This window comes from Elioraea sp. (assembly GCF_051860475.1).
Taxonomy (GTDB): Bacteria; Pseudomonadota; Alphaproteobacteria; order Acetobacterales; family Acetobacteraceae; genus Elioraea.
In genome coordinates, this window is sequence record NZ_JBHYDW010000012.1 from 1 (window position 1) to 55,873 (window position 55,873).

General features: G+C 70.2%; 57 protein-coding genes and 2 tRNA genes (1 of these 59 cut by a window edge). 37 read left to right on the top strand and 22 right to left on the bottom strand.

The genetic code is table 11. From position 1 onward, the window contains the following. From ACTIFU_RS03940 to ACTIFU_RS03960, 5 genes are all read right to left on the bottom strand, one after another. The coding region (locus ACTIFU_RS03940; protein ID WP_439577045.1) for a class I tRNA ligase family protein at positions 1-909 on the bottom strand (909 nt) is incomplete at its 3' end. Between the two features lie 109 nt (positions 910-1,018). Beyond that, on the bottom strand, positions 1,019-1,555 hold the full coding sequence (locus ACTIFU_RS03945) for a DUF2497 domain-containing protein (RefSeq protein ID WP_439576989.1): 537 nt from the start codon (positions 1,553-1,555) through the stop codon (positions 1,019-1,021). Between the two features lie 15 nt (positions 1,556-1,570). After that, positions 1,571-2,977, bottom strand: a complete 1,407-nt coding sequence (locus tag ACTIFU_RS03950; protein ID WP_439576990.1) for a TolC family outer membrane protein — start codon at positions 2,975-2,977, stop codon at positions 1,571-1,573. 96 nt (positions 2,978-3,073) lie between these two features. Beyond that, a complete protein-coding gene (locus tag ACTIFU_RS03955; protein ID WP_439576991.1) occupies positions 3,074-3,403 on the bottom strand; it encodes a rhodanese-like domain-containing protein in 330 nt (109 codons plus the stop codon). A 3-nt stretch (positions 3,404-3,406) separates the two neighbouring features. Further along, complete coding sequence (locus tag ACTIFU_RS03960; protein ID WP_439576992.1) at positions 3,407-4,066, bottom strand: protein-L-isoaspartate O-methyltransferase family protein; 660 nt, start codon at positions 4,064-4,066, stop codon at positions 3,407-3,409. Between the two features lie 139 nt (positions 4,067-4,205). Here ACTIFU_RS03960 and ACTIFU_RS03965 point away from each other — a divergent pair, with 139 nt between their 5' ends. The 3 genes from ACTIFU_RS03965 (at position 4,206) to ACTIFU_RS03975 (ending at position 4,923) form a co-directional block, all read left to right on the top strand. After that, positions 4,206-4,613: a GFA family protein gene (locus ACTIFU_RS03965; protein ID WP_439576993.1), complete on the top strand. Its 408-nt coding sequence runs from the start codon at positions 4,206-4,208 to the stop codon at positions 4,611-4,613. A 109-nt stretch (positions 4,614-4,722) separates the two neighbouring features. Then, positions 4,723-4,796: transfer RNA gene (locus tag ACTIFU_RS03970), tRNA-Cys, on the top strand. Positions 4,797-4,847: 51 nt separating this feature from the next. Next, a tRNA-Asn gene (locus ACTIFU_RS03975) sits at positions 4,848-4,923 on the top strand. A gap of 142 nt (positions 4,924-5,065) precedes the next feature. Here the strand turns inward: ACTIFU_RS03975 and ACTIFU_RS03980 are convergent. Beyond that, positions 5,066-5,542: a MarR family winged helix-turn-helix transcriptional regulator gene (locus ACTIFU_RS03980; protein ID WP_439576994.1), complete on the bottom strand. Its 477-nt coding sequence runs from the start codon at positions 5,540-5,542 to the stop codon at positions 5,066-5,068. Positions 5,543-5,639: 97 nt separating this feature from the next. On the opposite strand from ACTIFU_RS03980, the gene ACTIFU_RS03985 reads away from it, so the two are divergent. Continuing rightward, entirely contained in the window at positions 5,640-6,008 is a 369-nt protein-coding gene (locus ACTIFU_RS03985) for an antibiotic biosynthesis monooxygenase family protein (RefSeq protein ID WP_439576995.1), read from the top strand. A 32-nt stretch (positions 6,009-6,040) separates the two neighbouring features. After that, positions 6,041-6,487 (top strand): hypothetical protein, encoded by a 447-nt coding sequence (locus ACTIFU_RS03990; protein WP_439576996.1) that lies wholly within the window; start codon positions 6,041-6,043, stop codon positions 6,485-6,487. 32 nt (positions 6,488-6,519) lie between these two features. On the opposite strand, the gene ACTIFU_RS03995 is transcribed toward ACTIFU_RS03990, so the two are convergent. From ACTIFU_RS03995 to ACTIFU_RS04030, 8 genes are all read right to left on the bottom strand, one after another. Beyond that, on the bottom strand, positions 6,520-7,242 hold the full coding sequence (locus tag ACTIFU_RS03995; RefSeq protein ID WP_439576997.1) for an RES family NAD+ phosphorylase: 723 nt from the start codon (positions 7,240-7,242) through the stop codon (positions 6,520-6,522). Further along, positions 7,239-7,664, bottom strand: coding sequence for an MbcA/ParS/Xre antitoxin family protein (locus ACTIFU_RS04000; protein ID WP_439576998.1), 426 nt, complete (start codon positions 7,662-7,664; stop codon positions 7,239-7,241). The genes ACTIFU_RS03995 and ACTIFU_RS04000 overlap by 4 nt, the downstream gene beginning before the upstream one ends. A gap of 581 nt (positions 7,665-8,245) precedes the next feature. Further along, a complete protein-coding gene (locus ACTIFU_RS04005) occupies positions 8,246-9,043 on the bottom strand; it encodes an ABC transporter ATP-binding protein (protein ID WP_439576999.1) in 798 nt (265 codons plus the stop codon). Next, the gene (locus tag ACTIFU_RS04010; RefSeq protein WP_439577000.1) at positions 9,040-9,879 is read right to left on the bottom strand and encodes an ABC transporter ATP-binding protein; all 840 of its coding nucleotides are present in this window, start codon (positions 9,877-9,879) and stop codon (positions 9,040-9,042) included. Before ACTIFU_RS04010 ends, ACTIFU_RS04005 begins: the two co-directional genes overlap by 4 nt. After that, on the bottom strand, positions 9,879-10,805 hold the full coding sequence (locus ACTIFU_RS04015; RefSeq protein ID WP_439577001.1) for an ABC transporter permease: 927 nt from the start codon (positions 10,803-10,805) through the stop codon (positions 9,879-9,881). Before ACTIFU_RS04015 ends, ACTIFU_RS04010 begins: the two co-directional genes overlap by 1 nt. Further along, a complete protein-coding gene (locus ACTIFU_RS04020) occupies positions 10,802-11,884 on the bottom strand; it encodes an ABC transporter permease (protein ID WP_439577002.1) in 1,083 nt (360 codons plus the stop codon). The genes ACTIFU_RS04015 and ACTIFU_RS04020 overlap by 4 nt, the downstream gene beginning before the upstream one ends. An 18-nt stretch (positions 11,885-11,902) precedes the next feature. Continuing rightward, positions 11,903-13,519, bottom strand: a complete 1,617-nt coding sequence (locus ACTIFU_RS04025; RefSeq protein WP_439577003.1) for an ABC transporter substrate-binding protein — start codon at positions 13,517-13,519, stop codon at positions 11,903-11,905. 123 nt (positions 13,520-13,642) lie between these two features. Further along, positions 13,643-15,259, bottom strand: coding sequence for an ABC transporter substrate-binding protein (locus ACTIFU_RS04030; RefSeq protein ID WP_439577004.1), 1,617 nt, complete (start codon positions 15,257-15,259; stop codon positions 13,643-13,645). 117 nt (positions 15,260-15,376) lie between these two features. Here ACTIFU_RS04030 and ACTIFU_RS04035 point away from each other — a divergent pair, with 117 nt between their 5' ends. The 5 genes from ACTIFU_RS04035 (at position 15,377) to ACTIFU_RS04055 (ending at position 21,075) form a co-directional block, all read left to right on the top strand. Beyond that, entirely contained in the window at positions 15,377-16,381 is a 1,005-nt protein-coding gene (locus ACTIFU_RS04035) for a serine hydrolase domain-containing protein (RefSeq protein WP_439577005.1), read from the top strand. Positions 16,382-16,461: 80 nt separating this feature from the next. After that, a complete protein-coding gene (locus ACTIFU_RS04040; protein ID WP_439577006.1) occupies positions 16,462-17,724 on the top strand; it encodes an ABC transporter substrate-binding protein in 1,263 nt (420 codons plus the stop codon). Further along, positions 17,721-18,611, top strand: a complete 891-nt coding sequence (locus ACTIFU_RS04045; protein ID WP_439577007.1) for a carbohydrate ABC transporter permease — start codon at positions 17,721-17,723, stop codon at positions 18,609-18,611. The genes ACTIFU_RS04040 and ACTIFU_RS04045 overlap by 4 nt, the downstream gene beginning before the upstream one ends. Further along, positions 18,608-19,447, top strand: a complete 840-nt coding sequence (locus tag ACTIFU_RS04050; RefSeq protein WP_439577008.1) for a carbohydrate ABC transporter permease — start codon at positions 18,608-18,610, stop codon at positions 19,445-19,447. The genes ACTIFU_RS04045 and ACTIFU_RS04050 overlap by 4 nt, the downstream gene beginning before the upstream one ends. Before the next feature lie 32 nt (positions 19,448-19,479). After that, on the top strand, positions 19,480-21,075 hold the full coding sequence (locus tag ACTIFU_RS04055) for a serine hydrolase domain-containing protein (RefSeq protein WP_439577009.1): 1,596 nt from the start codon (positions 19,480-19,482) through the stop codon (positions 21,073-21,075). Between the two features lie 7 nt (positions 21,076-21,082). Here the strand turns inward: ACTIFU_RS04055 and ACTIFU_RS04060 are convergent, their stop codons facing one another. Continuing rightward, entirely contained in the window at positions 21,083-22,882 is a 1,800-nt protein-coding gene (locus tag ACTIFU_RS04060) for an LpqB family beta-propeller domain-containing protein (RefSeq protein ID WP_439577010.1), read from the bottom strand. Between the two features lie 211 nt (positions 22,883-23,093). Here ACTIFU_RS04060 and ACTIFU_RS04065 point away from each other — a divergent pair, with 211 nt between their 5' ends. From ACTIFU_RS04065 to ACTIFU_RS04145, 17 genes are all read left to right on the top strand, one after another. Then, entirely contained in the window at positions 23,094-23,906 is an 813-nt protein-coding gene (locus ACTIFU_RS04065) for an urease accessory protein UreD (RefSeq protein WP_439577011.1), read from the top strand. Between the two features lie 6 nt (positions 23,907-23,912). Beyond that, positions 23,913-24,215, top strand: coding sequence for an urease subunit gamma (locus tag ACTIFU_RS04070; RefSeq protein WP_439577012.1), 303 nt, complete (start codon positions 23,913-23,915; stop codon positions 24,213-24,215). Continuing rightward, positions 24,212-24,517, top strand: a complete 306-nt coding sequence (locus ACTIFU_RS04075) for an urease subunit beta (protein ID WP_439577013.1) — start codon at positions 24,212-24,214, stop codon at positions 24,515-24,517. The genes ACTIFU_RS04070 and ACTIFU_RS04075 overlap by 4 nt, the downstream gene beginning before the upstream one ends. A 2-nt stretch (positions 24,518-24,519) precedes the next feature. Beyond that, on the top strand, positions 24,520-26,232 hold the full coding sequence (ureC, locus tag ACTIFU_RS04080) for an urease subunit alpha (protein WP_439577014.1): 1,713 nt from the start codon (positions 24,520-24,522) through the stop codon (positions 26,230-26,232). Between the two features lie 8 nt (positions 26,233-26,240). Continuing rightward, positions 26,241-26,753 (top strand): urease accessory protein UreE, encoded by a 513-nt coding sequence (ureE, locus tag ACTIFU_RS04085; protein WP_439577015.1) that lies wholly within the window; start codon positions 26,241-26,243, stop codon positions 26,751-26,753. Continuing rightward, positions 26,677-27,426: an urease accessory protein UreF gene (locus ACTIFU_RS04090; RefSeq protein ID WP_439577016.1), complete on the top strand. Its 750-nt coding sequence runs from the start codon at positions 26,677-26,679 to the stop codon at positions 27,424-27,426. The genes ureE and ACTIFU_RS04090 overlap by 77 nt, the downstream gene beginning before the upstream one ends. Beyond that, complete coding sequence (gene ureG, locus ACTIFU_RS04095; RefSeq protein WP_439577017.1) at positions 27,423-28,064, top strand: urease accessory protein UreG; 642 nt, start codon at positions 27,423-27,425, stop codon at positions 28,062-28,064. Before ACTIFU_RS04090 ends, ureG begins: the two co-directional genes overlap by 4 nt. Continuing rightward, entirely contained in the window at positions 28,064-28,630 is a 567-nt protein-coding gene (locus tag ACTIFU_RS04100; RefSeq protein WP_439577018.1) for a HupE/UreJ family protein, read from the top strand. The genes ureG and ACTIFU_RS04100 overlap by 1 nt, the downstream gene beginning before the upstream one ends. Before the next feature lie 148 nt (positions 28,631-28,778). Then, positions 28,779-30,554 (top strand): M28 family peptidase, encoded by a 1,776-nt coding sequence (locus tag ACTIFU_RS04105; RefSeq protein ID WP_439577019.1) that lies wholly within the window; start codon positions 28,779-28,781, stop codon positions 30,552-30,554. A 34-nt stretch (positions 30,555-30,588) separates the two neighbouring features. After that, positions 30,589-31,341 carry an aspartate/glutamate racemase family protein gene (locus ACTIFU_RS04110; protein ID WP_439577020.1) on the top strand — a complete coding sequence of 251 codons (753 nt, stop codon included), beginning with the start codon at positions 30,589-30,591 and terminating at the stop codon, positions 31,339-31,341. Positions 31,342-31,419: 78 nt separating this feature from the next. Next, a complete protein-coding gene (locus tag ACTIFU_RS04115; protein WP_439577021.1) occupies positions 31,420-33,009 on the top strand; it encodes an ABC transporter substrate-binding protein in 1,590 nt (529 codons plus the stop codon). 76 nt (positions 33,010-33,085) lie between these two features. Further along, a complete protein-coding gene (locus tag ACTIFU_RS04120; protein WP_439577022.1) occupies positions 33,086-34,096 on the top strand; it encodes an ABC transporter permease in 1,011 nt (336 codons plus the stop codon). A 12-nt stretch (positions 34,097-34,108) separates the two neighbouring features. Next, complete coding sequence (locus ACTIFU_RS04125; RefSeq protein ID WP_439577023.1) at positions 34,109-34,948, top strand: ABC transporter permease; 840 nt, start codon at positions 34,109-34,111, stop codon at positions 34,946-34,948. Continuing rightward, a complete protein-coding gene (locus ACTIFU_RS04130) occupies positions 34,945-35,970 on the top strand; it encodes an ABC transporter ATP-binding protein (RefSeq protein ID WP_439577024.1) in 1,026 nt (341 codons plus the stop codon). The genes ACTIFU_RS04125 and ACTIFU_RS04130 overlap by 4 nt, the downstream gene beginning before the upstream one ends. Further along, positions 35,967-36,974, top strand: coding sequence for an ABC transporter ATP-binding protein (locus ACTIFU_RS04135; protein ID WP_439577025.1), 1,008 nt, complete (start codon positions 35,967-35,969; stop codon positions 36,972-36,974). The genes ACTIFU_RS04130 and ACTIFU_RS04135 overlap by 4 nt, the downstream gene beginning before the upstream one ends. Next, complete coding sequence (locus ACTIFU_RS04140; protein ID WP_439577026.1) at positions 36,971-37,984, top strand: NADPH:quinone reductase; 1,014 nt, start codon at positions 36,971-36,973, stop codon at positions 37,982-37,984. Before ACTIFU_RS04135 ends, ACTIFU_RS04140 begins: the two co-directional genes overlap by 4 nt. 16 nt (positions 37,985-38,000) lie before the next feature. After that, complete coding sequence (locus ACTIFU_RS04145) at positions 38,001-39,560, top strand: M81 family metallopeptidase (protein ID WP_439577027.1); 1,560 nt, start codon at positions 38,001-38,003, stop codon at positions 39,558-39,560. On the opposite strand, the gene galE is transcribed toward ACTIFU_RS04145, so the two are convergent. Next, a complete protein-coding gene (gene galE, locus ACTIFU_RS04150) occupies positions 39,508-40,494 on the bottom strand; it encodes a UDP-glucose 4-epimerase GalE (RefSeq protein WP_439577028.1) in 987 nt (328 codons plus the stop codon). The two genes, ACTIFU_RS04145 and galE, sit on opposite strands and share 53 nt — an antisense overlap. 57 nt (positions 40,495-40,551) lie before the next feature. Continuing rightward, positions 40,552-41,103: a DUF882 domain-containing protein gene (locus ACTIFU_RS04155; RefSeq protein ID WP_439577029.1), complete on the bottom strand. Its 552-nt coding sequence runs from the start codon at positions 41,101-41,103 to the stop codon at positions 40,552-40,554. 214 nt (positions 41,104-41,317) lie between these two features. Between ACTIFU_RS04155 and ACTIFU_RS04160 the strand changes: the two genes are divergently transcribed. The 4 genes from ACTIFU_RS04160 to ACTIFU_RS04175 all read left to right on the top strand — a co-directional run bounded on the left by ACTIFU_RS04160 (position 41,318) and on the right by ACTIFU_RS04175 (position 45,289). Further along, positions 41,318-42,331 carry an ABC transporter substrate-binding protein gene (locus ACTIFU_RS04160; protein WP_439577030.1) on the top strand — a complete coding sequence of 338 codons (1,014 nt, stop codon included), beginning with the start codon at positions 41,318-41,320 and terminating at the stop codon, positions 42,329-42,331. A gap of 53 nt (positions 42,332-42,384) precedes the next feature. Beyond that, positions 42,385-43,143 carry an ABC transporter ATP-binding protein gene (locus ACTIFU_RS04165; protein WP_439577046.1) on the top strand — a complete coding sequence of 253 codons (759 nt, stop codon included), beginning with the start codon at positions 42,385-42,387 and terminating at the stop codon, positions 43,141-43,143. An 86-nt stretch (positions 43,144-43,229) separates the two neighbouring features. Further along, positions 43,230-43,988, top strand: a complete 759-nt coding sequence (locus ACTIFU_RS04170) for an ABC transporter permease (protein ID WP_439577047.1) — start codon at positions 43,230-43,232, stop codon at positions 43,986-43,988. Continuing rightward, complete coding sequence (locus tag ACTIFU_RS04175) at positions 43,985-45,289, top strand: cytosine deaminase (protein ID WP_439577031.1); 1,305 nt, start codon at positions 43,985-43,987, stop codon at positions 45,287-45,289. Before ACTIFU_RS04170 ends, ACTIFU_RS04175 begins: the two co-directional genes overlap by 4 nt. A 649-nt stretch (positions 45,290-45,938) precedes the next feature. Here the strand turns inward: ACTIFU_RS04175 and ACTIFU_RS04180 are convergent. The 5 genes from ACTIFU_RS04180 to ACTIFU_RS04200 form a co-directional block, all read right to left on the bottom strand. Beyond that, entirely contained in the window at positions 45,939-46,520 is a 582-nt protein-coding gene (locus ACTIFU_RS04180) for an NAD(P)H-dependent oxidoreductase (protein ID WP_439577032.1), read from the bottom strand. Between the two features lie 184 nt (positions 46,521-46,704). After that, positions 46,705-47,493 (bottom strand): N-acyl homoserine lactonase family protein, encoded by a 789-nt coding sequence (locus ACTIFU_RS04185; protein WP_439577033.1) that lies wholly within the window; start codon positions 47,491-47,493, stop codon positions 46,705-46,707. A 14-nt stretch (positions 47,494-47,507) separates the two neighbouring features. Continuing rightward, positions 47,508-48,791 (bottom strand): TRAP transporter large permease, encoded by a 1,284-nt coding sequence (locus tag ACTIFU_RS04190; RefSeq protein ID WP_439577034.1) that lies wholly within the window; start codon positions 48,789-48,791, stop codon positions 47,508-47,510. 1 nt (position 48,792) lies between these two features. Further along, positions 48,793-49,230, bottom strand: a complete 438-nt coding sequence (locus ACTIFU_RS04195) for a TRAP transporter small permease (protein WP_439577035.1) — start codon at positions 49,228-49,230, stop codon at positions 48,793-48,795. A 56-nt stretch (positions 49,231-49,286) separates the two neighbouring features. Continuing rightward, positions 49,287-50,297, bottom strand: a complete 1,011-nt coding sequence (locus ACTIFU_RS04200) for a TRAP transporter substrate-binding protein (protein WP_439577036.1) — start codon at positions 50,295-50,297, stop codon at positions 49,287-49,289. 90 nt (positions 50,298-50,387) lie between these two features. Between ACTIFU_RS04200 and ACTIFU_RS04205 the strand changes: the two genes are divergently transcribed. From ACTIFU_RS04205 to murA, 6 genes are all read left to right on the top strand, one after another. Next, the gene (locus tag ACTIFU_RS04205; RefSeq protein ID WP_439577037.1) at positions 50,388-51,404 is read left to right on the top strand and encodes an SMP-30/gluconolactonase/LRE family protein; all 1,017 of its coding nucleotides are present in this window, start codon (positions 50,388-50,390) and stop codon (positions 51,402-51,404) included. Beyond that, a complete protein-coding gene (locus ACTIFU_RS04210) occupies positions 51,401-52,507 on the top strand; it encodes an isocitrate/isopropylmalate dehydrogenase family protein (RefSeq protein ID WP_439577038.1) in 1,107 nt (368 codons plus the stop codon). The genes ACTIFU_RS04205 and ACTIFU_RS04210 overlap by 4 nt, the downstream gene beginning before the upstream one ends. Next, a complete protein-coding gene (locus tag ACTIFU_RS04215) occupies positions 52,504-53,526 on the top strand; it encodes a Gfo/Idh/MocA family protein (protein WP_439577039.1) in 1,023 nt (340 codons plus the stop codon). The genes ACTIFU_RS04210 and ACTIFU_RS04215 overlap by 4 nt, the downstream gene beginning before the upstream one ends. Next, the gene (locus ACTIFU_RS04220; protein ID WP_439577040.1) at positions 53,511-54,197 is read left to right on the top strand and encodes a GntR family transcriptional regulator; all 687 of its coding nucleotides are present in this window, start codon (positions 53,511-53,513) and stop codon (positions 54,195-54,197) included. Before ACTIFU_RS04215 ends, ACTIFU_RS04220 begins: the two co-directional genes overlap by 16 nt. Positions 54,198-54,266: 69 nt before the next feature. Further along, on the top strand, positions 54,267-54,821 hold the full coding sequence (gene dcd / locus ACTIFU_RS04225; RefSeq protein WP_439577041.1) for a dCTP deaminase: 555 nt from the start codon (positions 54,267-54,269) through the stop codon (positions 54,819-54,821). A gap of 17 nt (positions 54,822-54,838) precedes the next feature. Beyond that, positions 54,839-55,873: the 5' portion of a UDP-N-acetylglucosamine 1-carboxyvinyltransferase gene (murA, locus tag ACTIFU_RS04230; protein WP_439577042.1), read on the top strand. 228 nt of this gene lie beyond the right edge of the window; only the first 1,035 of its 1,263 coding nucleotides appear in the window; the start codon lies at positions 54,839-54,841; its stop codon lies off the right edge, out of view.

Consider the following 55,873-nt stretch of genomic DNA (forward strand, 5'->3'; position numbering starts at 1 on the left):
GAGCAGCTTCGCGTCGCGGTCGAAGATGTTGACCACCGCGAGGTCGTGCCGCCGTCCCACCTCGAAATCGTTGAAGTCGTGCGCCGGTGTGATCTTCACCGCCCCCGAGCCCTTGGCCGGGTCGGAGTACTCGTCGGCGACGATCGGCAGGCGCCGCCCGACCAGCGGCAGGATCGCGTGCTTCCCCACGAGGTCGCGGAAGCGCGCGTCCTCGGGATGCACGGCGACGCCGGTGTCGCCCAGCATGGTCTCGGGCCGCGTGGTGGCGACAACAATGAAGCGGTCCGGCTCGCCCTCGATCGGATAGCGGATGTGCCAGAGATGCCCCTTCACCTCGCGGTTCTCGACCTCGAGGTCGGAGATCGCCGAGTGGAACTTCGGGTCCCAGTTCACCAACCGCTTGGCGCGGTAGATCAGCCCCTGGCGGTAGAGGCTGACGAACACCTCCGTGACCGCGCGGGAAAGCCCCTCGTCCATGGTGAAGCGCTCGCGCGGCCAGTCGAGCGAGGCGCCGAGGCGGCGGAGCTGCGCCGTGATCGTCCTGCCCGACTGCTCCTTCCAGTCCCAGACGCGGCGGATGAACGCGTCGCGGCCGAGGTCCTGGCGCTTGATGCCCTGCTCGGCGAGCATCCGCTCGACCACCATCTGGGTGGCGATGCCGGCATGGTCGGTGCCGGGCATCCACAGCGCATCGTCGCCCGACATCCGCCGCCAGCGGATCAGCACGTCCTGCAGCGTGTTGTTGAGCGCATGGCCCATGTGCAGCGAGCCGGTGACGTTCGGCGGCGGGATGACGATGCAGTAGGGCCGCGCGTTGCTCTCCGGCCGGGCCGAGAACAGACCCGAGCGTTCCCAGCGCGCATAGTGACGCGCCTCGATCTCGGTGTGGGGCAGCGTCTTGTCGAGCATGGCGGGCGGTGCGGCGGTGTCCACGGCGTCTCCTGCGAGGGGCCGGGATTGGGCCGCGCGGCGCGCCTGCGCGTCAAGCCGGCATGGCGAAACCCTGCCCCGCGCCGATCTACCCGCGCGCGATGCGGTCGAGCTCCGCCTTCACCAGCCGCTCGACCAGCGGCGGCAGGTTCTCGTCCAGCCACGACCGGAGCAGCGGGCGGATCTCCTCGCGCACCATCTGCTCGAGCGTGAGGTTGGCATAGCCGACCAGCGTCTCGGGCCGCGGCGGGACAGCGGCGGCAGCGCCCGTGGCGGCGCGCAGCGCGGCCAGCGAAGCGCCGGCGGCACCGGCAGCGGCTGCGCCGATCAGCGCGGAGTCAGTGCCCGGTGCGGCGGGGACCGGTGCGGCCGGCGACGCCTCGAAGGCCGGCGGCGCAGGCGGCGGGGCCGCGGCGGGCGCTGGCGCGGACTCGGGTGGCGCTACCGGCCTGGGCGGCTGGTCGTCTGCCGCAAGCATCGTCTCGGTCAGGTCCATCACGTCATCGCCGCCCGCCTCCGCGGCGGCAGCTGGCGCCTCGTCGTCGAGAATGCGCCGGATCGAGGCGAGGATGTCCTCCATCGATGGGTCAGGGGCACCCGGCGGGGTCTTGGGGGGCTCGGCCATAGGGTCCTCCTCGGCTCAGCGGGGCGCCGGGATCCCGGTCCCGAACAGGCGGTTCCGCACCGAGCCGTAGTGGTCCAGCGGGTCGTAGATCGGCACCGGCAGGTTGAGGTCGCGCGCGGTGAGCCGCCCTGCAGTCGAGGCGAGCGCATAGGACGCGATCACCAGGTCGCGAGTCGCGCGCACCAGCGCCACGCGCGCATCGAGCAGCTCCTGCTCTGCGTTCAGCACGTCGAGCGTGGTGCGGCTGCCGACCAGCGCCTCGCGCTGCACGCCGTCGAGCGCGATCTCGTTGGCGCGCACCTGTGCCTGGAGCGCGCCGATCTGGGCACGGCTCGCGGTCAGGGTCTCCCAGGCGCGGCGCGCATTCTCGATGGCGGCGCGCTGCGCCTCGGCCAGCACCTCGCGCGCGCGCTGCGCCTCCTGCTTGGCCTGGCGCACCCGCGCATGCTCCTGACCGCCCTGGTACAGCGGCACCGAGAGTGCTGCGACGATCTGGCTGCCGGTCGCACGCGTGCCGGGCTGCGAGGTGTTGTCGTTGCGGAACGTGCTCGCCTCGAGGTTCAGGCTCGGCAGCAGCTCTCCGAATACGACATCCACGTTCGAGAGCGCGGCCTGCTCGTCGAAGACTGCGCGCAGCACGTTCGGGCTGTTCGCCTCGGCGAGCCGCGCCGCCTCGTCGGCGGAGGCGGCAACGGGGCGGATCGGCGGCGGCGGCACGAGCGCACGCGGCGCCTCGCCTACGAGGCGCGCATACGCCGCGCGGCTGTTCTGCAACTGCCCTTCGGCATCCGCGCGGCCCGAGCGCGCCCGTTCGAGCCGCGCCTCGGCCTGGGCGACATCGGTACGGGTGATCTCGCCGACCCGGAACCGGTCGCGCGCGGCCTGGAGCTGGCGTTCGAGCACGCGGACGTTGTTGGCCGCGAGACGCAGCACCTCCTGGTTCTGGATCACGTTCACATAGGCGGTGATGGTGTCGAGCAGCACCTGCTGCTCGGTGGCGATCAGGTTCGCGCGCTCGGCCATCACCTGGCTTTCGGCCCTGCGGGTCTGCGCCACGGTGCGGCCACCGCGATAGAGTGGCTGGACCAGCGTCGCGCTGCCGGCGAGCAGGTTGCGCTCGGTGTCGGCGCGCGTGCCGGCGCGCGTGTTGGTGGTCGTGCCGTCGGCATAGCCCGCGCGGCCCTGGAGCGTGACCGTCGGCCGCCAGCCGGACAGCGCCTGGGGCACGTTCTCGTCGGTCGCGCGCAGACGCGCCCGCGCGGCCTGGAGCGTGGGGTTGTTGGCATAGGCCGCCGCCAGCGCGTCCTGCAACGGCTGGGCCGAAACCGGCGCCGCGGCAAGCCCGGCGAGCACTGCCGCGCCCGCCAGCCACCCCCATGCCCGTCCGAATGCCCGTCCGACCCTCGGGACGACCCCAGCCATTCTCCGCTCGCGCATCGTCTGCACCGCTCTCCCGTTTGGCATGGACAGGTGAACGATCCGTGCAGGACCGCCCCGACCGGCGTCAATAGGCAGCCGTCAATAGACCGGCACCGAGGCATCGATCTCCGACGACCACGCATCGATCCCGCCGCGCAGGTTCACGGCGTCGGCCGCCCCCTGCGCCCGGAGCCAATATGTCACGCGCAGACTCCGGCTGCCATGATGGCAGAGAACCACCAGTGGCACGTCCCGTGGAAGATCCGCGAGCCGGCCCGGCACCGCGCGCATCGGTACCGCGAGCGCGTCGGGGAACGGAGCGAGGGCGGTCTCCCAGGGCTCGCGCACGTCCAGCACGACATGTGGACGCCGCGCCGCGCGCCAGGCGGCGAGAGTCGCGACGTCGATCTCGACCGCCTCGGCCGCCACGGCTCAGAACACGAAGCCGCGCCTGCGGCGGAACTCGGGCAGCACCGGCGTGCCGGCGTCGAACAGCGGCAGCCGCGTGGTCGTGCCGGCAACCCGCACCAGCCGCACCGCCACCCCGAGCACGCCCGGCCGGCCCGACGCCTCGACGGTGACCAGCCGCCCGCCCTCGACGAGCTGACCGGGGATCGGCTCCGGGATGGTCTCGACCGCGCCCTCGATCAGGATCACGTCATAGGGCGCCTCGGCAGCCCAGCCGTCCGCGACCGGCCCGCCGACCACACGCACGCTCGTCGCGCCGACGGCGGCAAGGGTGGCGCGCAGCCGCTCCGCCGGCTCGCCCGGCGCCTCGAGTGCGATCACCGAGCTGGCGAGCCGGCCGCACAGGGCCGCGCCATAGCCCGCACCGGCGGCGACCACCAGCACGCGGCTGCTCTCGCGAAGCTCCGCCGCCTGGACGAGACGCGCGAGCACCATCGGCTCAAGCAGCGCCCGGCCGGGCGCGACCGGGATGTCCTCGTCGAGATAGGCGAAGGCCTGGCGGTCCGGCGGCAGGAAGCGCTCGCGTGGCAGGTCGAGCATGGCGGCGACGATGCGGGGGTCCGTCACCTTGTTGGGACGGATCTGGCCCTCGACCATGTTCAGTCGGGCCCGGGCGAAGTCCATGGGCGACTCCCGTTGGTGCGGGGCGGGTTATAGGGTGCGCCGGTGCGCCGCAACAAGGTGCGCGGTCCGGCGGCGTCTCCGGAACGGGATGCCAGCGTCCGGGCGGGCGGCGCGCGACACCATCACGGCGAGGAGCCCGATGCGGTCCCGAACAGCCTCCTGTTCCTGCGGCCAACTGCGGATCGAGGTCCGCGGCGAGCCGCGCGGGGTCGGCATCTGCCACTGCCTCGCCTGCCAGCGCCGCACCGGCAGCGTGTTTGCGGCACTCGCCAGCTTCGCTGCCCCCTACACAGTGACCGGCACGGCAACCGAGTACGTCCGCGCCGGCGACCAGGGCGCGCGATTCAGGTTCCGGTTCTGCCCCGTCTGCGGGACGACCGTGTTCCACACCGAGGAGGGCCACGAGCACGCGTCGGTCAGCGTGGCCGTCGGCGCCTTCGCCGACCCGGACTTCCCCCCGCCGCAGGTGTCCATCTACGACTGCCGCCGGCATGCTTGGGTCGCGCTGCCGCCGGGGATGACCGCGTACCCCAAGGACCCACCCTGATCGGCCGTGGCGGTCGTGTCCGGCGCCGTTCACGTGGCATCCGTCCCGTCCGGCCACAAGCTTGACCCGCCTGTGCCCGCACCCTATGGACCGTGCCTCGACTGCGTCCGGCCCGGTGGCAGAGTGGCCATGCAGGGGACTGCAAATCCCCGTACGTCGGTTCGATTCCGGCCCGGGCCTCCAGCCGCGCTTGCGTGGGCCGGAGGCCTGATCTATGACGCCGCCGGACCCTGGTCCCCGATAGCTCAGTTGGTAGAGCAGCGGACTGTTAATCCGCGTGTCGCTGGTTCGAGTCCAGCTCGGGGAGCCACCTTCTGCCCCCGACCGCAGGTTTCGGGCATCGTGCCGGAACGAGTTCTGCGGACCGGATGTTCCCGCTCCCGCCCGCCGCGCGGCGCCGGATGTCCCCTGCACCGCTTGCCGCGCTGACCACCGCCGCCGAACCGCAGCCGTCAGGCTTGCGCTTCGCTGCCCATGTCGCCTTCCAGCTCCCGGCGCAGCGCCGTCATGACGCGTCGTGTCGTCTCGATGTCCTCGACCCGCAGCCCCTCCGCGATCCTGTTGACCCAAGGCGCCTGTAGTCGCATGGCGGCCTCATAGGTCTGCTTCCCCTTCTCCGTCAGCACGACGAGCGGCGCCCGTCGATGGTGCGGGTTGGTCGCGAAGGCGACGAGCCCATCCTTCGCCAGATCGTTGATGATGCGCTGCACGTTCTGGCGACTGGTGCCCAGATCGCGCGCGAGCCACGCGACCGGCTGCGGGCGATCCGCAGCGACGATCGTGCCGAGGATCTGCCAGCGGGCGCTCGTCAGGCCGAGGCCGGCCACCAGCCGGTCACCCGCGGCCAGCACGCGGCTGTTGAGCCGGAACAAATCCAGAATGAGATCCGTCACGGCGGCTCCGGCCGTGGTTCGCTTGGTCTCCTGCATTGGTCACCATGGAACGTTATTGACAGCAGGCTGTCAAGTTAGTATGTGATGACCATGTCAGATTGACATGATATCACCATACCGAACGGAGACTGTCGTGTCCCTGCTGCGCCCCCTGGACCCTGTCTTCCCGATCGAACGCCAGCTCGCGATCGATGCCTCCCCTGTCGTGCTGGTGAACGTCTTCACGCTCGACGCCGCGGACGAGCAGCGTTTCCTCCAGGCCTGGCAGGACGATGCTCTGTTCATGAAGCGGCAGCCGGGTTTCATCTCCACCCAGTTCCACCGCGCGATCGGCGAAAGCCCAACCTATCTCAACGACGCGGTCTGGGAATCGACCATGGCCTTCCGCGCAGCCTTCACGCATGCGGAGTTCGCGGCGAAGCTCTCGACCTATCCGTCCTCCGCCGTCGCGTCCCCGCACCTGTTCCAGAAGGTCGCGGTGCCCGGCATCTGCGTCGCGTAGCCGAGGCGCCCGGTTAGCAACGGCAGGACGCCATGATCAGGATCATCCATCCGGTCGCCGGTGCACTCGCGCTGGTCACGATCGCGACGTTCTGGCTCTCGACGGCCGCCAGCGCGCTGCTTGCGTCCGAAGCGACGGTTGCGGCCGTCAAGACGGCCATACCATGGGGATTCCTCCTGCTGGTGCCGGCGCTGATGGCGGCCGGAGGCGCGGGCGTCATGCTGGCGAAGGGGCGCCGAGCCGGGCTGATCGGTATGAAGCTCAGGCGCATGCCGTTCATCGCCGCCAACGGAGTCCTCGTCCTCATTCCCGCTGCCCTGTTCCTCGCCTCCAAGGCGAGGGCGAGCGAGTTCGACACTGTCTTCTATGCGGTGCAGGCGCTCGAGCTCGCGGCCGGCGCGGCGAACATCACGCTGCTCGGCCTCACCATGCGCGATGGCCTGAAGATGACGGGCCGGCTCCGCCGCCGGCCGGCGTGATCGCCCGCTCGCACAGGAGACTCCTGATCCGCTCACCGCCCCACCGCCACACGGAACACCTCGCCCGAGCCCGCGTCGCGGTAGAGGTCCACCCGCGTCCCGTCCCAGTGGTAGTCAAGATGCCGGCCCTGCACAGGGTTGCGAACGACGTCCGGGTAGAACAGCCCGGCGCACTCCCCGCCCGGCTCACGCACGCTCGGATAGACCACGCCGTCCGACCCGCCCGTGCGCAGCGCACGGCCGAGCGCCTGCGCCGGCCCGTAGTCGTCTGGGTCGAGCGCCGGCGCGACCCCGGCATCCCCGCCGCGCAGGTCGTGCAGCCCGGCATCGAGCTCCAGCACCAGCTCGCGGAACTGCGACGTCCAGCCGGGCGGTTCGTGCGTGCGCGCCATGAAGCGCGCGTGGTGGTGCATGGTCTCCAGCAGCGCCGTCCCGAAGCGCCGGGCGAGATAGAGCACGCCGTAGGTCCCGTCCGTGAACCGGCTCGGCCGGTCGGTGCTGACATGCGTGAACGGCGCCATCAGCCAGCTCGCGCCGGGGCCGCCGACGCGCCGGCTGGGCGGCACCAAGTCGAGCGCGCCGAGCGACTCCATCAGCCGCGGATTGGTCTTCTGCTCGGCGGCGAGCAGGAGCGGCCAGTCGGCGGGGTCGGCGATGTCCTCGAACAAGTCGATCGGCGGATGGATCGACCGAATGATCCGACGCGCGCCGCGCCAGCGCACGCGACGCTGCGGGATGCGCGACGGATCAATCACCAGAGGCCACGCTCGGCGTCCAGGTAACGGCGCACCCGCATCAGGTCGGTCAGTTCCCCGCCCAGCATGACCTCGAGCGCCGAGCGGCCGGCGAAGGCATCGTTAGGCGCCTTGATCCAGGCATAGCCCCGCGCGGGGTCGCGGAAGATGATGCGCAGCGCCTTGTGGATGCCCATCAGGTTGGAGAGCCGCGCCTTGCCGTCGCGGCCCATGCGGCCCGGCCCCTCCGCCTTCCAGCGCGCGAAGCTGCGCCGCGGCAGGTCGAGCAAGGTGGCGGCCTGCTCGTCCGTCACGCCCCAGAGCCGGAACAGCGTGAGCGAGGCGCGGAACATCGCCGCCGCCGCCTCGTCGCTGATCGGCTCGGGTGAGAACGGCGGCGCGTCGGTGTCGATCCGGCTCAGCGTGCGCGGGGTGTTTGTCATATGGCTTGATATAGAAGACGTAATGCCAAATGGCAATACCAGCGCCCGTGTGCCTTCACCCTGCACTCGCGCCGGCGACAGCCTCATGCACGTTTGCAGGCGCGACTGAGCGTATCCTCCGACCGATCACCGGGCGGAGCCGGGATCGGGACCGCACTCGGCCGGTGCGCACGCGGGTCGGCGCCGAACAGCAGCCGGTCCAGACCCTCATCCGGGATCGCAGGCGTCTGATCCGCCATCTCCGGGCCGCCGGCGGCCTGCCCAAGCCCGAGGGTCCAGCGGAGCGTGCCCTCGCCGCCGCCGGCACCGCTCCGGTCCTCAGGCAGTCCGGCCGCACGCGCTTCATCCGCAGACCCAGCGGCGGCAACAGGGGGCTCAAGCGCGTCCTCTTCAAGTCCGCCTTCTGCTCCCTCGCCCACAGCGACAGCCGCCCCTTCGACGCCCCGCAAGCGGCGCGAGGGAGAGCGCCACAGCCAGGCCGTCATCGCCCTCGCACGCTGGCGCGTCAGCGTCCTCCGGGCCAGCGTGCACAACCGCGCTCACCGCCAGGCCAGCTTCAAATCGAACGCTTGACGCGCGCACTAAGCTGCGACGTCGGCCTCGTCGGCGCGCGTCTCAAGCCGGCGCGAATAGCCGGCGGAGGCCTCGTAGAGCTCGCGCGTGTAGTCGTGCCGCATGCGGCCCTGCGTCAGGTCCTCGACCGTCAGTTCCTCCAGGATCACGCCGTGGTTCATCACCGCCACCCGGTCGCACATATGCGCGATCACGCCGAAATCGTGGCTGACCAGGATATAGGTCAGGTTCTCCATCCGCTTGATGTCGGAGAGGAGGTTCAGGATCTCCGCCTGCACGGAGACATCAAGCGCGCTCGTCGGCTCGTCGAGCAGCAGCACCCGCGGCTCGAGGATCAGGGCACGGGCGATCGCCACGCGCTGGCGCTGCCCGCCCGAGAGCTGGTGCGGATAGCGGTAGCGGAACGCCGGCGAGAGCCCGACCTCGGTCAGCACCCGGTCGATCCGGCGCACGCCGTCGTCGAGCCCGTGGATGCGCACCGGCTCCATCAGCGCGGTCTCGACCGTGTGCTTGGGATGGAGCGAGCCGTAGGGATCCTGGAACACCATCTGCACGATGCGCGCCATCGCCGTGTCGCGGGTGCGCAGCACGGGCCGCCCGCCAATGGTCGCAGTTCCGGTCCACTCCGTGTTCAGCCCCGAGATCGCGCGCAGGATGGTCGACTTGCCGCAGCCGGACTCACCGACCAGGCCGAACACCTCGCCCTCCCCGACCTCGAACGCGACGCCGTCCACCGCGTGGATCAGGTTCGCGCCGCGACCGAAGCTGACGCGCAGATCGCGCACGGCGATGAACGGCGTGCTCATGCGGTCAGCCATGCCGGATCGCGCGTCAGCACCGGCAGGCGCTCGCGGCGGTCGTTGATGCGCGGCAGGCTGTCGAGCAGGCCGCGCGTGTAGGGGTGCTGCGCGCGGTGCAGTTCGACCGCCGGCAGGCTCTCGACAATGCGGCCGGCATACATGATCAGCACGCGGTCGCAGAAGGTCGCGACCAGGTTGAGGTCGTGGCTGATGAAGATCAGGCCGAGGCCGCGCTCGCTCACCAGTTCGTCGAGGATGCGCAGCACCGACAGCCGCACTGTGACATCCAGCGCGCTGGTCGGCTCGTCGGCGATCAGCAGGTCGGGCTCAGGGATCAACATCATCGCGATCATGATCCGCTGGCCCATCCCGCCCGAGACCTCATGCGGATAGAGGTCGAACACGCGGCGCGGGTTGCGGATCCTCACCGCCTCCAGCATCGCCAGCGTGCGTTCCCTTGCCTCCGCTCCGCTCGCGCTGCGATGGATACGGAACGCCTCGGCGATCTGACGGCCGACCGTCTGCACCGGGTTGAGCGCGAATTTCGGGTCCTGGAGGATCATGCCGATCCGGTCGCCTCGGATGCCGCGCATCGCGCGCTCGTCAGCGGCCGCAAGGTCGATGTCGCGGAACCGCAGCACGCGCGCCGAGACCTGCGCGGAGGGAGGCGTGAGCTTGAGGATCGCGCGGCCGGTCATGCTCTTGCCCGAGCCGGACTCGCCGACGATGCCGACCTTCTCGCGCCCGACCGTGAAGCTGATGCCGCGCACGGCGTGCACCGTGCCCTGCGGTGAGGGGAAGCTGACGGAGAGGCCGTCCACCGTGAGGATGGTCTCGCTCATCACGCGCGCGGGTCGAGCACGTCGCGCAGCGCATCGCCGAGCAGGTTGAAGCCGAGCGAGACGATCAGGATGGCGATGCCCGGCATCGCGGCGAGCCACCAGCTGCCGAGCATGTAGGCGCGTCCCGTGGACAGCATCGCTCCCCATTCCGGCGAGGGCGGCTGCGCGCCGAGGCCGAGGAAGCCAAGTCCTGCCGCGGTCAGGATGATGCCGGCCATGTTCAGCGTGATGCGGATGATCACCGAGGGGATGCAGATCGGCATGATGTGGCGGATGATGATGCGCAGGTCGGACGCGCCGGCGAGCCGCACCGCGGCGATGTAGTCGGCCCGCCGCACGGTCAGCGTCTCGGCGCGCGCAAGGCGCGCGATCGGCGGCCAGGCGGTGAGCGCGATGGCGATGATCGCGTTCTCCAGCCCCGAGCCCAGCGCCGCGACGAAGGCAAGTGCGAGGATCAGGCCCGGAAAGGAGAGGAAGACGTCGACGAGGCGCATCAGCGCGACATCGACCCAGCCGCCGAGATATCCCGCGACCGTGCCGATCAGCAGGCCCAGCGGAGCGGCGATCAGCGCGACCAGCAGCACGATCATCAGGGTGATGCGCGCGCCGTAGGCGATCCGGCTCCAGATGTCGCGGCCGAGCTCGTCGGTGCCGAGCCAATGCGCGCCCGACGGTGCGAGCAGCCGGCGGTCGAGGCTCTGCGCGAACGGATCGTGGGTCGCAACCAGCGGAGCGAAGATCGCGAGCAGGATCAACGTCACGACGATGCCGAAGCCGATCAGCGCAAGCGGGTTCGAGGAGAAGCGGCGCCAGCCGAGATAGAGCTTCTGCGCGCGCGCCTGGCCAGGGCTGGTGACCGTCTCGGCGAGCAGCCAGGCGCGCAAGCCGCCGTTCGGCGGGGCGTCGGTGCGGGCCTCGGCCGTCATCGCGTCCTCGGATCGAGCAGGCGGTAGAGGATGTCGGAGATCAGGTTCAGCACGATGAAGGTGACCCCGACGATCAGGGTGCAGGCGAGCACGACATTCATGTCGCCGGCCAGCAGCCCGAGCGTCAGGTAGCGGCCGAACCCAGGCCAGGCGAACACCGTCTCGGTCAGCACCGCGCCTTCGAGCAGGAAGGCATAGGCGAGCGCGATGACGGTGACGAGCTGCACCATGATGTTGGGGAAGGCATGGCGCCACACCACACGCGCGCGCGACAGGCCCTTCACGCGGGCGGTGATCACGTATTCCTGGCTCAACTGTTCGAGCATGAAGCTCCGTGTCATGCGCGCGATATAGGCGGTCGAGGAGTAGCCCAGGATGGAGGCCGGCAGGATGATGTGCTCGACCGCGCTCCAGAACACGTCCGGCTCGTTCTCGATCAGCGAGTCGATGAGCAGGAAGCCGGTGCGCGGCTCGATCATGTCGATGTAGAACACGCTCACGCGGCCCGGCCCGCCGACCCAGCCGAGCATGGCGTAGAACACCACCAGCCCCATCAGTCCAAGCCAGAAGTTCGGCGCCGAGTAGCCGATCAGCCCAACCACGCGGACGATGTGATCGATCATCTTGCCGCGATGCACCGCCGCGATTACCCCGAACGGAATGCCGAGGCCTACGCCGATGATGATCGAGACCGTGGCGAGCTCGACGGTCGCGGGGAAAACACGCACAAGGTCGTCGGCGACACGATTTGCAGTATTCAGCGCGACGCCGAAATCACCCCGGAGCACCTTGCCGACATAGATCGCGAACTGCTCCCAGAGCGGCCGGTCAAGCCCGAGCTCGCGGTACACCATGTCGTAGGTGGATTGCGGTGCATCGTCGCCGATCACCGCGATCACCGGATCGAGCGGCAGCATCCGGCCGATGAAGAAGGTGATGGCGAGCAGCCCGAACAGCGAGATGCCGACCGCGCTCGCCTGCCGGAGCGCCTCGCGGCCGAGGCGGCGCAGCCGGTCGGTGCGCTCCCGACCGGCTGCCCCCGTCCCGCGCGACGCGACGGCCGTGCCGCCTGCTGCCACGGCGATCCGTCCGCCGCGCTACTTGCGGGCGGTCGTGTAGTACACCTTGAAGGCGTGGTGCTTGAACTCGCGCACCTCGTTGCGCATCGCGAGCTGGCGGACCTGCTGGAAGTTGTACATGAACGGCCCCTCGCGCATGAACCGCTCCTGGATCTCGTAGTACAGCAGCTTGCGCTCCTCCTCGTCGCGGATCAGCCGGGCGCGCTGGACCGCCTCGTTGAACCATTGGCGGTAGAAGCTGGCACGCCAGGAGAGGAACATGCCCTGCCGCGCCTCGGCCCGGTTGTCCGGGTTGAAGACGTGGCGCGACGCATTCGCGTCGGCGTCCGGATAGCCGGGCGACCAGGCGAGGAAGGCGAGCTCGAAGTTGCGGTCGCGCATGCGCGAGAAGAGCTGGCCCGAGGCCATCTGCTCGATCTCGACGCGGATCCCGACTTTCGCCGCGTTGGCCTGGAAGTGCTGGGCGATGTCCGGTGACGGGAACGCCGTGCCGTGCATCAGCTTCACGGTGAAGCCGTTCGGATGGCCGGCCTTGGCGAGATGCTCGCGCGCCTTGTCGAGGTCGAGCCGGTACGCGAGCCCGCGCTCCGGCGGCAGCGCGCCGAACGCGCCCTGCGGCGCGAAGCTGTTCCAGGCCCGACCGGAGTAGCGCATCACCGTCCGCTCCAGCCCCTGGTAGTCCACCAGGTAGCGCATCGCCATGCGCACATCGTCGTTGCCCAGGATCGGGTGATCCATGTTGGCGCCGATGTAGTAGAGCTGGTGCCGCAAGGCTGCGTTCAGCTTCAGGTTCGGGTTGGCGTCCACCGCCGCAAGGTCCTCGGCGTTGAGGTCGCGCGCGATGTCGATGTCACCCCGCTCGAGCTGCAGCCGCTGCGCGGCACTTTCGGCGACATGGCGGATGATCACGCGCCGGAGCGGCACCTCGCCGCGCCAGTAGTTCTGGTTCCGCTCGAGAATCACGGTGTCCGAAGCGGTCCAGCGCGTCAGCCGATAGGGGCCGATGCAGGCCGTGTTGGTCTTCAGCCAGGCATTGCCGTAGTCGGAAGCGCCATCGGCGCGTGTACCGACATGCGGCTCGATCGTCTTGCGGTCGAGGATGAAGCCCTGCCGACCGGTGAACACATACAGGAAGAGACTGGGTGGCCAGGGCTCCGGCACCGTCACCTGCAACGTATGCTCATCGACCGCGCGGACCTGCTCGTCAGCCCTCTCCTTCGACAGGCCCCACTGCGTGTACTGCGCGGCGTTGCCGAAGCCGAGATGCAGCACCCGCTGGATGCTCCAGGCGGCATCCTGCGCCGTGACTGGATTGCCGGACGGGTGCGTCAGGCCGCGGCGGAGATGAAACGTGTAGGTCTTGCCGTCTTCGCTTACCTCCCACCGTTCAGCCAGCCCGGGCTCGAGCTTCGCCGCGTCGTCGACATTCTGGAAGATCATCGGGTCGCAGGTGTTGTTGACGATCTCGTCGGTGACCACCTCGCCGATCTGGGCGGGGTCCATGGTCAGGATCGCATCGATGTTCCAGGCCATCACCAGCGCATCGCGCGGCGTGCGCGTCTGCGCCTCCGCTGTACCCCACGCAAACGCAAACGCCGCCGTTGCGGCGAGAAGGCCAGTCCTGCCGGCTCGCATGTTCGGTCTCCGTCTCTCCGGTCACATCCCTGGCGCGGTCTCCCGGCGCCTTGCGGCTGATTGCGGCACAGCTTCGCGGGCGCCGCAAGCGTCGGCTGCGGCGCCCGTGCTGCCGGCGCCGGCCTACTTCACCGCCGTGGTGTAGGCAACCCGCCGCGCGCTCTGCTTGATGTCCTTCAGCGCCGGGCCGGCCGCCAACAGGCGGACCTGCTGGAACGCGTAGATGAACGGACCCTCCTGCATGAAGCGGCGCTGCAGCGCGTGATACATCAGGATGCGCTGCTCCGGGTCGCGCTCACGGCGGGCAGCCATGACCGTCTCGTTCATCGCGGGGTCGTAGTACCCGGCCCGCCAGGACAGATACATCGTCTGCTTCGCCTCGGGCCGCGGATCGGGGTTGTAGATGTGGCGGATCGCGTTCGCATCCGCGTCCTCGTAGCCCGGCGTCCACGCCGAGATCGCGAGCGCGAAGTTCCTGTCCCGCGTCCGGCTGATCACCTGCGAATACGCCATCTGTTCCAGCTCGATCCGGATGCCGACCTTGGCTGCATTGCCCTGAAGGTGCTGGACGAGGTCCGGATAGGGGAAGCCCGAGCCGTGGATCATCCGGATCGTGAACCCGTTCGGATGCCCCGCCTTCGCCAGATGCGCGCGCGCCTTGTCGAGATCGAGCGCGAAGGGCACGCCCTCCTCCGGCGGCAGCGCACCGAACGCGCCTTGCGGGGCGAAACTGTTCCAGGCGCGGCCGGCATAGCGCATCACCGTGCGCTCGAGCCCGCGATAGTCGATCAGCCAGCGCAGCGCCATCCGAACATCGGCATTGCCGGCGATCGGATCGTCCATGTTCGCGGTGATGTACCAGAGCTGCTGGCGCAGCGCCGACAGCAGCCGCAGATTGGCGTGCGCGTCCACGCCGGCGCTGTCCTCGCCATTGAGGTCGCGCGCGATGTCGATATCACCGCGTTCGAGCAGAAGCCGCTGCGCGGCACTCTCGGGAATGTGGCGGATGATGATGCGCCGCATCGGCGCCTCGCCCCGCCAATGGCCCGGATTCCGCTCCAGGATCACCGTGTCGGAGGCCGTCCAGCGGGCGAGCCTGTACGGACCAACGCAGGCGAGATTGGTGCGCAGCCAGGTATTGCCGTGATCGGGCTTGCCGTCGGTGCGCGTACCGAAATGCGGCTCGATCGCCTTGCGGTCGAGCACGATGCCCTGCCGTCCCGCGAAGACCGAGAGGAACAGCGAGGGCGGCCAGGCCTCGGGCACGGTCACCTGCAAGGTGTGCTCGTCCACCGCCCGCACCTGCTGCTCGATTGTGTCGGCCGCGAGGCCCCATTGCCCGAGCGTGGCGGCATTGCCGAAGCCGAGCCACATCACCCGTCGGATGCTCCAGGCGGCGTCCTCGGCCGTGACCGGATTGCCCGAAGGATGCTTCAGCCCGCGGCGAAGATGGAACGTGTAGGTCCTGCCGTCCTCGCTGATGTCCCAGCGCTCGGCAAGGCCCGGCAGGAGTTTGTTGGAATCGTCAGGCTCGAAGGCGATGAGCTGGTCGCAGACATTGTTGACGATCTCGTCGGTGACGACCTCGCCGATCTGGGCCGGGTCCATCGTCAGGATCGCGTCGATGTTCCAGGCCATCACCAGGGCGTCGCGCGGCGTGCGCGTCTGCGCCTCCGCCGTCGCGCATGACACGGCAACCGCGGCCGATGCGGCCAGCAGGATCGTTCGCGCTCTGCGCATGTTGTGCCTCCGCCATCCAGGGACTGGGCGCCCCGGTCTGGCGCCCGCGCGCGGATTGCGGCACAGCTTCGTGCCCCGCCGCAAGTCTTTCCTGTGCGCGGCGCCGATGGAGGGAGGATGGACGCGATCAGTGATACCGCCTGGCCGGGCACCACCTGGGACGCATGGCCGGATTCGGCGGCGGCGGGCTTCGATGCAGCTTCGCTCGGCCGGGCGCTCGCGCGCGCCGAGGCTGCGGGCAGCGCCGCCGTGCTGGTGGTGCGCGGAGGACGGATCGTCGCGAGCCTCGGTGACCCCGCGCGCAAGCTGCCCTGCCACTCGATCCGCAAGAGCCTGCTCTGCGCGCTGATCGGCATCGCGGTCGAGGAGGGGCGGGTCGATCTCTCCGCGACGCTGGAGAGCCTCGGCATCGACGACCACGAGCGGCTCTCCGCGATCGAACGCACCGCGACCGTGTACGACCTGCTGACCGCACGCTCGGGCATCATGCACCCGACGGGCTACGAGAGTGCGCGCATGCGCCGGATCAAGCCGCCGCGCCACCTGCATGCGCCCGCCACGCGCTGGACGTACAACAACTGGGACTTCAATGCGCTCGGCACGATCTACGAACAGTGCATCGGCGAGACGATTCCGCAGGCCTTCGCGCGCCTGATTGCCGCGCCGCTGGAGATGGAGGACTTCTCCCTCGCCGCCGATCCGCCCGATGCCGGCCATGTCGGCTTTGCCGAGACCGCGCACCGCGCCTATCCCTTCACCATGACCGCGCGCGACCTTGCCCGGTTCGGCCTGCTCTGGCTGCGCCGGGGGCGTTGGCACGACCTTCCGATCGTGCCGGCGCGTTGGGTGCGCAACAGCGTCCAGCCGGTGAGCGAGGCCGGCCACGAGGGCGCCTACGGCTACATGTGGTGGGTGTGCCGACACGGCGTGATGTATCCGAACGTGATCCTGCCGGCGGACGCCTACGCCGCGCGCGGGGTCGGCGGGCACGTGATGTTCGTCGTTCCCTCGCTCGATCTGGTCGTGGTGCACCGCGCCGATACCTCGGTCCAGCCGATCCGCGAGGTGAACTCCTTCGCGCTCGGCCCGATCCTCGAGGGCATCGTGAACGCTGCGGAATGACCTGACGCACGGGTCCGTGATGCGCTGGTGGTTCCGCCGTTGGCCTCCGCGGCTATGATCGGCCGCGGGAGGACCGAAGGATGAGGACACGCCTGCTCGCGGCCACTCTGGCCGTGCTTGCCTGCGGCACGGCGGAGGCGCGCACCACCGTCACCATTGCCTGCGGCTCGGTCGGGATCGAGGCCGAGCTCTGCCGCGAGGGGGCGGAGGCCTGGGCAGCGCGCACCGGCAACGCGGTGTCGCTGGTCTCGACCCCGCCGAGCGCGACCGACCGGCTCGCGCTGTTCCAGCAGCTGCTCGCCGCGCGCTCCGGCGACATCGACGTGTTCCAGGTGGACGTGGTGTGGCCCGGCATGCTGGCCGAGCACCTGGTCGATCTGTCCGAGCACATCGACCGCGCGACCATCGGCGCGCACTTCCCCGCGCTCGTGTCGAACAATACGGTGAGCGGACGGCTGGTCGCGATGCCGTGGTTCACCAATGCCGGCCTGCTCTACTACCGCCGCGACCTGCTGGAACAGCACGGTCGCCCCGTCCCGACCACGTGGGCCGAGCTGGAGGAAACCGCGCGCACGATCATGCAGGCCGAGCGTGCGGCGGGACGCGCGCGCATGTGGGGCTTCGTGTTCCAGGCGCGCGCCTATGAGGGGCTGACCGTGAATGCGCTGGAGTGGCTCGACAGCCATGACGGCGGCCGGATCGTCGAGCCGGACGGGCGGATCACGGTCGACAACCCGCGCGCGGCGGCGGCGCTGACGCGCGCGGCCGGCTGGATCGGAACGATCGCGCCGCGCGGCGTGCTCACCTATGGCGAGGAGGAGGCGCGTGGCGTCTTCCAGACCGGCGATGCGGTGTTCATGCGCAACTGGCCCTATGCTTGGCCGCTCGCGAACGCCGAGGACAGCCCGGTGCGCGGCAAGGTCGGCGTCGCGGTGCTGCCGAAGGCGGAGGGCGGGCGGCACACCGCTGGGCTTGGCGGCGAGATGCTGGCGGTCTCGCGCTACTCGACGCGCCTGGAGGCGGCGGTCGATCTCGTCCGCTTTCTCACCTCGGCCGCGGAGCAGAAACGGCGCGCGATCAGGGGAGGGTTCAACCCCACGCTCGCCCCGCTCTACGAGGATGCCGAGGTGATCGCCGCCAACCCGTTCTTCGGCGAGCTGCGCGAGGTGTTCATGGCCGCGGTCGCGCGCCCGTCGGATGCCACCGGCGCGCGCTACAACCAGGTCTCGGCGGCGTTCTACAACGCCGTGCACGCGGTGCTGTCCGGTGACGCGCAAGCCGGCCCTGCCCTTGCCCGGCTCGAGCGCACGCTGACACGGTTGCGCCGCGGCGATCGTTGGTGAGGCGCTCGGTCGCGGCGCAGCGGCGACGGGATGCCGGCTGGTTCCTGCTGCCGCTGCTGGCCGCGCTGCTGATCGTCGCGGGCTGGCCGCTCGCGCGCACGATCTGGCTCTCCTTCACCGACGCCTCGCTCGCCGGCGGCGCGCACGGTTTCGTCGGCATCGAGAACTACGCCTTCCTGATGGGGGACCCCGACTGGTGGCGCGCGGTCCGCAACACGCTGGTGTTCGCGACCGTCTCGGTCGCGCTCGAGACCGCGCTCGGGCTCGGCATCGCGCTGGTGCTGGATGCGCAGATCCGTGGCCGCGGCCTGCTGCGCGCGGCCGTGCTGGTACCCTGGGCGATCCCGACGGTCGTTTCGGCGCAGCTCTGGGCCTGGATGCTGCATGACCAGTATGGCGTCATCAACGAGGTGCTGCTCGCGCTCGGCGTGATCGACGTCCCCCGGGCTTGGCTTGCCGACCGCACGCTGGCGATGGCCTCGGTGATCGCCGTCGATGTGTGGAAGACGACACCGTTCATGGTGCTGCTGCTGCTCGCCGCACTCCAGACGGTGCCGGTCGAGCTGCACGAGGCAGCACAGGTGGACGGCGCCGGCCCGATCCGCCGCTTCATGGTCGTGACGCTGCCGGTGATCCGTCCGGCGCTGCTGGTCGCGGTCATCTTCCGCAGCCTCGATGCGCTGCGCATCTTCGACCTGATCTACGTGATGGTCGGCAACGCGAGCGCGACTGCGACCATGGCGGTCTATGCGCGCCAGCACATGGTGGACTTCCAGGACGCGGGCTACGGCTCGGCCGCCTCGACCCTGCTGTTCGCCGTCATCGCGCTCGCCACCGCGCTGTTCATCACGCTCGGGCGCCTCACCGCGCCACCGGCGGCGCGATGAGCCGGCGCGCGCGCAGACGGATCGGCCAGGCCGCGCTCTATGCGATCGCTGCCGTGATCCTGCTCTACACGCTGTTCCCGTTCGTCTGGGCCATCAGCACCTCGCTCAAGTCCGGCAGCGCGATCTTCGACACCGCGCTGATCCCCGCTGATCCGCGCTGGGACAACTACGTCGAGGTGTTCCGCGAGCAGCCATTCGGCCTGAACATCCTCAACTCGATCATCGTCGCGACCAGTACGGTGCTGCTGTCGCTGGCGCTCGGGCTCAGTGCAGCGCATGCGCTCGGGCGCGTCGATTTCCGCGGCCGCGCGCTGCTGCTGGTCACCGTGCTCGGCGTGTCGATGTTCCCGCAGGTCGCCGTGCTGTCCGGGCTGTTCGAGCTCGTGCGCTGGCTCGGGCTCTACAACACGCTGCCTGCGCTCACCTTCAGCTACCTGATCTTCACCCTGCCCTTCACCGTCTGGGTGCTGACCACCTTCATGCGCGCGCTGCCCGTGGAGCTCGAGGAGGCGGCGATGATCGACGGCGCGTCGTCCTGGACGGTGCTGACGCGCGTGTTCCTGCCGCTGCTCGCCCCTGCGATGGTGACGACGGGTCTGCTCGCTTTCATCGCCGCCTGGAACGAGTTCCTGTTCGCCCTGACGTTCACGCTGACCGACGACCGGCGCACCGTGCCGGTAGCGATCGCGCTGATCAGCGGCGCGAGTGCCTTCGAGGTGCCATGGGGGCGGATCATGGCCGCCTCCGTCACCGTCACCGTGCCGCTGATCGTGCTCGTGCTGGTGTTCCAGCGCCGCATCGTCGCCGGGCTTACCGCCGGCGCGGTGAAGGGATAGGCTCCGCCGCCCTCAACACCCAGGATGCCCCGATGACCGACTTCGATGCCGCGCTCGCCACGCTCTTCTCCGACTGGGCACCCGACGAGCCGGGCGGCGAGGCCGCGGTGCTGCACGGCGACCGGGTGGTGGCGTGCCGCGCCTTCGGCCTTGCCTCGCTCGAGCACGGGGTCGCGAACGCGCTGACGACCCGCTTCCACATCGCCTCCGTGACCAAGACCTTCGTCGGGGCCGCTCTGGCGATGCTCGCGCATCAGCGGCGGCTCGATCTCGACGCCGATGTGCGCGCGATCATCCCGGAACTCGCCGTGCCGGGGCCGATCACGCTGCGCCGGCTCGCCGGCATGACCGCCGGGCTGCGCGATGCGATGGAGATGATGAAGCTGCGCGGCGTCTGGTACCGCTATCCGCGCTGCGAGGCTGACCTGATTGACCTCGCGCTGGCGCAGAGCGAGCCGAGCTATCCGGCCGGCGAGCGCTGCGTCTACACCAACATCCAGTTCAACCTTTGCGCCCTCGCGATCGCGCGCATCGTCGGCAAGCCCTTTGCCGAGGCGCTCGACGACCTGATCTTTGCGCCGCTCGGCATGACGCGCACGCTGATCCGCGACGATCCCGAGACGGTGACCGATCAGCTCGCCAACCCCTACATCAAGGATGCGGGCACCTGGCGGCGCGGTGCCTGGGCCTTCGGCATCTCCGGTGCCGGCGGACTGGTCAGCGATCTCGACGACCTGATCCGCTGGAACCTCGCGCTGCGCGACGGCGCGGTGAACGGCGTGTCGATCACGGCGATGACCGAGCGCGCCAGCCTCGCCGACGGCACGAAGACGAACTACGGGCTGGGCCTCGGCATCCGCACCTGGCGGGGTCTGACCGTATGGGTGCACGGCGGCAGCCTGCCCGGCTACAAGGCGAACTTTGCGCGCGTTCCCGAGCGCGATCTCGGCTTCGTGCTGCTGTCGAACCGGGACGATGCCGATCCGTATGCGCGGCTGCGGCGGCTCCTGGAACTCACCCTTGGCGAGTCGGTCCCGGCGCCGCCCGCTCCCGACACCGGGCTCGATGCGGCAACGCTCGACGCCCTGAGCGGCACCTTCGTCGACAGCGTCTCCGGCGAACCGCTGACGCTGACCCGGAACGGGACCGGCCTCACCGTCGACAAGCTCGGCTTCTCGCTGTCGCTCGCGCCGCAAGGCAACGGCGTGTTCCTGGACGGTTGGGCGAACTTCGACACCACGATCCGTGTCGAGCCGGTGCCGGGCGGGCCGCGGCTGCATGTCGATTTCGGCGGGCAGCGTGGCGTCTATCGGCCGGCGGCTCCGCCCGCGCTGTCGGACGCCGAGCGGGCCGCCTACACCGGGCGCTATGTCTGTCCCGCGCTTGCAACCGAGCACACGGTATTCATGCGCAACGGCTCGCTCGTCGTCCGCTTCGGCCCCGCCTACCACGCCGAGGCGGAGCTGCCGCTGACTCCCCTCGCCGCCGATACGTTCCACGGCAAAACCGGCCGGCCGGGATGGGTGAGCCAGCACGTGCTCCGCTTCATCCGCGCCGGCGGGGGCGTCGCCGGCTACCGGATCAGCAGCGACCGGCTGAAGGACATCGCCTTCCTGCGCGCGACCTGACGCGCCGTCATCGCCCCTCGCCGAGCAGGTGCCTGGCGAGGAACGCGACCACCTCGGCGTAGATCACCCGACGGTTGTCGCGCTTGGTGAAGCCGTGCCCCTCATCGGGGAAGGTGACGTAGCGCACCGGCACACCGCGCGCCTTCAGCGCGGCGACGATCTGCTCGCTCTCGAAGGGCGGCACGCGCGGATCGGTCAAGCCCTGCGCCACCAGCAAGGGGGCTGCGATCCGGTCCACGCGATGGATCGGCGACAGGCGCTCCAGCAGCTCGGCATCCGAGACCGGGTCGCCGTACTCCGCCGCGCGGTGCCCGACCCGCCAGGGGCCGGTGCGCTCGAAGAACGTCTTCCAGCGCGCGATGCCGTAGAACTCCACCCCGGCGGCCCAGAGATGCGGATACTCCGTCATCGCCGCGAGCACCATCCAGCCGCCGTAGCTCTGCCCCATCACGGCGACACGATCGGGATCCAGCACGGGTTGGGTCGCGAGGTACTGCCGGACCGCGGCCAGGTCGGCCACGCTGTCGAGCCGCTTCTCGCGATCATCGAGCGCCGCATAGCTGCGGCCATAGCCGCTCGATCCGCGCACGTTCGGGATCGCCACCGCGATGCCCGCTGCCAGCACCGCCTGAAGGTCCGGACGCCAGTTCGGCAGTGCCTGGTTGGCGGGGCCGCCATGCACCCAGACCAGGACCGGCCAGCCCGAGCCCGGCGCCTTCCCCTCGGGCAGGGCGAGGAAGAACGGCACCATCCGTCCGTCGAAGCTCGGCGCCTCGCGGAGGTCATAGGGCCGCGCGACCGCCGGCGGCTCGGCCGCGCGATAGAGGCAGCGTGCGGTCCCGTCGGCCACGCGCGCGAGCCAGATCGCCGAGGGGCTGGTCGGCGTGGCGAGATCGAACGCGACCGACCCGCCGTCCGGCGACCAGGAGAGCGCGGTGATCGCGCCGCGGGGATGCTCGGGTTCAGCGACGACCGCACCGGTCTCTGCGTCGAGCACGCGCAGCCGGCAGTATCCGCCCTCGTTCACCACCACGGCGAGCCGCGTCTGGTCGGGCGAGACCTCCAGCTTCTCGACATCCCACTCGGGCGCATAGAGAAAGCGGGGCGCCCCGCCAGGTTCCGTCGTCGCCACGCCGAGGAACTCGCGGTCGCGATCGGTCAGCAGCCAGAACGCGCGGCCGTCGCGGCGCCAGTGCGGCGAGAGGTGCCGCCAGTCGCCCTCATGCGGCGTGAGCGGTGTGATGTCGCCCGTCTCCACCTCGACCAGATAGAGCGTGCTCTCGTAGCTGCGCGGCGCGGTCATCACCACGATCGCGCGCCCGTCCGGGTGCCAGCATGGCAGCTCGTGCGGGCCCTCGACCTCGAGCACGCAGCGCGCCGCCTCCGAGGCGAGGTCCATCACCCAGGCATCGGTGTGCGCGGGATCGCGGCTGTTCGCGGTGTAGGCGATGCGCGTGCCGTCCGGGCTGATCGCGCCCCAGCCATGGATGGTGCGCGGATCGCTCGTGAGCGCACGCGGCTCGCCCGTTTCGGGCAGCAGGTAGAGCTGATGCCGCTCGTCCCCGCCCTGGTCGCGTGCGAACACTGCCCAGCCGCCGCGACCGCCGGCAAGAGTGGTGACCGCGTCGCGATGCTGGGTCCGCGAGCGCGCCGTGCCGTCCGCGGCGAGCGCGAACACCTGCGCGGAACCCGGGGCATCGCAGAGGCACAGCAGCGTCCCGTCGCCGGTGAAGCGCGGCATGGCCGCGGCCGGCAGAGACAGGAACCTGTCGACCAGGGCGTGCTGAGTCGTGTCGTGGTGGGTCACGGCGGATGAATGTCCTTGCTGTACCGGGAGCGCGAGACCAGCAGCGCCGACGGCATCGCGCAAGCCTCTCCCGGGACCACCCTCCGGCCTTCCGACCGCGCCGGCATGCCCAAGGGATAGGCAACCTGCCCGTGATGCTGCGCTTTCGCTGCTCAGCCGGCGCTCCGTCCCACGTGCCAGCACGGTACGGCGCGTGCATGACGGGAAGTCGATGTCCAATCCCGAGTCACCCGTCCGCCACCAGCGCAACGACGGACACGTCGCGGTCGGGTTCGACGCCGAACGTCTCGTCCGGCTCGACCAGCGCGCACCGATGCGCGCCCTGTTTCCCGACAGGGAACCGGGCGAGCCGCCGCTCGCGACGCTGGTGAACACCGCGGGCGGGCTCACCGGCGGCGATGCGATCGCGCAGGAGATCGGGGTTGCGGCGGGATCAGCGACGGTCACCACGGCCGCTGCCGAGAAGGTCTATCGCTCGCTCGGCCCCGACGCTCGGGTCACGACGCGGCTGGAGGTCGCCGCCGGGGCACTGCTGGAATGGCTGCCGCAGGAGACCATCCTGTTCGACGGCGCACGGCTCGACCGGCGGCTCACGATGGCGCTCGCGCCCGGCGCACGACTGCTGGCGGCCGAAATCCTGGTGTTCGGACGCAACGCGCGCGGTGAGCGGTACCGCCGCGGGCGCCTCAGCGAACGCTGGCACGTCGCGTGCTCAGACCGGCTGCTGTGGATGGATGCGCTGGTGCTTGATGGGGATCTCGACGCCCGGTTCGCTTCGCCCTTCGCGTTCGCCGGCGCTGAGTCGCTCGGCACGCTGCTGGTTGCGTGCGACGACCCGGCCAAGGTTGTCGCCGCGCTGCGCGAGGCCGGGATCGCGGCGACCATCGCTCGCCCCGGCCTCGCGCTTGCGCGCTGGCTCGGCTGCGGTCGCGCCGTGCGCGACGGGGTCGCCGCCGCGATCACGCGCATCCGCAGCACTGCCTTTGGCCTGCCCCCGCGCCTGCCGCGGCTCTGGAGCTGTTGAACCCAAGTGCACCTGACCCCGCGCGAGAAGGACAAGCTTCTGATCGCGATGGCCGCGATGGTCGCGCGGCGTCGGCTCGAGCGCGGCGTGAAGCTCAACCATCCCGAGGCGGTCGCGCTGATCAGCGACCACGTGGTCGAGGGCGCGCGCGACGGCCACAGCGTCGCCGAGCTGATGCGCGACGGCGCCTCCGTGCTGACGCGCACGCAGGTGATGGAGGGGGTTGCCGAGATGATCCATGAGATCCAGGTGGAGGCGACGTTTCCCGACGGTACCAAGCTCGTCACCGTGCACCGGCCGATCCGATGATCCCAGGCGAGATCATTCCCGCTGCGGGCGAGATCGTGCTGAACGCCGATCGCGAGGCGATCACGATCGAGGTCGCGAACACCGGCGACCGACCGGTGCAGGTCGGGAGCCACTACCACTTCGCCGAGGCGAACCCCGCCCTCGCCTTCGACCGCACGGCCGCACGCGGGCGGCGGCTCGATATTCCCGCCGGAACGGCCGTGCGGTTCGAGCCGGGGCAGACCCGCGCGGTGCGGCTGATCGCGTTGGCCGGCGGCCGGATCGTGCACGGCTTCCGCGGTGAGACCGAGGGGAGGGTCTGACGATGCCGGCGCGCCTCTCACGCTCGGCCTACGCCGGGATGTACGGCCCGACCACCGGCGACCGGGTGCGGCTGGCCGACACCGAACTGTTCATCGAGGTGGAGCGCGACCTTACCAGCTATGGCGAGGAGGTGAAGTTCGGCGGCGGCAAGGTGATCCGCGACGGCATGGGCCAGAGCCAGGTCACGCGTGCCGCCGGCGCGATGGACACGGTGATCACCAACGCGCTGATCCTCGATCACTGCGGTGTGGTAAAGGCGGATGTCGGGCTGCGCGACGGCCGCATCGCCGCGATCGGCAAGGCCGGCAATCCGGACACCCAGCCGGGTGTGGACATCGTGATCGGGGCGGGAACTGAGATCATCGGGGCTGAAGGCAAGATCCTCACCGCCGGAGGGATCGATGCGCATATCCACTTCATCTGCCCGCAGCAGATCGAGGAGGCGCTTGCCTCCGGCATCACCACAATGTTCGGCGGTGGCACAGGCCCGGCGCATGGCACGCTCGCCACCACCTGCACGCCAGGCGCATTCCACATCGCGCGCATGCTCCAGGCGGCCGAGGCGTTCCCGATGAATCTCGGCGTGCTCGGCAAGGGCAATGCCGCCCTGCCTGGCGCGCTCGAGGAGCAGATCGTCGCAGGGGCCTGCGGGCTGAAGCTGCACGAGGACTGGGGCACGACGCCGAAAGCAATCGACACCTGCCTGGGCGTCGCCGACGCGTTCGACGTGCAGGTCGCGATCCATACCGACACGCTGAACGAGTCCGGTTTCGTCGAGAGCACGATTGCGGCGATCCGCGGACGCACGATCCACGCCTTCCACACCGAGGGCGCGGGCGGTGGCCATGCCCCGGACATCCTGAAGATGGTCGGTCAGGCGAACGTGCTGCCGTCCTCCACCAATCCCTCGATGCCCTACACAGTGAACACCGTGGACGAGCATCTCGACATGCTCATGGTCTGCCATCATCTCGACGCGCGCATCCCCGAGGACGTGGCGTTCGCCGAGAGCCGGATCCGCCAGGAGACGATCGCGGCTGAGGATATCCTGCACGATCTCGGCGCGATCTCGATCATGGCCTCCGACAGCCAGGCGATGGGCCGGGTCGGCGAGGTGATCACGCGCACCTGGCAGACCGCACACAAGATGAAGCTCCAGCGCGGGCGTCTGCCGGAGGAGACCGGCGACAACGACAATCTCCGCTGCCGCCGCTACATCGCCAAGTACACGATCAATCCGGCCATCGCGCAGGGGGTGGCGGCGCAGGTCGGCAGCATCGAAGTCGGCAAGCTCGCCGATCTTGTGCTCTGGCATCCGGCGTTCTTCGGCGCGAAGCCCGATCTGGTGATCAAGTGCGGCACGATCGCAATGGCGCCGATGGGCGATCCCAACGCCTCGATCCCGACGCCCCAGCCGATACACTACCGCCCAATGTTCGGCGGCTTTGGCCGATCGATGACGCTCTCGGCCGTGACATTCGTCTCGCAGGCCGCGCTCGATGCCGGGATCGGATCGGCGCTCGGGCTCGCCCGTCCGCTCGTCGCGGTCTCGAACACGCGCGGCGGGATCGGCAAGCGGTCGATGGTGCTGAACGACGCCACGCCCGCGATCGAGGTCGATCCGGAGACCTACGAGGTGCGCGCCGACGGCACGCTGCTGGTCTGCGAGCCAGCCACCGTGCTGCCGCTGGCGCAGCGCTACTTCCTGTTCTGAGGCCGACGATGAGCGAACTCCTGGTGCGGGCCGCGACCATCCTGCCTCCGGGCTCCTGGAACGATGCGTTCACGCGCGACACGATCACCCTCGGTTTCGACGACCGGTTCCGCCGCCGGCGCAGCTACACCGCCGATGGAGGGCTGCGGTTCCTGCTCGACCTGCCCGAGGCGACGGTACTGCGCAACGGCGATGGGCTCGCGCTCGAGGATGGTGGGGTCGTGCGTGTGCGCGCCGCGCCGGAGGCGCTGGTCGAAGTGACCGGTAGTTCTGCCGAGCAGCTCGCCCGCCTCGCCTGGCACCTCGGCAACCGTCATCTGCCGGTGCAGATCGACGGATCGCGCCTGCTGATCCGCGATGACCACGTGATCGTCGCGATGCTCCGCGGGCTCGGCGCGACCGTCCGTCCCGTGCAGGCACCGTTCGATCCGGAAGGCGGCGCCTATGGCGAGCACAATCACCAGCCCGACCACCCACATGCGCATCGACACCACGACCATGGCCACCAGCATCACGACTGAGGCATCGCTCGCACGGCTGCTTGCGTGGTGTTCGCCCGCCTATCCGGTGGGCGGCTACAGCTTCAGCCACGGGATCGAGCGCGCGGTCCAGGATGGCCTAGTGCGCGACCGCTGCGATCTGATGGCCTACATCGCGACGGTGCTGCGGGACGGTGCCGGCGCAGTCGATGCGGCGCTGCTCGCCGCCGCTTGGCGCGCGGTGGACGCCGGCGACGATGGCGCACTCGACGCGATCGCCGAGATCGCGCTGGCCTGGCGTGGCACCGCCGAGACCGCGCTGGAGACGGTAATGCAGGGTGGCGCCTTCGTCGCCGTCACATCCGCTGCGTGGCCGGCACCGCGCCTCGCCGGGCTGCTCGCCCGCCACGGCCGTACCATTGCCCATCCGGTTGCCTTCGGCTCGGCGGCCGCCACACACGGCATTGGGTTGCGCGACGCGCTGTTCGGGTATCTCACCGGCTTCGCCGCGAACCTCGTGTCGGCAGGTGTGCGCCTTGTGCCGCTCGGCCAGACGGACGGGCAGCTCGCCACTGCGGCGCTCGTGCCCGTCATTGCCATGGCCATGGAGGCCGGCATCGCCGCTGACCTGGACACGATCGGCACCGCCGCGCCGATGCTCGACCTGCTCTCGATACGCCATGAAACCCAGTACACGAGGCTGTTCCGCTCATGACCCGCTCCGTCTCCGGACCGTTCCGCGTTGGCGTCGGCGGGCCGGTGGGCTCGGGCAAGACGGCCCTGGTGGACCGGCTCTGCAAGCGTCTGCGCGAGGCGCACGACATCGCCGCGATCACCAACGACATCTACACCAGGGAGGACGCGGAGTTCCTGACTCGGTCGGGCGCGCTTGCGCCGGAGCGCATCATGGGCGTGGAGACGGGCGGATGCCCACACACGGCGATCCGTGAGGATGCCTCGATCAACCTCGCCGCGGTCGCCGAGATGGTGGCGCGGTTCCCGAAGCTCGAGATCCTGTTCATCGAGAGCGGCGGCGACAATCTTGCCGCCACGTTCAGTCCGGAGCTCGCCGACCTGACGATCTACGCCATCGACGTCTCGGCGGGCGACAAGATCCCGCGCAAGGGTGGGCCCGGGATCACGCGCAGCGACCTCCTGGTGATCAACAAGATCGACCTTGCGCCGCTGGTCGGTGCTGACCTCTCGGTGATGGACCGCGACGCGCGACGGATGCGCGGCGCGCGGCCCTTCCTGTTCACCAATCTGAAGGAGAACCAGGGCGTGGACGAGATCGCTGGCTTCATCCTGGATGCGGGCGGGATCGCGCCCGCCTCACGCGCGGCGGTCGCCTGATGCACGGGCTCGTTCTGGCCGGGACGCTGCTCGCGGCGACGCCAGCGATCGCGCATACCGGCGTGGGCGGCACGAGCGGCCTGGCGGCCGGTCTGCTGCATCCGATCACCGGCCTCGACCATCTGCTGGCGATGCTCGCGATCGGCCTTTGGGCCGGGCTGCTCGGTGGTGCCGCCCGCCTCGCCACTCCGTGCGCCTTCCTGCTCGCGATGGCGGCGGGCGCGGTGCTGGCGGTGCGCGGCATCGAGCTGCCGCTGGTCGAGGCCGGAATCCTCGCCTCGGTGATCGTGGTCGGCGCGTTGACCGCCGTGTCCCTGCACCTGAAGCCGCTGGCCGGCGCCGCGCTTGCGGCCCTGTTCGGGTTGCTGCACGGCCACGCGCACGGCACCGAGATGGTTGCCGAGGACGCCGTCGGCTATGGCCTCGGCTTCCTGGCCGCGACGGCCGCGCTGCACGGGCTCGGCGTCCTGCTCAGCGGCCATGCACGGGCAACGACGCGCACTGCCGTCAGGATGGCGGGCGGCGCGATCGCCACGGCGGGGATCGTCCTGGCCGTGCTTGCGTAGGGAACGCGCAGCGTCCGAGCAGTACCACAGCGATCGGCCGGTCACGGCCCATGGCCATGTCTGCCATGCGCCTTGATGCCCCTCCAGTTCGTGCTAGCCTCCGTCCAAGCGCCGATGTGCGAGGGCTGATGTCGGGGAGCGATCCGAGGTGAACGAAGCCGCGATCCTTGCGGAAGTGTCGGCCGACAACATCCGCCTCCATGTCGAGCGGATCGTCACCGAGATCCCCTATCGCGCCGCCGGATCGGCCAATGGCCGACGCATGGCCGAGTACTCGCGTGACGCGATGCTGACTGCCGGCCTCGCGGACGCAGCCATCCATGAGCTTCCGGCGATCGTCTCGTTCCCGAAGCATGCCGAGTGCCGCGTCGTCGCACCGGTGGAGATGGGCATCCAGGCCAACACGCTTGGCCACAGCCTGCTCACGCTTGAAGACGGGATCGATGGCGAGCTGCTCGATGTCGGCGGCGGAGCCTTCTCCGACTACGCCGGCAGGGATGCACGCGGGAAGATCATCCTGACCGAGCTCTCCTACTCGCCGGCGCGGCACGAGAAGCAGCGCATCGCCGGCATGAGGGGCGCGATCGGCGCGGTGATGATGAACTGGGGGCACCCGGAGAACACCGCAGTGCCGTTCGGCTCGGTCAAGCCGGTCTGGGGCAATCCCACGCCCGACAATGTCAGGACCGAGATGCCGACCATCCCCTGCATCGGCATCGCGCGCACGGCAGGTCTGACGCTGCGCGAGATGCTTGGCAAGGGGCCGGTCAGGCTCTGGTTTCGCACGCATGTCGAGAATGGCTGGCATCCCGTGCAGATCACGGTCGCCACCATGCCGGCACCGACCACCAGCCCGGAGGCCGACGACTTCGTGCTGGTCGGCGGGCACCAGGATTCCTGGCCGGGTGAGGCCGCGACCGACAATGCGGCCGGCAATGCCTGCTTCATCGAACTCGCGCGCGTGTTCAACCGTCACCGCGACGCGCTCCGGCGCGGCATCACCTTCGGCTTCTGGACCGCGCACGAGACCGGCACCATGGCCGGCTCCTCCTGGTTCTGCGACCACAACTGGGACCGGCTGCGCGCACATTGTGTTGCCTATCTCCAGATCGACCAGCCCGCGTTCATCGGCGCGACGGAATGGTCCACCGCCTCGAATGCGGAGCTGAAGGCGTTCCACAGCGCGATCGAGAAGCGCCTGCTGGGCGCGAAGAAGGCGAAGTGGAAGCGCTCGGCCAAGAACGGCGACGCGTCGTTCTTCGGCATCGGCATCCCGATGTTCCACGGCGAAGGCTCGTTCACCGAGGCCGAGTTGAAGGCAACCGCACTCGCCAATCTCGGCTGGTGGCACCACTCGGTCGAGAACCGGCTCGACAAGATGGACTGGGCGCTGATGCAGGAGCACATCCGCATCTATGGCGCCTATCTGTGGGAGCTCTGCACCGCGCCGGTGCTGCCGTTCCGCTTCGTTCCCGTGGCCGAGCAGGTGGTGGGCCGGCTCGCGGAACTCGCTCCTGCCGGCAGCACGGCCGGGCTGGAGAGCGCGCTCGCCGCCGCCAAGCGCTTCGCCGCGGAGGCGGCAAGGCTCGACGCGCGCGCGGCCGCGGAGGCCGCGGCCTTCGCCGGCGGCCGAGGTAGCGACGACGTCGCGCGACTTCTGAACGCGACCATGAAGCGCCTCTCGCGCATCCTCGTCCCCTTGCAGAGCACCGCGATCGGCACCTATGGCCACGATCCCTATGGCTACACGCCGCAGACCACCATGATCCCCTGCCTGTACGACGTGCCCGAGCTCGCCGGCCTGGCGGACGGCGAGGCGCGCTGGATGCTTGAGACCAAGCTGGTTCGCGCCCGCAACCGCGTGGCGGATGCGATGGCGGATTCCTGCCTGCTGATCGGCGACGCGCTCGCCAGGTTGCGGTGACCGCGATGCCCGGTGGCCGAGAGCGGAGCGCGCCATGACCACCGGACCCGGGCACGAGCGCTGGATCTGCTATCAGCTTGTCGCGCCGATGGAGCGCGTGCTCGGCACCGCCGAGATCGAGCGTCGCCGGGACTTCCTCCAGACCCATGCCGACGCCCGCACGCGCATCGAGGTCCGTTCGGCGGCCGCGGGCTACCCCTCGATCGAGAGCGAGCGTGATGCGGTGGCGGTGTCGCCGCACATCGTCGCCGGGCTGCGGGAAGCGGCCGCGCAGGGCGCGAGTGCTGGCATTGTCGGATGCTTCTCGGATCCCGCGCTCGATGCCGTGCGCGAGAGCGTGCGCATGCCCGTGGTCGGCCCGGGCCAGAGCAGCGTGATGCTGGCACTTCAGCTTGGCGAGCGCTTCTCCATCCTCTCGCCGCTCGACAGTGCGGTGAAGCGGCACACGCCGCGGCTGCGCGCCATGGGTGTCGCCGAGCGTCTCGCCTCGATCCGCGGCGTGGGCGTGAGCGTGGTCGACTTGGCGCGCCGCGCGAACGACGCGATGGACCGGATCGTCACCGTCGCGCAGCGCTGCGTCGAGGAGGATGGCGCGGATGTGCTGGTGATGGGCTGCATGAGCATGGCGTTCATGGGGATCGTGCGGCCGCTCGCCGACCGGCTCGGCCTGCCCGTGGTCAGCCCCGTGCTCGCGGCACTGAAGACCGCCGAGATACTGCTGGACATGGGGCTCTCCCATGCCCGTACCGCGTGGCCGGAACCGCCCGAGAAGCCCTACCTGGCCTGACCTGGCCTGGGGCGAACGAGAGCGGAACGACCGCGGGCACGGGACTTCTGGTGAGCTGCAACGACGGGGAGAACGACGATGCGACGCAAACTCCTTCTTCTGGCGGCGGCAAGCGCCATCGCCGCCGCCGGGCTCTGGGCGCCGCCTGCCGAGGCGCAACGGCGCGCCAATGAGATCGTCTGGGGCGACCAGCTTCCGGGTGGGCTCGATCCGCACGTCATCGCCGATGTGCCGATGCAGTTCATCCAGCTCAACGTCTATGACGAGCTCTATCGCTACCAAGGCAACCCGCCCGACCTCGTGCCGTGGCTTGCGACCGGCCATACGGTCAGCGCCGACGGGCTGACCTGGACGTTCACGCTCCGCCCAGGCACGATCTTCCACGACGGCACCGAGTTGACGGCCGAGGACGTGGTCTATTCCTTCCAGCGCGTGCTGGCGCTGCGGCGCGGTCCCTCGGCTGCCTTCCTGCCGATCCTCGACCCTTCCGGCATCACGGCGCCGGACAGGCAGACGGTGCGCTTCCAGCTCAAGTCGCCCTATGCGCCGTTCCTGGCCGCGATCCCGCTGGTGGCGATCCTCAACTCGAAGCTCGTCAAGGCAAACGAGCGCAACAATGACTGGGGCACGGCGTGGCTCGCCTCGAACGCCGCCGGCTCGGGCGCCTACCGGCTGGATCCGGCGACCTATCGGCCGCAGGAGCTCGCCGATCTGCCCCGGAATGCCGAGCACTTCATGGGCTGGTCGCACAACCCGCGACCGATCGAACTGATCCGCTCGCGCCCGATCCTCGAGACGACCACGCGCGTCAACGCGCTGCTGCGCGGCGACATCGACGCGACCGACAGCTACCTGCCGACGGATATGGTCGAGCGAGTCGCGCGTGCGCGCGGCGTTCGGGTTGCACGTGACGAGAGCATGCGCGTGATGGTGATCCGCATGAACAACCAGCGCGCACCGTTCGACAACGCGAACTTCCGCCGCTGCCTGTCCCACGCCTTCAACTACCAGGGCTTCATCAGCGGCATCCTGAAGGACTACGCGGTGCGCAACGGCGGCCCGATCCCCAAGAACCTCTGGGGGGCGCCCGCCGATGTCGAGGGCTACCCGTTCGATCTGGAAAAGGCGCGCGCCGCCTGCGACCAGGCACGGGCGGAGGGCGCACCGGTGAACCGCGAAATCGAGATTCACATCCAGAGCCAGCTCGCGCAGACCACCCAGGCGGCAGAGCTGTTCCAGTCCGACCTGCGCCGGATCGGCATCACCATGAAGATCGTGCCGAGCACCTGGCCGACCCTGACCACCTCCACGGGTCGGGCCGAGACGACGCCGGACATGTGGGTGCACTGGGTCTCGACCTACTTCGTCGATCCCGAGAACTGGATCGGCCAGATGTACGACAGCCAGTTCCACGGCACCTGGAAGGCATCGTCCTGGTACAAGAACGACGAGGTCGACCGCATGCTGCGCGAAGCCCGCGCGATCACTGATCAGAGCCGGCGCAAGCAGCTCTACGAGCAGGCCTCCCGCATTGTCGTCGCGGACGCGGCCGATATCTGGATCTACAACACGGTGCAGCTGCGCGGCCTGAGCAACCGTGTGCAGGGCTACCAGTTCTCGCCGGTCGGTTCGGGCGGCGAACTGCGCGGCGTCTCGCTGAGCAACTAGTGCGGCGTGCAGCGGCGGGAGCGGGCGCTCCCGCCGCCCATTGGCCGCACGTATTGCACCGCCCCCGGGAGACGCCATGGTCCGTTTCGTCCTGCGCCGACTGATCCTGGCGCTGCCGGCACTGCTTGGGCTGATGGTGCTGACCTTCTTCATGCTGCATGTCCTGCCGGCAGACCCGTCGGCAGCACTCGCCGGCGAGAATGCGACACCCGAGCAGATCGCCGCGATCCGCGCCGCGTACGGCCTCGACCAGCCGCTGTGGCGACAGTTCCTGATCTATGTCGGCCAGGTGCTGCGCGCCGATCTCGGCACCTCGCTGTTCACCAACCGGCCGGTGGCGGCCGACATCGCGCTCCGCCTGCCGGCCACCATCGAGCTCACCTTCGCCGCGCTGCTGTTCGCCGCGGCTGTGGGCATCCCCCTTGGGACGCTGGCGGCCGTCTGGCACAACTCGCCATTCGATCACGTGATCCGCGTCGTCACGGTGGCAGGGCTGGCGATTGCCTCGTTCTGGTTCGCGATCATCCTCCAGCTCACCTTCTCGATGGAGTTCGACATCCTGCCGCTCCGCGGCCGGCTCGATGTCGGCGTCGATCCTCCGCTCTTCATCACCGGCCTCTACCTGGTCGACAGCCTGCTCACCGGCCGCTTCGCCACCTTCGTCAACGCGCTCGAACACCTGATCATGCCGGCCTTCACGCTCTCGCTGGGCGGGCTCGCGACCATCGCGCGGTTCACCCGTGCGGGCGTGCTTGACACGATGCAGAAGGACTTCGTGTCCTACGCCCGGGCGGCCGGCTACCCGGAGCGACGCATCGTCTGGGTCTATGTGCTGCGCAACTCGGTCGTGGCGGCGACCACCCAGATCGGCCTCCTGTTCGGAGGGCTGATCGCCGGGGCGGTTGCGATCGAGTGGATCTTCGACTGGCCGGGGCTTGGCAGCTACGCCGTGCAGGCGATCTACACCTCCGACTACAAGGCGATCCTGGCCGTGACGCTGGTGGTCGGCGTGATCTACGCGCTGGTCAACCTGGTGGTCGACGTGGTGCTCGCACTGCTCGACCCGCGCGTCGGCGAGAGCGTCTAGGCAGGAGCGCGGATGCTTCTGCTGCGGAAGTTCCTGCGCGACGTGCCGGCCGTCTTCGGCCTCACGATCATCATCCTCGTGGTGTTCACCGCCCTGTTTGCGCCCTGGCTGACGCCCAGGCCCGAGGCGGTGTTCGACAGCAACATCATGGCCCGGCTGCGGCCACCGACCGCGGAGTTCTGGTTCGGCACCGACAATCTCGGCCGCGATATCTGCTCGCGCGTGATCCTCGGCACGCGCGGGGCGCTGATCGTGGCACTCTCGGTGGTCGCGTTCGCGATGGCGATCGGCGTGCCAATCGGGCTCTACGCCGGCTACACCAGCTCGCTCACTGGCGAGGCGCTCATGCGCTTGGTCGATGTGTTCCTCTCGGTGCCGCAGCTGATCCTGGCGCTGGCGATCGCCCAGCTGATCGGCCGTGGCCTCGAAAGTGCGATGCTGGCGCTCGCCCTGACCTATTGGCCGTTCTTCGCGCGTACCGTCTACGCCGAGGCGCGACGGGTTCGGCACGCGCTGTTCGTCGAGGCGCTGCAAGGGATCGGCGCCTCGCAGGTTCGCATCCTCGTCGTCCATGTGCTACCCAATGTCGCTTCACCGGTGATCGTGCGCGCGACCATCGGCATGGGCTTCACGATCCTCACCACGGCCGTGCTCGGCTTCCTCGGCATCGGCGCGGCACCGCCTGATCCCGACTGGGGCCTCGCGATCGCCGAGAGCCGCAACTACCTGCCGGAGGCGTGGTGGTTCGCGATGTTTCCTGGGCTCGCAATCCTGGTCACCGTGCTCGGGTTCAACCTGTTCGGCGACGGCTTGCGCGACCTGGTCGATCCGCGGCTGAGGCGGTCGCGATGAGCGCGCCACTGCTCGCGATCGAGGATCTCTCCGTCACGGTCCGCACCGATGAGGGCCACGCGCAGATCATCGATCGCGCGGATCTGGTGCTGCGGCCCGGGTCGATCCACGGCGTGGTCGGCGAGAGCGGCTGCGGCAAGTCGACGCTCATCAAGGCGGTGCTGGGCCTGCTGCCGAGGCGCAGCACGATCGATCGCGGTCGTATCCTGTTCGAGGGGCAGAATCTGCTCACCCTGCCGCGCGAGTCCATGACGCGGGAGGTCCGTGGCCGGGCGATCGGCTTCATTCCGCAGGACCCGTTCCAGGCGCTCAACCCCGTGTTCCGCGTCGGCGACCAGATGATGGAGCTGCTGCGCTGGCACGGCCTGCCCGGCGAATCGCCCCCCTCCCGCGGACGCATCGACCGGACGACGCGCGCGCGACACCGCGCGCATCTCATCTCGATGCTGGGCGCGGTCCAGCTTGCCGACGCCGAGGAGGCGCTGGAGCGCTACCCGCACCAGTTCTCGGGCGGGCAGCGCCAGCGCCTGCTGATCGCGGCGGCGCTGGCCTGCGGGCCCAAGGTGATCCTGGCCGACGAGCCGACCACCGCGCTCGACGTCACGACGCAGTTGCAGATCCTCAAGCTGCTGCGCGACCTCGCCGAGACCTTCGGCCTGTCGATGGTGTTCGTGACGCACGATTTCGGCGTGGTCGCGCAGCTCTGCGACACCGTGACCGTGATGTATGCCGGCCAGACGGTCGAGAGCGGTCCCGTCGCGTCGGTGCTGGGAACCGCGCTTCACCCCTATGCGCGCATGCTGCTGGCCTGCCATCCCGATCGCGCGGCCGATCTCGCCGGGATTCCGGGCGCGGTCCCCTCGCCGCTCGCCCCGCCCTCGGGGTGCCGCTTCCATCCGCGCTGCCCGGAGGCACGCGACGCCTGCGCCGCCGCGCGTCCGGCAACGCGCGAGCCCGCCGCGCACCACAGCGTCGCCTGCGTGCTCCATGACGAGCCCGCCACCGCGACGGCGACGCGATGACCGCGCCGATCCTCGCCTTTCGCGATGTCGTCACCGTGCTTGGCGGCGGCCGGCCGTTTCTTGGCAAGCCCCGGCCGCTGGTGCGCGCGGTGGACGGTGTATCGCTGGAACTGATCGAAGGCGAGGCGCTCGGCCTCGTCGGCGAGTCCGGCTGCGGCAAGACCACGCTCGCCAAGACCGCGCTCGGGCTGCTGCGCGAGGGCGACGGCGAGATCCGGCTCGACGGGCGCGTGGTCTCTGGGGTCGATCCGATCCAGGCGCGGCGGCTGCGACGCGCCGTGCAGTACGTGCACCAGGACCCGGGCGCCTCGCTCGATCCCTGGTGGAGCGTCGGTCATGCGCTCGACGAGGCGCTGCGCATTCACGGTGTCGCCGATCAGGCCGAGCGCGACCGGCGCATCGACACGATCCTGGATGCCGTAGGACTCGATCCGTCGTTCCGGCGGCGCTATCCGCACGAGCTCTCTGGCGGGCAGCAGCGCCGCGTGGGGCTCGCGCGCATCCTCGTGCTCGAGCCGCGCGTGATCATCCTCGACGAGCCGACCTCCGGGCTCGATCTCTCCGTGCAGGCGACCGTGCTGCGCCTGTTCCGCGACCTGCGCGAACGGCTGGGGTTGACCTATCTGTTCGTGAGCCACGACCTCTCGGTGGTGCAGCGCATGTGCGAGCGCGTGGCGATCATGTATCTCGGCCGCATCGTCGAGATCGGCGAGACCGCGCGCATCTTCGCCGCACCCGCGCACCCCTACACGCGCGCGCTGCTTGCCGCCGCGCCTAAGCTCACGCCAGGCGCGCTCAAGGAGACGCCCGTGCTGCCGGGAGATCCTCCCTCGCCTGTGAACGTTCCGTCGGGCTGCGCATTCCGCACCCGGTGCAGCTTTGCCGTGGACGCATGCGCGCGCACACGGCCCGCTCTGGAACCCACCGGCGCCGGGCAGGGCCAGGTGGTCGCGTGCCTGCGCTGGCGCGACCTGCCGCCCGCACAGGAGGGAGAGGGACGATGACCGAGCCGACCATGCGGGCCGCATTCTGGCGCACCCCAGGCCCCGCGGGCGCGGTGCTGGAGCTCGGCACGATGCCGCGCCCCCTCGCCAAGGAAGGCGAAGTGCTGGTGCGCATCGCGACCTCCGGCGTGAACCCGCATGACGTCAAGAGGCGTTCGGGCTGGATGCCGGTGCCGCCGCCCTCGGAGCCGGTGGTGCCGCACTCCGACGGTGCCGGCGTGATCGAGGCGGTCGGGCCCGACGTCGATCCAGCGCGGATCGGCGAGCGCGTCTGGCTGTTCCGCGGCGGCTCGGCCGTGGCGAACCGGGGCACGGCCGCCGCGTTCTGCGTGGTGAAGAACCATCAGGCACCGAGGCTGCCCGACGGGGTGCCGTTCACGATCGGCGCCGCGCTCGGCGTGCCCGCACTCACCGCGCACGCCGCGCTGTTCATGGACGGTCCGTTGGCCGCGGGCAGCACCGTGCTGATCCAGGGCGGGGCGGGCGCCGTCGGTGCCTGCGCCGTGCGCTTCGCCGCGCGTGCCCCCGGCGTCACGGTGATCGCGACCGGATCGACGCCGCAGAAGCAGGCGATTGCGCGCGAAGCTGGCGCACACCACGTCGTCGACTACCGCGCGCCCGACGTAGCCGCGCAGATCCTTGCACTCAGCGGTGGCGTGGATCGCATCGTCGAGGTCGATTTCGCGGCGAACCAGGCGACCGATATCGCGGTCATCAAGCGCCATGGCGTGGTGGCATCCTACTCCTCGACCACCAACCGCACCCCCGTGCTGGACTATTACGGCTTCGCGCTGAAGGGCTGCACGCTGCATTTCGTCCAGGGCATGGTCCTGCGCGGGGGCTTGCTGGCGACGGGCATTGACGCAACGAACCGCGCCCTCGCGGAGGGCTGGCTCACGCCGGCGATCGCGGCCGCGCTGCCGCTCGATCGGATCGTCGAGGCGCACGAGTTTGTCGAGGCCGGCGCCGGCGGCAAGGTCGTCGTGGTGGTGGACGAGACGCTGCGCTGAGCAGCGAGGGGGGGACATGGCACGGATCGCGGTCGGCGGGTTCCACCACGAGACCAACACCTTCACCCCGGGCCTGACCGACTTCGCCTATTTCACCGTGCAGCGCGACCGCCCGCCGCTGATCCGCGGCGACGATCTCTTCGCGTGGATGCCGAGCGCGGGCTATCCGCTCTCCGCGTTCCTCGACGTGCTCGCCGGGCAGCACGAGGTCCTGCCGCTCGTCTGGACCTCGGGCGGGGCGGGGGCGACGGTCTCGCGCGACGCGTTCGAACGGATCGCCGGCGAGATGGTCGGGCGGCTCTCGCTCGCCCTCCCGGTGGATGCGGTCTATCTCGACCTGCACGGCGCGATGGTGACCGAGGATTTCGAGGACGGCGAAGGCGAGCTCCTGCGCCGGGTGCGCGCGGCCGTGGGGCCGGAGACGCCCATCGTCGTGTCGGTCGACTATCACGCCACGCTCACGCCTGCGATCCTCGCCCTCGCCGACGCGGTCACAGCGTTCCGGACCTATCCGCATGTCGATAGACGGGAAACCGGCGAGCGTGCCGCCGCACGTGTCGCGTGGGTGCTGGCCCACGGCCGCCCGGCCGGGCGGGCGCTCCGCAAGCTGCCGTTCCTGATCCCGCTGCACGCGCAGTGCACCGAGGCGCTGCCGTCTGCCGCCATCATCGCCGAGACCGAGCGCATCGAGTCAGCCGCGCGGGCATCGGGTCTGATCGGCCTCGACTATCTCGCCGGGTTCCCGCCGTCCGACATCTGGTGGTGCGGCCCGTCGGTGATCGCCTACGCAACCAGCCAGGCGACGGCCGACGCTGCCGCCGACGAGCTCGCGCGCGTGATCGCGCTCGCCGAGCCGGAGTTCGCGCAGCCGGTGCTCTCGCCCGATCAGGCGGTCGCCGAGGCGATGCGGATCGCCGCAGCCGCAACCCGGCCGGTGATCATCGCGGACACGCAGGACAATCCCGGCGCGGGCGGCAGCGCGGATACCACCGGGCTGCTCGCGGCGCTGGTGGCGGCCGGTGCCGAGGGCGCCGCCCTCGGCTACGTCTGCGACGCCGAGGTCGCCGAAACGGCGCACCGTGCCGGCGAGGGCAAGATGCTCGATCTCGCGCTCGGCGGGCGGCACGGACCCGAGGGTGTGGTACCGTTCGCGGGACGGTTCGAGGTGGTGCGGCTCGGCAGCGGACGCTTCCGCACCACCGGCCCGGTGGCCGGCGGGCGTGACGCGGATCTGGGCCGGATGGCGCTGCTGCGGATCGGCGGCGTGTCGATCGCGGTCACCAGCAAGCGGATGCAGGCGCACGACCAGGCGCCGTTCCGCCATCTCGGGATCGACCCGGCCCGGCAGAGGATCCTTGCGCTGAAGAGCTCGGTCCACTTCCGGGCTGACTTCGCGCCACTCGCCGAGACCGTGATCGTGACCGCCGCGCCCGGCCATCATCTCGCCGACAACCGGGCCTTCCCCTACCGGCGGCTGCGCCCGGGGCTGCGCCTGACCCCACTCGGCCCGGACAGCGACAGCGTCAGCGGTAACCCTCGGGATGCGCCTGCCGCCAGGCCCAGGCATCCGCGATGATCGTCTCCAGCGCGGGATAGCGCGGCGTCCAGCCGAGCTCCTCGCGGATGCGCCGGCTGGAGGCGACCAGCACCGGCGGGTCGCCGGCGCGGCGCGGCCCGATCGTGTGTGGCACCGCGCGGCCGGTGACGCGTTCGGCGGTCGCGATCACCTGGCGCACCGAGTAACCCGTGCCGTTGCCGAGGTTGTAGCGCACGCTGCGCTCGTTCAGTGCCTCCAGCGCTAGCAGATGCGCCTCAGCCAGATCAGCAACGTGGATGTAGTCGCGAATGCAAGTGCCGTCCGGCGTCGGGTAGTCGTCGCCGAACACGGTGAGCGGCGGGCGGCGGCCTGAGGCGGCGTCGAGCACCAGCGGGATGAGGTGCGTCTCAGGCCGATGGTCCTCGCCGAGACGTCCGCCGGGATCGGCACCGGCGGCGTTGAAGTAGCGCAAGGCGGCCGAGCGCAGGCCGTGGACACGCTCGGCCCAGACGAGCGCGCGCTCGAGCCACGCCTTGCTCTCGCCATAGGGTGAGCCGGGATCGACCGGCTCCTCCTCCGGGATGGGAATGGTGCTCGGCGCGCCGAACAGCGCGGCGGTGGAAGAGAGCACCAAGCGCTTCACCCCATGCGCGATCGTGGCCTCGATCAGCGCAAGACCGTTGCGAGCGTTCTCGGCCATGTAGCGATAGGGCTCGCGCATGGACTCGCCGACCAGGGACAGGGCGGCGAAGTGGAACACCGAGGCGAACGGACCGAGCGCGAAGGCATGGGCGAGCGCGTCGGCATCGCCGATCCGGCCTGAGATCAGCTCGGTGCTCGCGGGCACCGCGGCGGCGTGGCCGGTCGAGAGATCATCGAGCACGACCACACGGTCGCCGCGCGCGACCAGCGCAAGGACGAGGTGGCTGCCGACAAAGCCGGCGCCGCCGGTTACGAGATGGGTATCGGGCATCGACAACCTTGGGACAGTGGTTCGAGGATGGATCGGGATAGCGCGGCTGCGGTGCCTTCACCAGCGCCGCCGTGGACCCGTATCAAGGTGCACGAACGGGCTTGCGCCGCGGTAAACGCCGACACCGCCGCGGCCGAGTTGCCACGCCGCGCCGACCAGACCCAGCGCGTGCAGTCCCGGGCGGCGCACGTCCACCGCCCTGCCCTGGACATGCAGGCTGTTCGAGGCGGCACGGCCCCAGCGCGCGGCCAGCGCCGCCTGGGTCCGCGCCGTCCTGTACCCCGAGGCCACCTCGAAGCCGCGCCCGGGCACCCGCCGGTCGAGCAGCCAGAGCGTGTCGATCAGGGCGGGGTCGATCGCGCCGGCGAGGTTCTCCTCGCGATCGCGCAGCAGCCATGCGATCCGTGCCATGACCTCGGTGTCGTGCGCGCCGTCGCGCCAGTAGATGCCGTCAAACCGCTCGTCGGTGTGGATGTTGGCGAGCACCAGGCGGCGCGGTTCGGTCGAGGCCGGCTGGGCGGCTGCGGGCATCGCCAGGGTGCAGGCCAATGTCGCGACGAGGCGGCGCCGGCCGAGCCGCGGCAGGCAGCAGGCGCAGGGGGGCTGCATCAGCCGGACCCTGCGCCGCGGCGCGGCGGCGGCGCAAGTCCCGACGAACCGGATGGCGTCATGCCTGGAATGCGGGCAGCCTTGCCAGCCGAAACGGCTGCGCGCAGCGGCGGGGTTCCGGCACGGCGATTGCTAACCATCTCTTTGGCCACGCTGGATTGCGCCAGCCGGCACCTTGCGCGACACCCCGACCGACGAACAGGGAGCGAGATCGATGAGGACGACATGGCGGATCGACCGGCGCCGGGCGCTCGGGCTTCTGGGCGGATCGGCGCTCGTGCCCGTGGCAGGAGCCCGTGTCTCGGCGCAGACCCTCGACAAGGTCAGCTTCCAGACCAACTGGCGCGCCCAGGCCGAGCATGGCGGCTACTACCAGGCGGTCGCGGCCGGCATCTATCGCCGCTACGGCATCGAGTGCGATCTGCGCATGGGCGGGCCACAGCAGAATCCGAGCCAGCTGCTGCTCGCCGGCCGGGTGGACATGATCATGTCGAACGGCTTCCTCGCGCTGAACTACGTGCGTGAGAACCTGCCCTTCCTGACCATCGGCGCGATCATGCAGAAGGACCCGCAGGTGCTGATCACACACGCGGGCAATGGGATCGAGCGGTTCGAGGACATGAAGGGACGGCCGATCCTGGTCAGCCCCGAGGGCCGCGTCACCTATTGGCCGTTCCTGAAGGCGAAGTTCGGCTTCACCGACGATCAGATCCGCCCCTACACCTTCAACCTCGCACCCTTCCTCCAGGACCGCATGGCCATCCAGCAGGGCTTCCTCTCCTCCGAGCCCTATGCGGCGCGCGAGGCCGGCGCCAACCCGAAGGTGTTCCTGATCGCGGACGCCGGCTACGAGAACTACCAGACCACCATCAACATCAGCCGCCGCATGGTCGAGGAGAAGAGGGAGCTGGTGCAGCGCTTCGTCGACGCGACCATGGAGGGCTGGACCCAGTACATGCGCAAGCAGGACATCGGCGCGGCGAACGCCCTGATCATGCGCGACAACCCCGAGATGACACAACTCAAGATCGACTACGCGATCGACGAGATGAACCGGATGGGCATCGTGCTGTCCGGCGATGCCGAGCAGCTCGGCATCGGCGCGATGACGCATGAGCGCTGGGACCGGTTCTACACGACCATGGTAGCGGCCGGCGTCTATCCTGCCGGCATGGCGATCCGCAATGCCTACAGCCTGGACTTCGTGAACCGCCGCGTCGGGCTGTGAACCACCTGGGGCCGACGACAGGGGATACGCTCGCGTCGGCCCCGACCCGAGCACTGGTGGTGCTACGCGGCGTGGAGAAGCGCTTCGCCACGGGCACGCTCGCGCTGCGTGGCGTCGATCTGACGATCGAGACCGGCGACTTCGTCGCGCTGCTGGGGCCGTCGGGCTGCGGCAAGTCCACCTTGCTGCGCATCATCGCGGGGCTGATCGCGCCATCCGCCGGCGCGCTCGACTGGCCGCGTGCCGAGCACGACGCCACTGGTGTCGCGCATCCACGCCTTGGCTTCGTGTTCCAGGAGCCGACGCTGATGCCCTGGACCACGACGCTGAAGAACGTGGCCCTTCCGCTTCGGCTTGAAGGGATGGCGCGTTCGGAGCGGCTCGATCGCGCGGCCGAGGCGCTGCGGCAAGTGGGGCTCGCCGGCTTCGAGCACGCCTATCCGCGCGCGCTCTCGGGGGGCATGAAGATGCGCGTCTCGATCGCGCGCGCGCTGGTCACCCGGCCCGACATCCTGCTGATGGACGAGCCCTTCGCCGCCCTCGACGAGATCAACCGGTTCCGGCTGAACAACGACCTGCTGGCGATCTGGCAGGAGACCGGCGTGACGGTCGTTTTCGTCACCCACTCCGTGTTCGAGAGCGTCTATCTCTCGCGCCGGATCGCGGTGATGGCGGCGCGGCCGGGACGGATCGAGCGCGAGATCGCGATCGCGGCACCCTATCCGCGCGACGAGGCGTTCCGCACCTCGGCGGACTATGCGGCGCTCTGCCGGACCGTCAGCGCCGCGCTGGAGGAGGCGATGGCGGCATGATCCCGCGCACCCTCGATGCAACCCCCTCCCCGCCGCCGGTCCGGCGCGTGCTGTTCCTGCCCGTCGAGACCTGGCCGAAGATCCTGATGCCGCTGCTGATCGGTCTCCTCTCGCTCTCGGCCTGGGAGATCGCCGTGCGGGTGAACGAGGTGCCGCACTACGTGCTGCCGCCGCCGTCGGTGATCTGGCGGACGCTGGTCGGCGACTGGCACAGCCTGTCGGTCTCGCTCGGCATCACGCTCCAGATCACCTTCGCCGCGCTCGCCGTCGCCGCCGTGCTGGGGCTCGCGCTCGCGGTGCTGTTCGCGCAGTCGAAATGGATCGAGCTCTCGCTGTTCCCCTATGCGGTGGTGCTGCAAGTCACGCCGATCGTCGCGATTGCGCCGCTGATCATCATCTGGGTGGACGACATCCGCGTCGCCCTGCTGATCTGCGCCTGGATCGTCGCGTTCTTCCCAATCCTCTCCAACACCACGCTCGGGCTGAACAGCGCCGACCACAATCTCGTCGACCTCTTCCGGCTCTACCGCGCGAGCCGCTTCCAGCAGCTCGTGTTCCTGCGCCTGCCCTCGGCGATGCCCCTGTTCCTCGCCGGCTTGCGGATCTCCGGTGGGCTCGCGCTGATCGGCGCGATCGTTGCCGAGTTCGTCGCCGGCACGGGCGGGCGCGCCTCCGGCCTCGCCTACCGCATCCTGGAAGCCGGCTACCAGCTCCAGATCCCGCGCATGTTCGCCGCCCTGCTGCTGATCTGCCTCACCGGCATCGCGATCTTCCTGGTGCTCGGGCTGATCCAGCATCTGGCGCTGCGGCACTGGCACGAAAGCGCGCTCAGGCGCGAGGGATGACGGCGCCCGCGATCCCGGCTTCCGGCGGCTACTGGCTGCGCGACGCCCGCATTCCCGGCACGCCCGCCGAGCGGCTCGACCGCGTCGATCTGCGCATCGAGCGTGGCCGCATCGCCGCGATCGCGCCGGTCGGCGCCGCCACTGACGGCCCGTCGCTGGACGGCGGGATGGCGCTGCCGTGCTTCGTCGACGTGCACACGCATCTCGACAAGGGGCATATCTGGCCGCGCAGCCCGAACACCGACGGCACGTTCAGGGGCGCGCTCAGCGCCGTGATGGCGGACCGCGAGGCGCACTGGTCGGAGGAGGATACGCGCGCGCGCTTCGCGTTCGGGCTGCGCTGCGCCTATGCGCACGGCACGGCGGCAATCCGGACACATCTCGATACCTACCTGCCGCACGGCCGCAGCACCTGGCGCGTCTTCGCCGAGCTGCGCGACGCCTGGGCCGGGAGGATCGACCTCCAAGGTGTCTCGATCTGCCCGATCGACCGGCTCGCCGGCGAGGATGGCGCGGCGCTCGCGGACCTCGTCGCCGAGCACGGCGGCGTGCTCGGCTTCGTCACCCGCTTCGCCGGCGGCGGCCACGACGCCATCCCGCCCGGCTTCGAGGAGCTGCTTGACCACGCCTTCGCGCTCGCCGAGGCGCGCGGGCTCGACATGGACCTGCACGTGGACGAGAGCGGCGCGACCGCCGCCGCCACCCTGCCGATCATCGCCCGCACCGCGATCCGGCGCCGCTTCCAGCACCGCCTCCAGGTCGGCCACATCTGCTCGCTGAGCCTCCAGCCCGACGCAGTGATCAACGCGACGATCCGGCTCGTGCGCGAGGCCGGCATCACGGTGGTGTCGCTGCCGATGTGCAACATGTACCTCCAGGACCGCACGCCCAGCCGCACGCCGCGCTGGCGGGGGGTGACGCTGCTGCACGAGCTCGCCGCCGCCGGTGTGCCGGTCTCCGTCGCCTCCGACAACTGCCGCGATCCCTTCTACGCCTATGGCGACCACGACATGGTGGAGGTGCTCCAGTCGGCCGTGCGGATCGCGCAGCTCGACCATCCGCTCGGCGACTGGCCGGACACGGTCACGGCGACGCCGGCCGCCGTGATGGGGCTGCCCGAGCGCGGCGCAATCCGCGTCGGCGTTCCGGCCGATCTCGTGCTGTTCCGCGCGCGGCTCTGGCACGAGTTCCTCGCGCGCGGGCAGTCCGACCGGATCGTGCTGCGCGGCGGGCGGCCGATCGACACGACACCGCCGGACTACCGCGACCTCGACGCGCTGGTCGGGATCGACGCGGGCTGAGCCAGCGCCGTCCTTCCGGTCAGATCAGGCTGCGCCGCCGCCCTTCGAGGCCAGCGAGGCAGGGACCGCGGTGCGCGAGCGAGCTGGGTTGGGGCACGCCAGTGTCGGTCTGCCGCAGCAACTCAGTCGCGACGAGTCCGGGGCCCTCCTGCACGCCGGCAACGGGCACGCGTCGTCGACATCGAGCGTGACCAACGACCCGCTTGGCGATCGGCTGCGACGCGCAGCCGCCGTCCGCTCCACCGGTTCCAGCGGTTGCAGATCAGCGCCGGGGAAGCGCGGGCCCAGGCCGCCCAGATCTTGCCGGAGCGATTCGTCTGCGGCGCCTGCGCCCTCTGTCTGCCCGACGCAGTCGCCGGCACGGTCGAGGACTCGAATCGGTATCTCCCGCTGGACGAGGACCTGGCGAGCGACCTTGCCGCGCGCGGCCTGCCGGTCAGCGCCGCACCGGACCTGCCCGCGCGGATGGCGCAATGGCTCGCCGGCGATGCCCGAACGCGGCCGGGCAGCGATCGCCTGTCGCCGCCGGAGCATGCCGCCCCGGTCTCCCTCGCCGATCGGTTCTGGCTCTCCGGTGCGCCCATGCCGGTCGAGAGCCCGATCCCGGCCGCCGACCGCATCTCTCCCGGCGAGGGATCGCGCGCCGATCTCACCAGCGGCGGAACGCCGCAGCGACGCGGTCGCGGAACGCCGCGCGCTCGTCGTGCGTCCGCTGGTCCATCCGCGTCAGTGACATCCATTCGAGCCGGCAGCCACGCGCGCAGAGTCGGCGCAGCCCCCGCCCGATCAGCTTGCGGTCCGGCCGGCCGAGATACCAGAGCAGCCACCAGGGGCTGCCGTAGGTCGTCACTACGGCGATCCGACGGATGTTGGTCAGCAGCGGCTCGATTGCGAGCTCGCCGAGACGAAACGCGACGCCCGGAAGCCAAACCCGGTCGAACCAGCCCTTCAGCATCGCCGGCATCCCGTACCACCAGGTGGGATAGACCAGCACCAGGGCATCGGTGGCGCGCAGCCGCGCGACATGCTGTTCCACGCCGGCAAGGTTTTCGCCCTCGGTGTGGTAGCGGGCCCGCTCCTCGGCCGAGAGCGCCGGCACGAAACCCTGCGCGTAGAGGTTCATAAGCTCGGTGGTGTGGCCGGCGGCGGCGAGCGAGTCGCGCACCGCATCGCGAAGCGCGGCACAGAAACTGTCCTCGCGCGGATGGCAGTAGACCAGCAGGATCCGCATCACGACTCCGGCGGCGGCTTGACGGCCGGGGCAGCTTCGCACGAGATCGCGCCATGCCGGAGAAGCCGCCCCCAACCTCGAGCGAGCGCGGCCGCGCCGAGGCCGAGGCGCGTGCGGCCCGTCGCGCCGCGGCGCTGCGCGAGAACCTGCGCCGCCGCAAGGCCCAGGCGCGCGCGCGGGCAGATCAGACGGCGGGGCCGGAAAGCCGGACGGCCACCCCCTCCAAGCCGGGCCCGGCCGAGGGATAGCGGCGGATCACCGCCGGGTCGTGGCCCGGCACGACGCGGTTCGGATCGCCGCCGGCCTCGCGGATCAGGCGCTGGTAGCCCTCCAGCACCGCGCGCATGTCATAGACGATCGGAAAGGGCTCGCCGGCCAGCGTCTCCCAGAAATGCGCAGCGTCCGAGGCGAGCACTATGGGGCCGTCGGCGGTGTCGATCCGCGCCGCCATCAGCCCCGCCGAGTGTCCGCCGATGCGCATCAGGCGGATGCCCGGCCAGGGCTCGGCGTCGCCGTCGTGGAACACCATCCGCCTGTCGTAGAGCGCGCGCACCAGCGCGGTGACGTCCTCGCAGAGGAACGGCTTCTTCAGATGCGCATGCAGCATGCAGCGGCCGGTGGCGTAGGCCATCTCGGCGTCCTGGACGTGGAAGCGGGCGTTCGGGAAGGCGCCGATGCCGCCGGCGTGGTCGTAGTGGAAATGGGTGATCACCACGTTGCGCACGGCGCCCGCGTCGATGCCGATCGCGGCCAACGCCTCGGCGGGGGTGCGTTCGTAGGTGGCGCCGCGCGGGGCGGCGAGTTCGCGCGCGAAGCCGGTGTCGAACACCACCACCGCGTCGCCCCGGCGCGCGGCCCAGACGTAGTAGAAGATCGGGTGCGGCGTGTCGTGCAGGTCGTCCTGGACGATGAAGTGGTTGCGCCGCCGTCGCCCGGTGTTCTCGGCATACTTGACGGCGAAGACTTCCCACATCGGCGCCTCTCTGCTCAGCGGAACGCCCAGACGATCCCCATCGGCAGGGCCTCGACATAGGTGACCGCCAGCATCACGCCGAGGCTCGCGACGAACAAGGGGATCAGCGCACGGCTGATCGCGCCCATGCCGACATCGGCGAGCTTGGCGGCGACGAACAGCGTGCCGCCGACGGGCGGGGTGTAGAGGCCGATCGCGAGATTGCAGGTGAAGATCAGGCCCATGTGCACCGGATCGACGCCGAACGCCTGCCCGGCAGGCAGGAACAGGGGTGCCGCGAGCACCAGTGCCGGCAGGGGCTCCAGGAAGATGCCCAGCACCAGCAGCACGATGTTGAGCAGACCCAAGAACACCCATTTGTTCGGCGCGATCGCCTGGACGAGCTCGGTCAGCTGCACCGGCACCTGCTCGAGCGTGATCACCCAGGCGAGCGCATTGGTCGCGCCGATCACCAGCAGCACTGTGGCGCTGGTGATGAATGCCTGGAGGATCAGCCCGGGCAGCTCGCGCGGGGCGATGGTGCGATAAAGGAAGAGCGCGATCACCAGCCCATAGGCGGTGGCGACCGACGCCGCCTCGGTCGGGGTGAAGACGCCGGAGTAGATGCCGCCTAGCACGATCAGCGGCATCAGCAACGCGGGTAGGCTGTCACGCGCGCCGGCGGCGATCTCGCACCAGCCCGCGGGCGGCCCGCCCGGATCGCAGCCGGTGGAGCGGCCAACCCAGGCGCAGACCATCATCAGCGCGAGCCCGAACAGCGCGCCGGGGACGATCCCCGAGAGGAACAGCTCGGCGACCGAGACGTTGGCGACGAAGCCGTAGACCAGCATCGGGATCGAGGGCGGGATGATGACCCCGAGCGTGCCGGCAGCCGCGATCAACGCGCCGGCAAAGGCACGCGTATACCCACGCGCGACCATGCCTGGCACCATCACCGGGCCGATCGCCGCCGCGGTCGCGATCGCGCTGCCCGAGACCGCACCGAACAGCATGCAGGAGGCGACGGTGACGATGCCTAAGCCCCCCGGCAGGAAGCCGAACAGCGTGCGCGCGAAGCCGATCATGCGCTCGCCCACGCCGCCGCGCCCGACCAGCTCGCCCGCGACGATGAAGAGCGGCACGGCGACGAGATGGAACGGCTCGACCCCGCCGATCACGTTCAGCGCGATCGCCTCGATCGGATAGGGGAAGTCGACGAGCTCGTTGACGATCAGCGTGGTCAGGATCAGCGCCCAGACGAGCGGCACGCCGGCCAGCGCGACGGCGAAGAACACCCCGAAGATGACCGCGAGCAGCATCTCAGGCGAGCGCGCGGCAGGCCCGCACGAGGTCGCGCAGCACGAACGGCAGCGTCACCGCCGCACCCGCCGGCATGGCCGCGTAGAGCAGCCCCTGCGGCCAGTAGAGCACAGTCGTGAGCTGCGCCCACTGCCGCTCGGCGATCACCGTGCCGTAACCGGCAAGCAGCAGCAGCACGGCGATGACGGCGAGCGCGACGATGATCTCGGCGACCGCGCGCGGCCGGCCCGCGAGCGCCTCGAGGATCTCGCCGATGCGCATATGTGCGCCACGCCGCGTGGCCGCCGCCGCGCCGAGGAAGGTCGCCCAGACCAGCGCGAAGGAGGCGAGCTCTCCGGACCAGGCGACATCGAAGTTGAACACGAAGCGGCTGAGGACGTTGCCGAACACCAGCACGGCCACCGCCGCGCCCAGCACCGTGATCGCCGCATCGATCACGATGCCGAGCAGGGCAAGCGGCAGCGGCTCGTCGCGGGTCAGGCGCGAAAGCAGCGTCAGCTCCGCGCCGGCAGCGCCTCGCGCAGCTTCTGCGCATCGGCGAGCAGCTCGTCGACCGCGGCCCCGTACTGACCACGCGCACGCTCATAGACCGGCTTCACCGCCTCGCGGAACGCGGCGATGTCGGGACGTGCGATTTTGGCGCCCTTGCTCTCCATCTCCTTGAGCTGGCCCTCCTCGGCGGAGCGCACCTCGCGGCGGCAGAACCCTGCGGCCTCGATCGCCGCCCGCGTCACTGCCTCGCGATCGCGCTCGGACAGGCGGCGCCAGGTGCGCTCGGCCATCGACAGCGGGATCGGGCTGTAGACATGTTGCGTGAGCGTGATGTGCGGCGCGACCTCGTAGAAGCGCTGGCTGTAGATCGTGTCGACCGGGTTCTCCTGGCCGATCACCGTGCCCTGCTGGATCGCGAGATAGACCTCGGTCACTGGCAGCACGACCGGGTTGAAGCCAAGTGATTCCATGATCCAGCGGATCATGTCGTTCGGGAAGATGCGCATCTTCTGCCCACGCGCATCCGCCGGGCTGTTCAGCGGCATCTTGGTCGTGAAGCTGCGGAACCCGGCCTCCCAGGTCGCGAGGATGCGCATGCCTTTGGACTCGAGGGCCTCGAACTCGCGCTTGAACCACGCAGACGTGTCGTACAGAGCCCAGCCCTGTTCGTAGGTGTCGACGAGATAGGGCAACGCGGAAAGGTTGAGGGCGCGGTTGTGCGTGGCATAGGTGCCGGTGCCGGTGACGGTGAAGTCGAGCCCACCAAGCTGGAGCTGCTCGACCGCCTTCGGATCGTTCGCGATCTGGCCCGAGTGGTAGACCTGCACGCGCAGCCGCCCGCCGGAGTATTCGGCGACCTTGGCGGCGAACAGCTCGGCCGATTTCTGCCGGCTGCCGATCGCGGTGTCGGTGTGGCTGAAACGCAGCGCGGCACCCTGCGCGCGGACATGCAGCGCGGGGGCGGCGAGCGCCGCGGCGGAGGCGGCCAGAATGGTGCGGCGACGGAGCGTCATCGTGTCCCTCCCTGGAGGCGTGGCGTCGGCGTCGGAGCGCCGCTCTTGCCTTGACTGAGCCATTAACGTATGCGTTTGTCAATGCGCGCAATGCCGCCCCTCGGTCCGCACTCGTCGTTCCGCCGCGTCGGTGGTGGGCTCGCGCGGCCCGAATGCGTGCTCGCGCACGCGTCCGGCCTGCTGATCGCTAGCGACTGGCAGGATGCCGGCGGGGTGGCGTTGATCGCTCCGTCGGGGCGCGTGCGGCGGGTCATCGCGCACGGGTGGCACGAGACCCTGCGGCCCAACGGCATCGCCCTTCGCACCGGCGGACGCGTGCTGCTCGCCCATCTCGGCGAAACGACCGGCGGGGTGTTCGCGCTCGATCCGGATGGAAGCATCACGCCGGTCGTGACGGAGGTGGACGGACGCCCACTGCCGCCGACCAACTTCGTACTCGCCGATGCGCAAGGACGGCTCTGGATTACTGTCTCGACGCGCCATGTCCCGCGCAGCGAGGCTTGGCGCGCCGACGTCGCCGACGGCTTCGTGGTGCTCGCCGCACCCGGCGAGCCGCCGCGGATCGTCGCCGACGGTCTAGGCTATACAAACGAGGTCGCGCTCGCGCCCGACGGTTGCACGCTCTACGCCGTCGAGACCTATGCGCGCCGCCTCGCCGCGTTCGACGTCTCGGCCGACGGGACGCTCTCGGGCAAACGTATCGTCGCCGCATTCGGACCCGGCGACTTCCCCGACGGCATCGCGCTCGACGCCGAGGGTGCGATCTGGGTCGCCTGCATCATCGGCAACCGGATCCTGCGCGTCACGCCGGACGGTTCGATCGCGGTGATGGCGGACGCGGCAGATGCCGCACACGTGGCGAAGGCCGAGCAGGCATGGCGCGATGCGCGCCTGACCCGCGATCTCGTGGAAGCCGGAACCGATCCGCACTTCCGTAACGTCTCGAGCCTCGCCTTCGGCGGCCCTGACCTCGCGACGCTGTTCGTCGGCTGCCTGCTCGGCGATTCGATCCTTGCCACCCGCTCGCCCGTGCCGGGCCACCCGCCGCCGCACTGGTCGCTCGACCCCGGTCCCCTGCCCGCACTCGCCGAGGAGCCCACGCCATGACCTCCAGTTTCCGCATCGCCGTACTGCCGGGCGACGGCATTGGCCCGGAGGTGATGGCGCCGACGATCGACCTGCTGCACGGCGCGGCCGAACGCGTGGGCCTGGTGCTCGCGACCGAAGATCATCCCGCCGGCGCGGTGTGCTGGCGTGACACCGGCGAGGCGCTGCCGAAGGCCACGATGGACGCGTGCAAGGCGGCGGACGCGATCCTGCTCGCCGCGATGGGCGATCCGGCGATCCGCTACCCCGACGGCACCGAGATCGCGCCGCAGCTCGATCTCCGCTTCGACCTCGGGCTCTATGCCGGCGTCCGTCCGGTGCGCGTGATTCCCGGCGTGAGAACGCCGCTCGCCGATCCGCGCGCGGCCTCGATCGACCTCGTGATCCTGCGCGAATCGACCGAGGGGCTGTTCTGGTCGCGCGGACGGGGCGAGGTGCGCAACGATGCGGAGGCGCGCGACACGCTGGTGATCACCCGCGCGACAACCGCGCGGCTATCGAATTTCGCGTTCGACCTCGCCCGGGCGCGGCGCGAGCGCGGCGGCAAGAACCTGGTGACGTGCGTGGACAAGGCGAATGTGTTCACCTCCTTCGCGTTCTTCCGCAAGGTCTTCGACGAGCGCGCCGCGGTGCATCCGGACGTGCGGGCGGCGCACCACTACATCGACGCGATGGCACTCGATCTCGTGCGCCGGCCCTGGGAGTTCGACGTGATGCTGACCGAGAACATGTTCGGCGACATCATCTCGGACCTCGGCGCGGCGCTGATGGGCGGGATGGGCTACGCGCCTTCGGCCGACATCGGCGATGCGCACGCGGTGTTCCAGCCTTGCCACGGCTCCGCGCCCGACATCGCCGGCCAGGGGATCGCCAATCCGACCGCAATGATCCTGTCGGGTGCGATGATGCTGGAGTGGCTCGGCGAGCGGCACGGCGAGCCGCGCGCGCTCCGCGCGGGGATGCTGATCCGGCGCGCGGTGGATGCCGCGTTCGCGACCGGCCGGCTCGTCACCCCCGAGCATGGCGGCGCCGCTGGGACGCGCGCGGTCGCCGCCGCGGTCGGCGCGGCCATGGCGGCGCTCGATCCGGCCGAAGCCGCATGACCCTCGCGGTCGGTCTCGTCGGGGCCGGCTACTTCGCGCAGTTCCACGCCGAGGCCTGGGCGCGCCTGCCCGGCGCGCGGCTCGCTGCGGTCTGCGACACCGATCGCGCCAAGGCCGAGGCGACGTCGGCGCGCCATGGTGGCGCGGCGTTCGACGATCTCGCCGCAATGCTCGCGGCCGTGCCGCTCGACATCCTCGACATCGCTGCGCCGCCGCCAGCGCATGCACCGACGATCCGCGCGGCGATCGCGGCTGGCATCCGAACCGTGATCTGCCAGAAGCCGTTCTGCGGCGGCCTCGCGGCGGCGGAGGCGATCACGGCGGAGGCCGAGGCCGCCAAGCTCAGGCTGATCGTGCACGAGAACTTCCGCTTCCAGCCGTGGTACCGCGAGATCGCGCGGCTGCTGGCGGTGGGCGCGATCGGACAGCCCTTCCAGATTTCGTTCCGACTTCGTCCCGGCGACGGCCAGGGTCCCGGCGCCTATCTCGACCGCCAGCCCTACTTCCAGACCATGCCGCGCTTCCTTGTCCATGAGACCGCGGTCCATCAGCTCGACGTGTTCCGCTTCCTTTTCGGCATGCCCGATGCGGTGTTCGCCGATCTCCGCCGGCTCAACCCGGCAATCGCCGGCGAGGACGCGGGCGTCATCATCCTGCGCTACGGCGACGGGCGGCGCGCACTGTTCGACGGGAACCGGCTGGTCGACCACGCGGCCGCAAATCCACGTCTGACCATGGGCGAGCTGCTGGCCGAGGGGACCGAGGGAACGCTCCGGCTCGATGGCGCGGGTCGGCTCTGGCTGCGCGCGCGTGGTGCGGTAGGCGAGCGCGACCACGCCTATCATCTGCCGTCCCAGGGCTATGGCGGCGACTGCGTGTTCGCGCTCCAGCGCCACGTGGTCACCCACCTGACGGAAGGCACCGGCATCGAGAACACCGCGCGCGAGTATCTGGCGACGATGCGGCTGGTCGAGGCGTGCTATGCCTCGGCCCAGGAGGGACGATGGATCGCCTTGTGACCGACCCGGCCGAGCGCCTGCCCGCGGCCGAACGCGCCCATCGCGAACTGCGCCGGCGCATTCTCGACAACGCGTTGCCGGTAGGGGCCAATCTGCTGGAGGAGGAGGCGGCCGAGCTGCTCGGGCTTTCGCGCACGCCCGTGCGCGAGGCGATGGTGCGGCTCGCCGAGGAGGGGCTGGTCGAGATCCGCCCGCGCCATGGCATGCGGGTCAAGCCGATCTCGGCCGACGACATGCGCGAGATCTACGAGGTGCTGGCCGCACTCGAGCCGAAAGCCGCCGGCCGCGCCGCAAGGCTGGGACTCTCGGCCGAGGAACTCGCCGGCCTCGACGACGCCGTTGCGGCGATGGACGCGGCGCTGGAGCGGGGCGATCTGGTCGCCTGGGCCGAGGCCGACGAGCATTTCCACATGGGACTGGTGCGCGCCTCGGGGAACCGCAGGTTGGCGGCGACGGTCGGCTCGTTCTGGGACCAGGCGCACCGGGTGCGCATGGCAACCCTCCGGCTGCGCCCCCTGCCGACCGCCTCGAACGCCGATCACCGCGCCGTGGTTGCCGCGATCCGCGCCGGTGATGCCGTCCAGGCCGAGGCGATTCACCGTCGCCACCGCGAGGCCGCAGCCGAGATGCTGGTCGGGCTGCTGGAGCGGCTGGGCGGCGCAGGGCTGTAGCACGGCCTTGACTCGGGGCGCCGGCCGTGGCGGGTGGCGGCCCTCGCCTCCCCGCCCCGGACCTCCGCCATGGCCATCATGCCCGACACCTGGATCCGCCGCATGGCCGCCGAGCAAGGCATGATCGATCCGTTCGTCGAGAAGCAGACGCGTGAGGGGATGATCTCCTTCGGCCTCTCCTCCTACGGCTACGACGCGCGCGTGGGCCACGCGTTCAAGCTCTTCACCAATGTCGAGTCCGCGATCGTCGATCCGAAGGACTTCAACCCCGCCTCCTTCGTCGACCGCGAGGCGGAGGTCTGCGTGATCCCGCCCAACAGCTTCGCGCTGGCCCACACGGTCGAGTATTTCCGCATCCCGCGCGACGTGCTGGTCATCTGTCTCGGCAAGTCGACCTACGCGCGCTGCGGCATCATCGTGAACGTCACCCCGCTCGAACCCGAGTGGGAAGGGCAGGTGACGATCGAGATCAGCAACACCACGCCGCTGCCGGCCAAGATCTACGCCGGCGAGGGGATCTGCCAGTTCCTGTTTCTCAGGGGCGAGTCGGTGTGCGAGACCAGTTATGCCGACCGCGCGGGCAAGTACATGCGCCAGCGCGGCGTCGCCCTTCCCAGGCTGTAGCTTGAGGATCGTCTGAGATGGACCGGATCAGGATTCGCGGCGGCACCCCGCTCTCGGGCACGATCCCGATCGGCGGCGCGAAGAACGCCGCGCTGCCGTTGATGGCCGCGGGGCTGCTGACCGATGAACGGCTCACGCTCACCAACGTGCCGAGACTCGCCGACATCGACACGATGGCGCTGCTGCTCGCCCAGCATGGCGTGGCGGTGGAGCGGCGCGACAACGACGGCCGCACGCTCTCGATCGGCGGGTCGATCACCAACACCGAGGCGCCGTACGACATCGTCCGCAAGATGCGCGCCTCGGTGCTGGTGCTCGGGCCGCTGGTCGCGCGCTGCGGCGAGGCCAGGGTGTCGCTCCCGGGCGGCTGCGCGATCGGCACCCGGCCGATCGACCTGCACCTGAAGGGCCTCGAGCAGATGGGTGCCGAGATCCTGCTCGAGGGCGGCTATGTCACCGCGCGCGCACCGAAGGGGCTCAAGGGTGCAAAGATCGTGTTCCCGTCCGTCTCCGTGGGTGCGACCGAGAACCTGCTGATGGCCGCGAGCCTGGCCGAGGGCACGACCGTACTGGCGAACGCCGCGCGCGAGCCGGAGATCGAGGATCTCGCGCGCTGCCTCTCCGCCATGGGCGCGCGCATCGAGGGCATCGGCACGGACCGGCTGACCGTTACCGGTGTCGCCCGGCTGCACGGCGCGGCCCACGCGATCATTCCCGACCGGATCGAGACCGGCACCTATGCCTGCGCGGCCGCGATCACCGGCGGCGAGGTGGTGCTGGCGAACGCGAAGCTCGACCATCTCGGCGCGGTGGTGCGCATCCTGCGCGAGGCCGGGGTGGAGATCGTCGAGACCGAGGGCGGGCTGTCGGTGAAGCGGCTCAACGGCCTGCACGGCGTCGACGTGATGACCGAGCCCTATCCCGGCTTCCCGACCGACATGCAGGCCCAGTTCATGGCGCTGATGTGCGTCGCCGACGGCGCGGCGATGGTGACCGAGACGATCTTCGAGAACCGCTTCATGCACGTGCCCGAGCTGAACCGCATGGGCGCG

Bases quoted from the DNA above. Each gene is read 5' to 3' on its own strand.
- ACTIFU_RS03945 (WP_439576989.1), bottom strand. From the start codon at position 1,555: ATGGCCGAGCCCCCCAAGACCCCGCCGGGTGCCCCTGACCCATCGATG.
- ACTIFU_RS03950 (WP_439576990.1), bottom strand. From the start codon at position 2,977: ATGGCTGGGGTCGTCCCGAGGGTCGGACGGGCATTCGGACGGGCATGG.
- ACTIFU_RS03960 (WP_439576992.1), bottom strand. From the start codon at position 4,066: ATGGACTTCGCCCGGGCCCGACTGAACATGGTCGAGGGCCAGATCCGT.
- ACTIFU_RS03965 (WP_439576993.1), top strand. From the start codon at position 4,206: ATGCGGTCCCGAACAGCCTCCTGTTCCTGCGGCCAACTGCGGATCGAG.
- ACTIFU_RS03980 (WP_439576994.1), bottom strand. From the start codon at position 5,542: ATGCAGGAGACCAAGCGAACCACGGCCGGAGCCGCCGTGACGGATCTC.
- ACTIFU_RS03990 (WP_439576996.1), top strand. From the start codon at position 6,041: ATGATCAGGATCATCCATCCGGTCGCCGGTGCACTCGCGCTGGTCACG.
- ACTIFU_RS04000 (WP_439576998.1), bottom strand. From the start codon at position 7,664: ATGACAAACACCCCGCGCACGCTGAGCCGGATCGACACCGACGCGCCG.
- ACTIFU_RS04005 (WP_439576999.1), bottom strand. From the start codon at position 9,043: ATGAGCACGCCGTTCATCGCCGTGCGCGATCTGCGCGTCAGCTTCGGT.
- ACTIFU_RS04010 (WP_439577000.1), bottom strand. From the start codon at position 9,879: ATGAGCGAGACCATCCTCACGGTGGACGGCCTCTCCGTCAGCTTCCCC.
- ACTIFU_RS04015 (WP_439577001.1), bottom strand. From the start codon at position 10,805: ATGACGGCCGAGGCCCGCACCGACGCCCCGCCGAACGGCGGCTTGCGC.
- ACTIFU_RS04025 (WP_439577003.1), bottom strand. From the start codon at position 13,519: ATGCGAGCCGGCAGGACTGGCCTTCTCGCCGCAACGGCGGCGTTTGCG.
- ACTIFU_RS04030 (WP_439577004.1), bottom strand. From the start codon at position 15,259: ATGCGCAGAGCGCGAACGATCCTGCTGGCCGCATCGGCCGCGGTTGCC.
- ACTIFU_RS04035 (WP_439577005.1), top strand. From the start codon at position 15,377: ATGGACGCGATCAGTGATACCGCCTGGCCGGGCACCACCTGGGACGCA.
- ACTIFU_RS04040 (WP_439577006.1), top strand. From the start codon at position 16,462: ATGAGGACACGCCTGCTCGCGGCCACTCTGGCCGTGCTTGCCTGCGGC.
- ACTIFU_RS04050 (WP_439577008.1), top strand. From the start codon at position 18,608: ATGAGCCGGCGCGCGCGCAGACGGATCGGCCAGGCCGCGCTCTATGCG.
- ACTIFU_RS04055 (WP_439577009.1), top strand. From the start codon at position 19,480: ATGACCGACTTCGATGCCGCGCTCGCCACGCTCTTCTCCGACTGGGCA.
- ACTIFU_RS04065 (WP_439577011.1), top strand. From the start codon at position 23,094: ATGTCCAATCCCGAGTCACCCGTCCGCCACCAGCGCAACGACGGACAC.
- ACTIFU_RS04075 (WP_439577013.1), top strand. From the start codon at position 24,212: ATGATCCCAGGCGAGATCATTCCCGCTGCGGGCGAGATCGTGCTGAAC.
- ureC (WP_439577014.1), top strand. From the start codon at position 24,520: ATGCCGGCGCGCCTCTCACGCTCGGCCTACGCCGGGATGTACGGCCCG.
- ureE (WP_439577015.1), top strand. From the start codon at position 26,241: ATGAGCGAACTCCTGGTGCGGGCCGCGACCATCCTGCCTCCGGGCTCC.
- ACTIFU_RS04090 (WP_439577016.1), top strand. From the start codon at position 26,677: ATGGCGAGCACAATCACCAGCCCGACCACCCACATGCGCATCGACACC.
- ureG (WP_439577017.1), top strand. From the start codon at position 27,423: ATGACCCGCTCCGTCTCCGGACCGTTCCGCGTTGGCGTCGGCGGGCCG.
- ACTIFU_RS04100 (WP_439577018.1), top strand. From the start codon at position 28,064: ATGCACGGGCTCGTTCTGGCCGGGACGCTGCTCGCGGCGACGCCAGCG.
- ACTIFU_RS04110 (WP_439577020.1), top strand. From the start codon at position 30,589: ATGACCACCGGACCCGGGCACGAGCGCTGGATCTGCTATCAGCTTGTC.
- ACTIFU_RS04115 (WP_439577021.1), top strand. From the start codon at position 31,420: ATGCGACGCAAACTCCTTCTTCTGGCGGCGGCAAGCGCCATCGCCGCC.
- ACTIFU_RS04120 (WP_439577022.1), top strand. From the start codon at position 33,086: ATGGTCCGTTTCGTCCTGCGCCGACTGATCCTGGCGCTGCCGGCACTG.
- ACTIFU_RS04125 (WP_439577023.1), top strand. From the start codon at position 34,109: ATGCTTCTGCTGCGGAAGTTCCTGCGCGACGTGCCGGCCGTCTTCGGC.
- ACTIFU_RS04130 (WP_439577024.1), top strand. From the start codon at position 34,945: ATGAGCGCGCCACTGCTCGCGATCGAGGATCTCTCCGTCACGGTCCGC.
- ACTIFU_RS04135 (WP_439577025.1), top strand. From the start codon at position 35,967: ATGACCGCGCCGATCCTCGCCTTTCGCGATGTCGTCACCGTGCTTGGC.
- ACTIFU_RS04140 (WP_439577026.1), top strand. From the start codon at position 36,971: ATGACCGAGCCGACCATGCGGGCCGCATTCTGGCGCACCCCAGGCCCC.
- ACTIFU_RS04145 (WP_439577027.1), top strand. From the start codon at position 38,001: ATGGCACGGATCGCGGTCGGCGGGTTCCACCACGAGACCAACACCTTC.
- galE (WP_439577028.1), bottom strand. From the start codon at position 40,494: ATGCCCGATACCCATCTCGTAACCGGCGGCGCCGGCTTTGTCGGCAGC.
- ACTIFU_RS04155 (WP_439577029.1), bottom strand. From the start codon at position 41,103: ATGCAGCCCCCCTGCGCCTGCTGCCTGCCGCGGCTCGGCCGGCGCCGC.
- ACTIFU_RS04160 (WP_439577030.1), top strand. From the start codon at position 41,318: ATGAGGACGACATGGCGGATCGACCGGCGCCGGGCGCTCGGGCTTCTG.
- ACTIFU_RS04170 (WP_439577047.1), top strand. From the start codon at position 43,230: ATGCCGCTGCTGATCGGTCTCCTCTCGCTCTCGGCCTGGGAGATCGCC.
- ACTIFU_RS04175 (WP_439577031.1), top strand. From the start codon at position 43,985: ATGACGGCGCCCGCGATCCCGGCTTCCGGCGGCTACTGGCTGCGCGAC.
- ACTIFU_RS04180 (WP_439577032.1), bottom strand. From the start codon at position 46,520: ATGCGGATCCTGCTGGTCTACTGCCATCCGCGCGAGGACAGTTTCTGT.
- ACTIFU_RS04185 (WP_439577033.1), bottom strand. From the start codon at position 47,493: ATGTGGGAAGTCTTCGCCGTCAAGTATGCCGAGAACACCGGGCGACGG.
- ACTIFU_RS04190 (WP_439577034.1), bottom strand. From the start codon at position 48,791: ATGCTGCTCGCGGTCATCTTCGGGGTGTTCTTCGCCGTCGCGCTGGCC.
- ACTIFU_RS04200 (WP_439577036.1), bottom strand. From the start codon at position 50,297: ATGACGCTCCGTCGCCGCACCATTCTGGCCGCCTCCGCCGCGGCGCTC.
- ACTIFU_RS04205 (WP_439577037.1), top strand. From the start codon at position 50,388: ATGCCGCCCCTCGGTCCGCACTCGTCGTTCCGCCGCGTCGGTGGTGGG.
- ACTIFU_RS04210 (WP_439577038.1), top strand. From the start codon at position 51,401: ATGACCTCCAGTTTCCGCATCGCCGTACTGCCGGGCGACGGCATTGGC.
- ACTIFU_RS04215 (WP_439577039.1), top strand. From the start codon at position 52,504: ATGACCCTCGCGGTCGGTCTCGTCGGGGCCGGCTACTTCGCGCAGTTC.
- ACTIFU_RS04220 (WP_439577040.1), top strand. From the start codon at position 53,511: ATGGATCGCCTTGTGACCGACCCGGCCGAGCGCCTGCCCGCGGCCGAA.
- dcd (WP_439577041.1), top strand. From the start codon at position 54,267: ATGGCCATCATGCCCGACACCTGGATCCGCCGCATGGCCGCCGAGCAA.